Here is a 57,671-nt window from a genome sequence, read left to right as displayed (position 1 = left end):
GCAATTGCGAAATGAGCAAAGTCCTCAGATTTGGGTAACTCTGTCGAAATACCAATCGCAGCGGTTCGCTCATGCAATTGACGGGATAAGGCTTCAACAGATAGTGTGTTTAAGCTGATCTGCTGTTGTTCAATATGCTTTTCCACAACGTCTAACAGCGCATAAGATAAAACTTCTCCGGCTAATTCCGTCGTTGCTAAATTAAGTTGGGTATTACTTTGCTCTGCAATAACCGTTTTACTGTGCTTAAGCGTTGATACGATTTGTTCTGCAAATGGAAGCAGTTGCTCCCCTGCCAAGGTTGGTTTGATATGATTTCGCGTACGTTCAAACAGTACGGTTTCGTAAAACTCTTCTAATGAGCGTATACGTGCACTTACAGCGGCTTGAGTAATAAACAGATTCTCGGCAGCCCTGCCAAAATGGCGTGTTTTGCACACCTCGATGAAGGTAGATAGAAAACGAATATCCACGGATATCAGCGATAAAACTCGAATACCTCGAGTATCTACTGATAACGAGCTACAGGCAAGGGTATCTCACAAAAAGATACCCTTGATTAAGACAACGGACAATTATTGCGCGTATTCTTGGTGATCAGAACCGTGACGCTTTTGCTCTCGATGAAAGCGGCTGCGCTGGGATTCCTTTTTCTTGCCTTTACCAAAATCGTCAAAATCGTCTTCGTATTCGTCGTCAAAACGTTTGTGTTTCTTGTTCATCTCTTTGTAACAGTTATATCCACAGTGGATATGATCAAGATAGCGCTAATTGAGGCAAATTAAAGAAAATACTTTTTACTGTAAGGATAACTATTTTTAATCGAACTATATTAAAAGCCACTAACATAAGTGCAATATTCTCTGCTGGCTCCCCCCTAACAGCTACTAAAGCGCGCTTCTGCAGTTTCATAATCGATACGCGCCTAAAACTAGTTAGCAGCAGTGAAAACATGCCCGCGCTCATTTGTACCTAATTTTCGCTCTCCCAATAAAAAAGGCTGCAAAGCAGCCTTTTTTAACCTTCATTTACCCGTTACTTTTGCGTAACAGTCACTTGAGGTGAACCTCTTTCTGGGCCTGTAACCTTAAATTCAAAAGTTGCAGACTCAGTATCGATACGCATGTTGTTATTGCTAGGCGCCATATTAAATGGAGCTCCAACGTTAACTTCATTGCTCTCACCGTCTGGTGCGCCAAGGTTTACCGTAGCCCAATCATCACTGGCTACTTTAAACTCAACAGCACCACCACCCAATGTAATATCGACTGAGTAAACACCATCGCCTTGATAAACTAATTCATCATCAGTGCCCCAACCGTTCATACCGCCACGCACAAATACTGGCGTAGAACCGAAGAACTGGTCTTTGAAAACGCGCAATAATGGGTTATCAGGCGTCGCATTATCCCATGCAAATACATAAGACTCTGCGTCTTCTATTACGATGTACAAGTTATCGTTTGATGGTGCTAGGAATGTCGCTTCCTCTAACTCAACGCGCTTATCAGCATCATCACCGCTAACAGCCCCCAAGTTCACGGTAGCCCAATCATCCGTGGCAACTTTAAACTCATAACTTGCAGCATCTAAATCAACCGCTACGGTATACAATCCATCGCCTTTAAAGTTGAATGGATTGTCAGTTCCCCAACCATTCATTCCGCCACGTAGATAAACCGTGTTATCGAAATACGGATCAGCTTTACTAACGGTCATCAGTATTTCTGCAGTATCCGACGCATCGATGCTAAATTTATAGCTCGTAGTCGTAGCCGCTGTGAATACAAGGTTATTGTTGCTTGTAGCGATGACTTTTTCTTCATCCTCAACAACGCCTGTTGGTTCACCATCAGGGGCTCCAAGGTTAACAGTAGCCCAGTCTTCTGACGCCACTTTGAATTGAACCTCTTCACCAGCAGTCAGGTTAACTTCTACGCTGTATACACCATCACCTTTATAAGTCATAGGATCTGCTGTACCCCAACCGTTCATGCCACCGCGCAGATACACTACTGTGTCACCAAACGGTACAACATCAGGCGCGCCGGATGTCGCATAAGCCGATAAACCGTAGCCTTGTGCGCCCATTTGCGGTTTAACAAACACTGCCATAGTTAACGCAGGAATTGTAAAGGTTCCATTACCATCTTCGCCTTCAGCGAAGCTAGCGCCTCGTACTACAGGATCAACAGAACCGGCATGAATAGCGTGTAGTTCAAAGCCTGTTGCGGTATTTACCGTAATTGACTTCTCTTCGTAACCACTGTTTACCGCAACAACTACCGCGTCATATGCTGAATCAATATCGCTCAGCATTACATCGCTGTCTGGCGTAATACCATCGTCAAGGCTCATCAAGATTAAACCTTGCTCCTGGCGACTACCAATGTTGTGGAAACCGACACGCTCAATAATGTCTTGCGCTGTTGTAAGACGGAACAATGAGCTGCCTTTACGAATTTGCAGTAACTCTTTGAACACGTCAGATGCAAACTCGATTTCAGTCATGCTTGCAGCGCGTTCAGGCGCATAAATAAAGGTTGCCATTTCATTCCAACGGCTCTGGTTATCTTGCGCGAGTGGCAAACCGACGTTCCAGTTGTTGCTTTGCTGGGTAAAGTCGACGTAGTTGAACCAATCACCTGCATCATAGGTATTTCTGTCCATAGACTTAGAGCGCAACATATCGCCACCCATTTGTAAGAATGGAATACCTTGCGCCATGATCGGTAAACCAATACCGATATTTTGCGCACGGACTCTTTCTTCAAGGGTCAAATCAGATGGCAATGTATAGTTGAACTGATCCCACAATGTTTCATTATCGTGTTTTGAAACATAGTTAATAATGTCAGCAGGATCTGCTGCGTATCCACCCAATGAACTTGTAGTGGTTGCAACACCGCCAGATGTTTCAAGAATATAGTCAGACAGTGTACCTGCTAAACCAGACTTAACGCGGTCTTGTGCCGATAAGGCAGCGCCATCATCTTCACGCATGAAGATCTCGCCCTGACGAATAGCTTCACGAATACGGTCGTTAAAGGTACCGATTTCAGTACCAGCCATATTTAACTGGTTAGCCTGCTCATAGCCACGGTCAATTTTTGTCCAACCCTCACCATAGAAGTAGTTGTCCGGATCAACAGCCTGAACTGCATCACGCAGGCGCACCATAGTGTCTTTGCTGGCTTGACTCATGATATCAAAGCGGAATGCATCGAACTTGTAGTGTTCGGTCCACAACAGCAATGAGTCATGCATCAATTTTTCCATCATGACATTGCGTGGCTCTGTATCATCACAGCAGGTTTCACGCACAATCGCACCTGAGTCGACTTCATAACGATGGTAATAAGTCGGTACAACCTTATCCAATACAGATTTAGGGAATACACCAGATGCGTTGGTATGGTTATAAACCACATCCAATGCAACACGTAGACCAAGGCCATGCAACGCTTGGTTCATAGCTCGCATTTCAATGATACGCTCTACACCTTCAGCACTCGACGCATAGCTACCTTCAGGCGCGTTAAAGTGATGCGGATCATAACCCCAGTTGAACTGGTCATAATTACGCATATCTTCTAGCAACTGCTGCGCTTTAGTGGGGTCTTGGACAGCATCGTAGCTCGCGAACAAATCGCCTAATGTCATTGAACTATCCGCTTCTTCACACACGCTTGCATCGCGGTTCAATAAACACAGTTGGCCAACCGTACTATCGAAGTCAACAGTCTTAGACTCATCTTCTTCGATTGTCGCGATATCATTGGCCGGTAGCATATGGAAGTGCGTCACACCTGCTTCTGCCATACCACGCAGATATTCAACTGGCGCACTACCGTCTTCAGTAAACGCTAGATACTTACCTCGATTTTCAGCAGTCGTACTTTCATCACGCACACTGAAGTCACGAATATGACCTTCATAGATCACGATATCTTCAGGGTTAGCAACCACTGGAATGTCATGACTATCCCAACCTTCAGGCTTAAGATCATCGTCCGCTAGGTTAACAAAACGTGAGAAACGGCCATTGGTAGACAGAGAAACCGAATAAGGATCTGTTACTTCGAGCACCTCTACGTTACCAGTACTTGGATGGTAAACCGTTACTTCATAGCGATATAACGTGCGATCCAATGACATATCACCACTGTAGCGCCACACACCTGAAGCGGTGTCTTGCGTCATATTCAACGTACTGGCAAGGGTTTTATTATCATTGTAGGTAAGCAAACGTACGCGCTGAGCTGTTGGCGCCCACACGGCAGCCGTTATCCCATCGTCGGTATAAACTGGGCCAAGTTGTGCTTCATCAGCGTCATCTTCACCCGCGGTATAGATTTGATCCAATGCATTGGCAATCTGAATACCGGTTGCAGCAACTAAAGTGCCCTCTGCATCATAACCCGCTAACACCGTTTGGGCTTTTAATACAGACTTAGCATCTTCTGCTGACCATGCACCTTGGAAAGCTGGGAAGCCAGAAAGGTGCGGTGCAATCGCGGCTTGTTGTTCAGTTAGCGTCACAGCTTCTAAATCAATTGCTGTGCCGTTTAACCCATTTTCGAGTGTTGCTTCTAAATCAGCAGAGGATGAATAGTGCAACTTCACTGACTCAACACCGTCCATGTCCATCGCCGAAACGATAGTGTTAGCGTCTAACCAGTGTGCAGCCATTCCTTCAATAGCAACCGGTTGCGGACCCAATGACATGATCGGATATTCGAATACCGTTGTTTCACCCGATAACACGAAGTTCATACGAGCATAAGTTGCATCATCTTGGTCAAGTGGACCTTTTTGATCTGGACCTGGGTCTTTACCAGCGTCATCAGTGCCGATATGCACGATGAAGTTGTGGCATGAGCCGGCAGTGCCAGCGTAACCAGGCTTAAGATCTAAGATCCAATAGGCACCGTAGTTAGGATCGACGCCATCATGGATGCGCCCTGCTGCCCAGTCTGTATCAGGATCAGAATACGCATCACACGCATCGTTGCTCCACGTATGTAGACGATACCCTTCATACGCCGGGTCGTTAGACGAGTTGTCTGCATCTACTGACGCACGGTTGTAATAAAGAACTGCTTGATCATCACCAGGGAAGAACACTGGATCTGGCAATGTAGGATCTGCACCAACGACGCAAGCGTCATTAGTTTCATTCGGTACCGTCGGCGGCGTACACGCAATCGGCGGTGGTGGTACACAGGTTGAACCTGTTGAATCAGGTACATTCGGAGCGTCACAAGTCAGTAGGTTATTGGTTCCACTTTCAATACTAGAACCGCCACACCCAGACAAGATCAGCGCGGTGAGCATTAGTAACATAGCGCCTAATGCACGTGAACGATTAAACATAGGTATTTGCTCCAATGTTACGCTTGAGTATTTGGTGACGTTTTCACGATGCTTGTTAATTAAATTAATCATAATGAATACGTTAGCCCCAAGAAGTACTGCGTTCCAAAGAACTGGATGGTGCCGGTTTGCTCAGGTGAACTGAAATAACTCTTAGTCGGTTCATCTGTAAGGTTATTGATTTGGAACAGCACACTCATATTCTCGTTAATCTCGTATGAGGCCTGATAATCAATTACCAATTCAGAATCAAAATTCACCGTTTGGTCATTGACCGCAACCTGCTCAGAAACAAATTGATCGCGATAACGACCACTGATGCGCGTCTCAAATCCTTCGAGCTCCCAGAACAACGTTACCTGCGCTACATTTTCAGACAATCCAGGTAGACTGCTTGCGAATACCCCATTGCCGGTTGTTAATGAGATTTCACTTTCTGTAAAAGAATAACTTGCACTGACACCTAAACCTGACCATAAGCCCGGAAGCATGCTGTAAATTTGCGTATAAGCAAACTCAAGGCCTCGAATGTAACCACCTTCAGCATTGTTCACGGCGGTTTCATACCTACCATTTTCAGTCGGTACGGTAACAAAAATAGGATCACCATTTTCATCACGCGCAAGCTCAGGTTCTTGACCATCGAATTCAGATTCTAGGAACACTGGCACCTGAATTGAATCTGGCACAATAAAACCATTGCCAACAAAGTCGTAAGGTTCTGTTGCAATATTTTCTATGAATGATTCGATATCCTTATAGAAAGCTGCGGCGACAAATGCACCATCAGTTTCTTGGAAATAATATTCATAAGAAATGTCGTATTGCGTGGCATAGAAAGGTTCTAGATAAGGACTGTTTCGAGCAGAACCATTGATCTTAGCCGTGGGTGTAGAAATACTGATTTCACCACTGTCGCGATCTTGTACTGCTGTAACGGTCTCAATTGTCGTAGAAGCATTCGCAGCAAATCGGTTAATCGGTGCTCGACCCATTACTTTAGCCGCAGCAACACGAAGCTGAGAGGAATCCGTCAGCGCGAAATTCAAGTTGATACTAGGCAACAAGTCTGAATATTCATGGCTGACGATAGCAGGTCGATAAAACGCGTTTATCAAGCCAGCTTCATCCGTTATAAATTGAGCTCCTTGGGTTGGATCTGGTACTTCCACAGACGTGCCTGTTTCCGGGTCTTCCAAGAACATAGTCGCACGCTGCAACGTCGTAGATGCCTGCTTTGTTCTGACGTAACGAACACCGACGTTACCGGTAACACGCATATCAGCGATTTCGGTATCAATGTTCGCCATCATGTAAGCGGCATTAACGGTTTCAAAGACATCACCGCTTTCTTGTACAGACCACGCAGTTGAAGGACCTGAACCAGGACCATTAATTACGCCAGCGGCTCCCGGGCCCCAAGTCTGCAATGGTTGAGGTGTTCCGCCTGGGAACCAAGCATTCAATGCGGCATCCAAATCGATGGCTAAATAGCTCGGGAAATAACCGAAATCACCTTGCCAATTAACGATCTCTACCATGTCTTGAGTCAGACGCAATGGAGCCTGGCTCGCCGAGAATGCTGAATCATTGCCGTACTCAAACACTGAGCGGTCGTTGTTATATTCACGATCAGAATAGCGTGCGCCAAACTCCAATGCAGAGAAAATACCGAGATCCAAGGCATACTGGAAGTCCAAACGGTAGGCATCCAATTCGTCGTTGTTAACATACGGATAGATACCGTATTTACTGACCATTACGCGATCAATATCAGTAAACAAAGACGATTGGTTAAAAGCTAAATCAGGTAAATCTAGACCATTCAGTTGATAAGAAATTGAAATATTCTCATCGAAACGTGGGTTCGCCGCGTTAGCATCTTCACCGACAAGTGACCACAACAAGCCGTTTCTAAAATCGCTCTTCGCTTTAGACAATGACACATCAAACTGCGCTGACCAATCATCATTGATGTCCCAGTTCATATTAATGCCGTAGCTTTCAACCTGGTCAAAATCTTGGTTGTCATCGTTAACAAGCTCTACGCGCGTAAAGCTATCCGCAGTGCGGGTAAATGTGCCACCTACTACGCTTCTATTTACAACAACAGGATTGGTGATTGACGTATCGACGCCACCCAATTTAACGCGAAAACCTCGTGCAAACGCTTCCGAGTCAAATTTAGAGATAAACGCATCAGCTTTTAACGTGAAATTATCAACCGGCGCCCATTCAATAGCTGCGATATAACCATCACGGGTTTCTTCACCGCCCTTGTGCTGCATTTCAAAACCTTCTGAAATCAGCTCACATTCAGGTGCGATGTCTTCGTTCGCACATTCTGAATTAGAATAGATACCGTCAACATCCGTCACGCCGTTATAGGCAAGACCGATAAACTGGGTAGACACACTCGGTTGATACAAGCGCGCATAACCTAATGCTACGCCCAATGTATCATCCATAAATTTCCCTTGATAAGAGAAACTCAAACGATGACCAAATTCTTCACCATCAGGAATTTCATCCGCGCGATCATTGTACATACCACGCAAATTAGCGTTAAAGGTATGTTGCTGATCATTATCTAACGGGCTAGCAGTACGCAGTTCTACGGTACCCGCAACGCCACCTTCAATAAGCGATGCTTTCGGCGACTTGTATACAGCTGCCGATGTGATCAGTTCTGAAGGATATTGGTCAAATTCAATTGAACGTGTGCCGCTGGTTGACACTTGCTCACGACCGTTTAGTGTCGAAAATACAAATCCACCTGATAAACCTCGGATATTGATTTCCGCAGCCTGACCACCGGTTCTGACCGCAGATATACCCGGTAGACGCGTTAATGCATCCGCCATCGAAACGTCTGGTAGACCACCTAAGTCATCTGCAGATAGCTGTTCAGACACGGTATCGCCAAAACGTTTTTGATTGAGTGATTGGATCAAACTGGTACTGAAGCCTCTGACTTCAATAACCTCAATTTCATCCTCTGGCACCTCTGGGCTTTCAGCTTCCTGTGCATATAACGCTTGCGAGGCAAACGTTAATCCACTGGCAACAAGCGCTGCGGTGATCAAACTGGGTTTGAATTTTTGCATGTGTTGTCCCATTGCAGTTGTTTAAAAGGCGACTTCATGTCTGAGACAAACACAACACAGACTGCCACCTTATTGTAGTAATCTCAGTTATAGTACTAGCGGCTATTACTGCAAACAACGAACTGCATACGTATTCAATCACATTTGTTTACACTGCATTTACAATTAACCAGGCAGGCAAAAAATCTATAACCATTTGTTTTAAAACACCATTTCAAGATAAAACACGAGTAAATAAAGCAAAATAAACAAACAATACGTCACAAACCAGATCCCGTTAACCAACCCAACATCACAGTAACAAACCATTTACATTATTACGTTGATAACTATAGACCACAGTATGCAAGGCTGCATAAGGAGTATGCTGGTAGAAATGTCGATACTGAGAGTGGCCACCGAAAAGGCTCAGGATGAAATTAGATACGCTCTTTTCGGTGAGAGGCTATGTTGTCTTGGTGTGAAGAAAAGTTTAGGGCACACCTATTGAGGAACTGTTCTACATTTTGCTCAATGTATAAATCGCCTTTGCCCGGCTGTCCTTCTGCAAGAGGTGGATACGCACCATAGCCTGACAAAAGGCAATGCCATGACAGACTACCAAAATGACTATCTAGCTTCTGACGATCAATTTCGACACGCAAGTCCTCTCGCTTGAACCATACATCCAAAATATGACCCAATGAATCTGAGAAGTTCGGATTTTCTCTATTTTCACGCCAATAGTCGCTGTCGATTCGTGTATTCATTTTATAGTGAGCAACAATGTAGTCCCTAACGTGGTCAAATCGCTGCTTTATTTTCTGGTTGAAAATCGCCCTATTGCTGTCGTTATAGCCCCCTTCTTTCCAAAGGCTTATAAACATTTCGATGCTCACTTGGACAAGATGTAACGCGGTTGCTTCCAAGGGTTCAATAAACCCTTGTGAAAGGCCTAACCCCACACAATTATGTGACCAATGCTGGGTCAATTGACCAACACGCATCTTAAGATGTCGAGCCTCCACGTTTTCATCTACACCTAAATGCTGGCGCAACTCCAATTCTGCCGCATCTGCTGATAGATAATCATCGCTGTAAACGTAACCATTCCCTGTTCTTGACGTAAGGGGTATTGACCAACACCAACCTGTCGACAGGGCCGTAGAACGAGTTTCAACTGGGATCACTGGCTGCGCGTCAGTGGGTATTACAACCGCAGCATTATTAAACAAATTCTCGGCGAAAGACTGAAAAGGAACGCCCAAAGTCCGCTGCATTAATAGGGAAGCAAACCCTGAACAGTCAATAAACATATCGCCTGTAACGCGCTCTCCTCCTTCCAGGATTAACGCTTCTACATCACCATCTAGCGATCGCGTTACCTCAACCACATTAGCGATAACATGATTAACCCCCTGTGCGAGTGATTTTTTGCGTAAGAACTGCCCGAGTAGATGTGAATCAAAGTGATACCCATATTCCATTCGAAATGGGAAGTTCTGTGGTGTAAGAGGACCTTTATTTTGTGCAGCCAATACACCATTTAACAAAAACATCTCTGGTGAGGTTGTCGTATCGAGCCCTAGCCGTCTCGTTCTGCAATTAACTTCGAATGCCCTTTCTGTAAACGTGTCAATTTGCGTCAAAAAAGGGTGACTATAACTCTCTATACCAGAAGCAGGACTCCAATGCTCAAAACGTATATTGACCTTGTAAGTAGCATTGCATTCCGGCATCCATTCTGACTCAGCAATGCCACAGATATCAAAAAAGCGCTTCAGCGTCGGGGTTGAGCCTTCGCCTACCCCCACGATACCGATGTCAGCAGACTCCACTAATGTAACGGACACTTCTGGCAATTGATGCGTGAACAATTGCGCGGCCATCCAACCGGCAGTGCCGCCACCCAATATAACAACGTGTTTTTTCATACTAACGTGTAACCATTTGGCACATGCGTTGGATGTATTCATCGTGTGTTGGAAGCTGTTTAAGCGGGTCTTTCTTTATTTGCCTAACTGAATCCAACATATCAATCAACTGCTGCTTGTTCATGCTTTCGGCAATGGGATGATAATCATTCGGCTCAATGCCCTGCCCCATTAATACTTGCAACCATGAGCTTTCAAGAAATAAATCGTTTGCCTCTCTAAATAGCTTTCCAGTATCAGAAAACAGGGTCATTTTATGTCTCAACGAATCAGGCACATCAAGACTGCGCATGTGGTCCCAAAAAGTATCTCCAGTGCGATTATTTTGAACGTAATGCAAGATTAAAAAGTCGCGAATTTGCGTAAACTCCAACTCAGATTGTTGGTTATATTCATGTATTGCAGATTGGTTAACACCGTTGTGCGGGAATAAATGTGCAAATCGCACAATAGCCGACTGAATAAGATGAATACTGGTAGATTCTAGAGGCTCTAAAAATCCGCTTGACAACCCAACAGACAACACGTTCTTGTACCACTGTTTCCGGCGGCGGCCAGTTGTAAATTGAATTAACCTTGGCTCACCCAGCGCTTCCGTGTCGAGGTTCGACATGAGTATATGAGTAGCTTCATCTGTTGACATGTAGCGGCTACAAAAAACATGACCGTTCCCATTGCGATGCTGTAACGGTATGCGCCATTGCCACCCTGCTTTGTGCGCAATGGATCGGGTAAATGGTGCAGTATTCTCATGTCGCTCGGATGGCACCGCAAGGGCACTATCACAAGGCAGAAGGTGACTCCAATCATCGTAACCAACTCCGAGCTTTTGCTGTATTAACAGTGCTCTGAAACCAGAGCAATCAATGAAAAAGTCAGCACTTATATCTCGTCCATCTATCAAGGTTAAATGGGCAATATCACCATTTGCATGTGAATGGACAGAATCAACCTGACCTTCATGACGAACAACGCCCATAGCTTCACTCAATTTGCGTAAATACTGGGCGTATAAGCCCGCATCAAAATGGTATGCAAACGGCAGTTCAATAATCGGATCTTTACTATTTATTTGCGCAAACTTGCCAGCCTCTGCAGCTAAGTAGTTGAGGTCATATTCCCAAAGGTTGCTGTCGTAACCTAGCGCTCTAGCCCGTTGCCAAAAGTGGTGAAAATGACAAAACGCCATGCTTTTTCCAGGGGCGCCAAATGTATGATAGTAGTGCTCCCCGCGGTTAAACCAATTTTCAAAACGAATAGCTAGCTTAATTGTTGCCTTGGTTTCACGGATGAAATCATGCTCGGCAATGCCTAGCATTTGATTCACGAGGCGAATCGGTGGAATCGTTGCTTCGCCGACCCCCACTGTACCAATTTGATCAGATTCAACCAGCTCCAGTGAAACACTGGCACCGAGAATCTTTTTAAGCAAAGCAGCAGTTAACCATCCAGCGGTTCCACCACCTAAAATGACAACTTTTTTTATTTGTTTGTTCATAATGTGTATAAAAAAACCACCTATTACTAAGTGGTTTTAACTAAAAGGAGAAAAATACGCAACCCGCACAATACAAAACAGGTTGCGCTACTCACCAGGATTAGAACGTATAATTGAATCCAAGCAGGAAGTTACGACCAAACGACTGGTAGCGAGTCACTTCGCGTGAATCCGCATTGGTTTGCAATGTATCTTCATCTGTTAGGTTTTGTCCCTGTAATGTCACACGTAACCCATCTAGCATCTCAATGTTTGATTCACTGAAATCATAGGCAATCTGAGCATCCCATAACTCACCACCCTGATCCACGGTCTCAACCAAGGATAAGCTAATGCCGCGAGTTTCTGTTGAGAAATCTGAACGTTTACGACCAGAGACTCTAAACTCAAATCCTGCTTTTTCATAAAACGCCGTTAATTGATAACTTTCATCCGATAAGCCTGGCACTCTTGTACTATCATCAAAGCTACCATTTAGGAATGTCGCACTAGCAAACATACCAAAACCTTCTAGGCTTTCATGGAATACGTCAAACGGAACGCTTGCTTGAATTTCCCAACCTTGAACATGGCCAGTCAAACCATCTTCTTTTGCTTCAATGATGCCATCAAATGTTGCTGGCGTTTGCCCCTCTGAGCCTTGGTGGAAACTCGGAATGTAAACTGACGAGAAATCAGCCACAAAATTAGAATCACGGTGCCAGTTACGTAAATCCTTCAAGAAGAATGCAACCGCAAAGAATCCTGAATCGGCAAAATAGTTCTCATAGCTCAAATCAAACTGATTCGCAGCTAGCGGGCGAAGATTTGGGTTACCCGCACTACCACTCCAAGGACCATTTTGAGGACTTGTACTGGTAATTTGATTGTCATTGAACGCAAATGAAACCTGCGCATTAGGACGCATATCGTCCATACGAGGACGACTTTCAACACGACTTAATGCCGTTCTTAAAAACTGATTCTCAGCAATTTCCAAACTCAAGTTTAAGCTCGGTAATACACTCGTATAATCAGCGCCCCCCTCAAATGGAACGGCCTCTGTAAATCCGTTAGCATTAGTTGTCGTATTAAAGCCTGTGCTGTGCTGATCGACATCTACCACTTGTATTCCGAAATTACCTCGTAAATAGGTGTCACCAAAATCTGCTTCAATATCAAACTTGGTGTATAAGGTCAGTAACTCTTCGTTAACGGTGTAAGTATCACCAAAGCGGTCGTTTTGTACTAATGCAGCGTCATTTGAAATGTAATAACCACTATTGAAGAGGCCTAGGGCGTCATACGCAAGGACACCATTAATGCCAATAAAGTCAAGGTTTGCTACCCCCAACACATTTGGAATTGGACCATCGCCTGGATATTCCGGCGCAGTTAGGTAGGCACCATTATTGATTTTACTTTTACTTCTGTCCGAATACATGATGCCGGCTTCCATCCCCTTGATCACACCATAATCAAGATAGCCATCTAAGCTAGCACGGAAAGAATCAAGTGATTCGTCAAAGACTGGTTGGTTAACGAAGCCATCCTGTGAATCACTGCCAAACAATGGGTTACCCCATGCTTGTGGGCCCGCCAGTCGGATCAAATTAGGGTCAGTATAATCGAGCGTTGTTTGTGATGGATGCGCACCATAAACAGCACCTTGCGGCGTCATAACCCAAGAACGCGCTATTGCTGGACGCCCGTCTATACCTGCACGGCCTACACCAGAGTAGCTTTCAATGTTAGTGATTGTTTTTTCTACGTCACCGGTTGAAAAATCAAATTCTGCAGACCAGTCGTCATTAATAATGTATTCAACATTCAAACCCAAAGTCGTTAACTCTGCTTCTTTACTCTCTGCATCATTACGTATTACAGAGTAAAAATCAGCAAACGTGCCGGCCGTCACTAACCCGTCTTGTACTTCTGTAATAGTATAGTTTTGCGTCCCCCATTCAGCTCCGCCTTCTTCGATCCCACGGAAAACTTTGTCTTCCTTAAAATCAATATATAAGGCATCTAGCTTAACGGTTAGATCATCACTTGGTGCCCACTCAATGACAGCGGCAACGGAGTCGCGTTCCATCATGGCAGAACGAACAAACGAATCATGGCCACCTAAGATTTGCGTCCCTTCAGGCACAGTAACCCCATTGGCAGCCTTATCTGGGTTAGCATTGGTGTAGCCCCAGCCTCTGAACTGTTCTTCCTGACTCGGAGATTCCATTGAAGCAATCGTTAACGCAACACCTAACGTATCATCGTTAAACGAATCGACATAATTCAATGAAAAACGATGGCCTTGATCGTCAAAATCAGGGTTAGCAGAATCTTTTCCGTTTTGTTCAATCAACCCGTTGAACGTAATCGTACGCTCCTTTCCGAGAGGGTTAACGGTTTGCAAATCAACAGTACCGCCAATACCTTGTGCAGTAATGGTTGCATCAGGTGTTTTGTAAACAAGTACGTTGGCAATTATTTCTGATGGGTAAAGGTCAAATTCGACCCCACGGTTATCCCCCATGCCCAAAAGCTCGCGACCATTCAATGAAGTGCCAACATAGTTTTCATTAAAACCACGTACAGATAAACCACTGCTTCTGCCGTCACGACGTTCACCGGCCAAACCCGGCAATCGCGCTAATGACTCTGCAATGCTCGTATCCGGCAACTTACCAATATCTTCTGCAGACAAAGCCTCTACAATAGACGTGTTATCCATTTTAATTGCTTGGGCGCGTTGCAAACTGCCGCGAATACCAGAAACTTGGATAACTTCGTAATCCTGCTCTTCTACTTGCTGTTGTTCTTGAGCAAGGGCATGCCCACTAGTAAATGCAAAACCGCTCGATAACAGCGCGATTTTGATTAGATTTGGTTTAAATTGCTTCATTGTGTGTCCCGTTCTTTTAAGTGAATCGGGTAAGACTGAGTGGCCCGCAATGTTAGTTTACGCGTCACAGTATTACCCATTTAAATTCACGGTGATGTTATGAACAAATTGTTAACATAACAACAAACTGCATACGTATTCACTGACATAAGCATTACATTTTTTTAACAACCAAACTCAAGAATGAATTTTAATCCAATAATTACAATGGGTTACAAAAGACAAAGGGCACAAAGACGCCCTTTGTTGAATAAAATTGAAATAATAAACACTGAAACGTGTAAATATTTTACAACATTACTACCCTTTACATTCACCTCGATACTGGACAAAGACTCTATAACCCCATGCAGGCAATAGTAATTTTTTATTTTTATTGATACTGACACAATGTTGTAACTCTACGTCAAAATACTCACCCTCAATCAAATTTTCTGACGATTCGAATGGCTTGGCTCCACTGGTGAAATTAAACACTGCCAGTACTTTGTTCTCGGCGTCTTGCCTGACGAAACTGAAAATATGTTCAGGATCTGTGTTATCCACGCGTAACATTGTTGCCCCGTGCTTACCATGCCACAAGGCGGTGTTGTCGTTTAGCAATTGATTATAGCGCGTCCAAACATGTCTCAAACGATGTGCTTTCCATTCGATCGGATCACGCTCAAAGAAGGCTAACCGTTTGTTATTGCCCGCTTCTAACCCGTTATACGCGAGCGGCATACCTTCGCCAACAATGGACAACACGATGGCCGCCTCGGTAGCATCACCATAACGTTCAAAAACCGTCCCTTCCCATGCATTCATGTCGTGATTCGTCACAAATGTCATTCTCAATGTATCTTTGGGGTACGCGCTTTCATTCCAAGAGTAGTAGTAAAACAGTTTGTGTAGATCACCCTCATGGGAAATAACGTGATGCATCGCTTCTTGCCAACTCCATGCATAGGTCATATCAAACGACCTTGCATGTAAATCGCGCATTTCCCATTCAGCTAACATAAACACAGGCTTTATTGCATCCAGTTCACGCCTGACCTGTTCCCAAAAATCAACCGGTACAAACCCCGCCACATCGGCTCGGTATCCATCTATGTCATACTCCTCGACCCAATACTTAAGCGCGTTGGTCATGTATTCGCGAAGGTCCGTTTGAGAATAGTCCAAATCGATAATGTCAGACCAATCCCACCATGGTGTGGGGCGAAAGTTTCCCTCATGGTCTTTCTCATACCAATCAGGATGCTCATATCTCAATGGGTTATCCCAAGCCGTATGGTTAGCCACCCAGTCGAATAACACATACATATTTAATTCATGCGCTCGTGCGATAAGTGCCTTTAAGTCATCAGGCGTACCAAATTCAGAATTGACACCAAAGTAGTCTTTAACCGCGTAAGGTGATCCTAAATTACCCTTGCGATTTTCCTCTCCTATCGGGTGAATGGGCATAAGCCACAATATGTCGAAGCCCATATGTTGCAGTTCATCTAAACGTAAGGTAGCCGCTTTAAAGGTACCTTCAGGCGTAAACTGGCGAATGTTAAGCTGGTAGATACTGGCGTTTTTCGACCATTCAGGATGAACAATTTTTATGTAATCTTGTGGTTCGTAGGGTGATACAGCGGTTTTGGGTTCCGTTACCGAACAACTGCTGATGAATACAATACCTGTACACAACACGATTAACGATCGTAAGGCTGTCATTTAAATGCACTCAATTTAGCTGAAGTGGTAACACCCTAGTCGCTTTTATTCAGTGTGAACAGTTTTTAGCCAATACATACGTTTGCAACACGTATTTTATAAAGGTATGTCGCACAACGAGCGGTAAGACAAGGGGATTAAGCAGGACACCTTTAAGCACAAAAAAACCCGCTGTAAAAGCGGGTTTTCAAATTGCTTATCAGGCTACATTACCAACCTGTTGCTTCGCGTAGCGCTTTGCCGATATCAGCAAGAGAGCGAACAGTTTTAACACCTGCTGCTTCTAGTGCCGCAAATTTTTCATCTGCAGTACCTTTTCCGCCTGCGATAATCGCACCAGCGTGACCCATACGCTTACCAGCAGGAGCAGTTACACCCGCGATATAAGATACGACAGGCTTAGTCACATTGTCCTTGATGAATGCTGCAGCTTCTTCTTCTGCAGAACCACCAATTTCACCAATCATAACAATCGCTTCAGTCGCTGGATCGTCTTGGAACAACTTCAAGATATCGATGAAGTTTGAACCTGGGATAGGATCACCACCGATACCAACACACGTAGACTGGCCAAAACCTTCATCAGTGGTTTGTTTAACCGCTTCGTAAGTCAATGTACCAGAGCGAGACACGATACCAACCTTACCAGGCTTGTGAATATGACCCGGCATGATACCGATCTTACACTCTCCAGGCGTGATAACACCTGGGCAGTTAGGGCCAATCATACGCACGCCTTTCTGCGTAATGTATTCTTTTACATAAAGCATATCCAAAGTAGGGATACCTTCAGTAATACATACGATAAGCTCGATGCCTGCGTCCGCTGCTTCGATGATAGAATCTTTACAGAACGGTGCTGGCACATAGATTACAGAAGCTGTTGCACCTGTAGCCTCTACCGCATCGCGTACAGTGTTGAAAACCGGCAAACCTAGGTGCGTAGTACCACCTTTACCCGGTGTTACACCGCCAACCATTTGCGTACCATACTCAATCGCTTGCTCAGAGTGGAAAGTACCCTGACCACCAGTGAAACCTTGGCAGATAACTTTAGTATCTTTGTTGATTAATACGCTCATGCTGCGCCTCCTGCTGCTGCAACCACTTTCTGAGCTGCATCGGTCAAACTTGATGCTGCAATAATGTTCAATTCACATTCTTCCAGCTTCTTAGCACCTAGTTCAGCGTTGTTACCTTCAAGGCGAACAACTACAGGTACGTTAACGCCAACTTCTTCAACAGCGCCAATGATACCTTCAGCAATCATGTCACAACGTACGATACCGCCAAAGATATTAACGAGAACCGCTTTCACGTTGTCATCCGAAAGAATGATCTTAAACGCTTCAGTTACACGCTCTTTGGTTGCGCCGCCACCAACATCTAGGAAGTTAGCAGGAGAACCGCCGTGCAATTTAACGATATCCATCGTACCCATTGCTAGACCTGCACCGTTAACCATACAACCGATGTTACCGTCTAGTGCAACATAGTTAAGTTCCCACTGAGCCGCTTGAGCTTCACGTGCATCTTCCTGTGAAGGATCGTGCATGTCTTGCAATTTAGGCTGACGATATAATGCATTGCTATCAATCGCTACTTTCGCGTCAAGACAGTGTAGGTCACCGTCAGCTTTAATCACAAGCGGGTTGATTTCAATTAATGCCACGTCTAAGTCTTCGAACATTTTCGCTAGACCCAAGAAAATCTTCGTGAACTGGCGGATTTGCGTCGGGTTTAAGCCCAATTTAAAGCCAATTTCACGTGCTTGATAAGGTTGTGCACCCACTAATGGGTTAACAGCAGCTTTCAAAATCTTTTCTGGCGTTTCTTCGGCCACTTTTTCGATTTCAACACCACCTTCAGTAGACGCCATGAATACGATGCTACGTGACGCACGGTCAACAACTGCACCAAGGTACAATTCCTGATCGATGTCTGTGCATGATTCAACAAGAATACGGCTCACAGGTTGGCCGTTCTCGTCTGTTTGATAAGTCACCAAGTTTTTGCCAAGCCAATTTTGTGCAAAGGCTTTGATTTCGTCTTTTGTCTTTACAAGCTTAACGCCGCCCGCTTTACCGCGACCGCCGGCATGTACCTGACATTTAACAACCCACTCTGATCCACCAATACGATCGGCAGCTTCTACAGCGCCTTGTGGTGTATCGGCAGCGTATCCTTCAGATACCGGTAAACCGTATTCTCTGAATAATTGTTTACCCTGATATTCATGCAAATTCATGGTGTTTTATCCGATGTTTTATTTAAAAGAAAAGCCGCCTCTAGCGACCTATTTTTTAGGCGCCCGTATTATAGTCAAAATGCGGGCTTTGTGACAGGTGATACGCAAAAAGTATCACCTGTCTGGTCATGTTTTATACTAAAGTCTTAGACGTCCAGTAATAGACGCGTTGGATCTTCAAGCATTTCCTTGACTGTAACCAAGAAGCCAACCGACTCCTTACCATCAATGATGCGGTGATCGTATGACAACGCTAGATACATCATTGGTAGAATTTCAACTTTACCGTTCACAGCCATAGGGCGATCCTGGATTTTATGCATACCCAAAATTGCACTTTGCGGTGGATTGATAATTGGTGTAGACATTAATGAACCAAATACACCACCGTTTGTGATTGTAAAGTTACCGCCTTGCAGTTCAGCCATCGACAGCTTGCCATCACGACCTTTAAGCGCAAGTTCCTTAATGCCTTTCTCGACACCAGCCATGCCTAACATATCGGTGTCTTTAAGCACTGGCGTTACCAACCCTCGAGGTGTTGATACTGCTATCGAGATATCAAAATAGTTGTGATATACGATATCATCACCGTCGATGGATGCGTTTACTTCAGGGAAGCGTTTCAATGCTTCAGTTACCGCTTTAACGTAGAACGACATAAATCCTAAACGAATACCGTGACGCTTTTCAAAGCTGTCTTGGTATTGCTTACGCAGGTCCATGATTGGCTTCATGTTAACTTCATTAAACGTGGTTAACATCGCTGTTGAGTTTTTAGCTTCTAACAAACGGTTGGCGATCGTCTTACGCAGACGCGTCATAGGTACACGTTTTTCAGTACGCTCACCCATTGGGGCTGGCGCAGCTGCTGGTGCTGCAGTAGGGGCTGGCGCTGAACTACCGGATTTCAGGTACTGTTCAACATCTTCTTTAGTGATGCGACCGCCCTTACCTGTTCCTTTAACTTTTGCAGCATCAATGCCTTTTTCGGCCAACAAGCGACGTACCGATGGGCTTAATGCATCACTGTCTTCACTATCCGCAGCAGCAGGTACTTCAGCTGCTGCAGGTGCACTTGCACTCGCGCCTTCAGTGAATTTAGCAATCACTTCTTCAGCGGTAACTGTAGCGCCTTCTTCGGCAAAGATTTCAGCTAACACACCATCATTTGGCGCAACAACTTCCAAAACCACTTTGTCGGTTTCGATATCAACTAAATTCTGATCTCGCGCTACCGTATCACCTGGCTTAGCATGCCAAGTAGCAACAGTCGCATCAGCAACAGATTCTGGCAATACTGGCACTCGAATTTCTACGTCTTTACCAGCAGAGGCACTGGCCGCTTCAGCGGCTGGTTTAGCCTCTGCTTTCGCAGGTGCAGCGGCGGCTCCGCCTTGCTCAAGTTTAGCAATCACTTGTTCACCCAAAACTGTAGCACCCTCTTCATTAAGGATTTCACCAATGACGCCATCTTCTGGTGCAACAACTTCTAAGACCACTTTATCGGTTTCAATATCAACCAAATTCTGGTCACGTTTAACTGAATCACCAGCTTTTACGTGCCATGTAGCAATCGTCGCGTCGGCAACCGATTCAGGTAATACTGGAACTTTTATTTCGATTGTCATTAGGGGTTCCTTTACTTAATAGTGAGTGCGTCATCAACCAATGCTTTCTGTTGTTGGTTGTGAACTGAAACATAACCTACCGCTGGAGATGCTGACGCGTCTCGACCGGCATAACTTAATTTAGCGCCATCAGGGATCGCTTGCCAGAAATGGTGTTGGCTACTGTACCAAGCACCTTGGTTTTGCGGTTCTTCCTGACACCAAACCCAATCTTTCACATGCTTATACTGCGCGAGCACTTCTGCACACTCATCAGCTGGGAATGGGTAAAGTTGCTCTAAGCGAACAATGGCAACATCTGTTTGCTCGTTTTTACGACGTTGTTCCAGCAAGTCATAGTAAACTTTGCCTGAACACATAACGACACGTTTAACTTTCTTCGCATCAAGTTCGTCGATTTCGCCGATGACATTATGGAAAATACCATCACTTAACTCTTCTAATGAAGAGACAGCCAACGGATGGCGTAATAATGACTTAGGTGACATTACGATCAATGGTTTACGCATAGGGCGAATGGCCTGTCTACGTAGCATATTGAATACCTGTGCCGGTGTAGACGGGATACACACTTGCCAGTTGTGATCGGCACACAGCTGTAAGAAACGTTCAAGTCTCGCAGAGCTGTGCTCTGGACCCTGACCTTCATAGCCATGCGGTAACAATACGGTTAGTCCGCACAAACGACCCCACTTTGCTTCACCTGAACACAAAAACTGGTCAAACACCACCTGAGCACCGTTTGCAAAATCACCAAACTGCGCTTCCCAAATGGTTAAACAGCCTGGTTCTGCCGTGGCATAACCATATTCAAATGCCATAACCGCTTCTTCAGATAATACCGAATCATAGATATCGATTTTACCTTGACCGTCTCTCACATTTTTAAGTGGCATGTAAGTAGATGCATCTACTTGGTTGTGTAACACCGCATGACGATGGAAGAACGTACCACGACCAGAATCCTGACCGGTGATACGAATATCAGTCCCCATATCAACGATAGACGCATAGGCAAGATTTTCTGCCATCCCCCAATCAAGGGGCTTCTCTCCTGCAGCCATCGCAGTGCGGTCTTGATAAAGCTTATTCACGCGCGATTGAAGTTTAACGTCTTGCGGTACATCAACTAGACGATACGCCAACTCAACCAGCTTATCTTTGCTGATTTCTTTGTCGTAAGGGACTGTCCAGTCGTGACCGAGATACGGGCGCCAGTCAACAGAATGCTCCGTCATTGGACGCCATTCTTCGACAACACAAGCACCGTGATCAAGCGCGGCACGATAATCATCGACCAACTTCTCGATTTCATGCTCTTTCACAGAACCTTCGGCAGTTAACTGATCAGCATATAATTGGCGAGGTACTGGGTGCTTTTTAATCTTCTGATACATCAACGGCTGAGTTGCATTTGGCTCGTCAGCTTCGTTGTGACCGTGACGGCGATAGCACACGAGGTCAATTACTACGTCTCGTTTAAATTTATTGCGGTACTCAAGCGCCAATTTGGTTACAAATAAAACCGCTTCAGGATCATCTGAATTCACGTGGAATATAGGGGCCTGTACCATTTTGGCTATATCAGTACAGTATTGTGTAGAACGTGTATCTTCCGTCTTCGACGTTGTAAAACCAACTTGATTATTCACCACGATACGAACCGTACCGCCCACAGCAAAACCGCGGGTTTGTGACATATTGAAGGTTTCTTGAACAACCCCTTGCCCAGCAATGGCTGAGTCACCATGGATGGTAACAGGTAATACCGCTGAGCCATCCATACTGTCACGGCGTTCAAGACGCGCACGCACCGAGCCCATAACCACTGGGTTAACAATTTCCAAGTGAGATGGGTTAAATGCCAACGCTAAGTGAACATTGCCGCCTGGTGTGGCGAAATCTGATGAGAAACCTGCGTGATATTTAACGTCACCTGCGCCTAAAGAATCGTCGTGCTTGCCTGAGAACTCATCAAATAGTACTGATGGATTCTTACCTAACACGTTAACCAATACATTCAGACGGCCACGGTGAGCCATACCAACAACAACTTCTTTGGTACCGGAAGCGCCGGCTTCAGTGATTAACCCCTTAAGCATTGGGATCAAACTATCACCGCCCTCTAGCGAGAAACGTTTCGCTCCTGGGAATTTTGCGCCTAGGTATTTTTCCATGCCATCAGCAGCAATTAATCCTTTTAGGATAGATACTTTCTGGTCACGACTAATTTCAGGCTTTGCCTGTACAGATTCAATTTTCTGCTGAAGCCAACGTTTTTGCTCAGTATCGGTGATGTGCATATATTCAGCACCGATAGAACCGCAGTAGGTACGATTAAGCGACTTAAACAACTCGCCTAATGTCATAGATTCTTGCCCTATTGCGTAAGAACCCACATTAAACACAGTGTCAAAATCCGCTTCGGAAAGACTGTGGTGTGAAAGCTCTAAGTCTCGAACACGAGGCTGCTTCCACAACGATAACGGATCAAGGTTGGCATGTTGATGCCCCCTGAAACGATATGCGTTAATTAATTGCAATACGCGAACTTGTTTTTCATCGCCCGCACTGCTGGCGACTGGTGCCACTGCTACTTTAGCCGCAGGACCTAGCGCCGCTAGCGAACGAAACTGTTCTCGTATTTGGCTGTGTTTGGAGTCAATTTCGACACCATCTACTTTGGGTAACCCATCAAACAGCTGCTTCCATTCTTCGGATACACTGTTAGGGTCATCCAGGTAGGCTTCGTACATCTCTTCGACATACGCGGTATTGCCACCGGCAAAATGAGAAGAATCCCACCATGCTTGCATTACGCTTTCTTGCATTGTTATGCCTTACCTTTCGTTAAGAGTCTGTAATCTAAACGTATTATAGCTAATGTAAAGCGACACATTAGCATCACATAAATTTCAAATAAAACAGCCATCCGATTGGATGGCCATTTAATAGCAATTCAAACTGTCACTACGAAGTGTCAGAATGTCTAACTAAACAGCCCGTTGAAGCAACATTGACTTAATGTGGCCAATGGCTTTAGTTGGGTTCAACCCTTTTGGACATACACTTACACAGTTCATGATGCCATGACAGCGGAAAACACTGAATGCATCGTCCAAATCATTTAAACGTTCATCAGTCGCCGTATCGCGGCTATCGATTAAGAAACGATAGGCATGTAATAAACCCGCTGGACCTACGAATTTATCAGGGTTCCACCAGAATGACGGACAAGACGTTGAACAACATGCACACAGAATACATTCGTACAATCCGTCAAGCTTGGCGCGCTCTTCTGGCGACTGCAAATGTTCTCGCGCTGGCGGCTGTTTGCTGTCATTGATAAGAAACGGTTTAATCTTTTCGTACTGAGTATAGAACTGGGTCATATCAACAACCAGGTCACGTACTACTGGCAGACCCGGCAATGGTCTGATAACCAACTTGCCTTTACCCAACGCCGAAAGCGGAGTAATACACGCCAGACCATTCTTACCGTTCATATTCATACCGTCTGAACCACACACACCTTCACGGCATGAACGACGGAACGATAATGTTGGATCTTGCTCTTTCAACGCGATTAGCGCGTCCAAGACCATCATGTCTTGGCCTTCTTCTACGTCCAGAGTGTAATCTTGCATGCGTGGAGCATCGTCAACATCTGGATTATAACGATATACAGAAAATGTTAATTGCATCTAAGTCACTCCAATTAATACGAACGTACTTTCGGCGGGAATGCTTCACGCAGTTTCGGCGCCATGTTTACGTCACGTTTTCTCATTGATTCAGAACTTGGTAGGTAAATGCTGTGGCACAACCAGTTTTCATCATCACGATCTGGATAGTCAAAGCGACTATGCGCACCACGACTTTCAGTTCTGAAGTTAGCAGCGACTGCTGTGCTGTACGCAGTTTCCATTAAGTTATCAAGCTCTAAACATTCGATACGCATTGTATTGAAGTCACTGCTCTTATCATCCAAGCGCGCATGTTGTAGACGCTCGCGGATTTCTGATAACTCTTTAAGGCCTTCAGCCATTGCATCACCTTCACGGAATACCGAGAAGTTGAGCTGCATGCATTTTTGCATGTCTTTCTTAATTTGAACGGGGTCTTCACCCTTGCCTTTCTCTGAGTTTTCCCAACGATTGAAACGCGCAAGCGCAGCTTCAAGATCACTTTCAGAGGCTTCACGAGACGGTGCGATTTCCTCGATCTTTTCACCTAGGTGTAACCCAGTCGCACGACCAAATACAACCAAGTCGAGCAAGCTGTTACCACCTAAGCGGTTCGCGCCGTGAACAGATACGCAAGCAATTTCACCACATGCAAACAAGCCTTTCATTGGCGACTCATTGCCATTTTCATCGACCTGAATAACCTGCCCGTCAACGTTAGTCGGGATACCACCCATCATGTAGTGACAGGTTGGAATAACCGGAATAGGTTCCTTAACCGGGTCGACGTGTGCAAATGTACGAGACAATTCAAGAATACCTGGCAAACGCGATTCCAATACGTCTTTACCTAAGTGATCCAGTTTCAATTTAATGTGTGTACCCCAAGGGCCTTCACACCCGCGGCCTTCACGAATTTCCGTCATCATTGAACGAGCAACCACGTCACGACCTGCAAGGTCTTTCGCATTAGGCGCATAACGTTCCATGAAACGCTCGCCATCCTTATTCAATAGATAACCACCTTCACCGCGGCAACCTTCGGTTACAAGCGTACCAGCACCGGCAATACCAGTTGGGTGGAACTGCCACATTTCCATGTCTTGTACAGGTGCACCAGCGCGCAACGCCATACCAACACCGTCACCGGTGTTAATGTGTGCATTAGTGGTTGATGCGAAAATACGCCCTGCTCCACCTGTTGCCAACACTACAGCCTTACTTTTGAAATAAACGACTTCGCCAGTTTCAATATCGATCGCAGTACAGCCAACCACATCACCGTCTTGGTTTTTAACCAAATCGAGTGCGTACCATTCGCTGAATACTTTAGTTTTGTTTTTAACGTTTTGCTGATACAGCAGGTGCAGCAAAGCATGACCCGTACGGTCTGCAGCTGCGGCAGTACGTGCTGCCTGCTCGCCACCAAAATTCTTAGACTGTCCACCGAACGGACGCTGGTATACTTTACCGTTTTCGAAACGAGAAAATGGCAAACCCATGTTTTCCATTTCGATAATCGCTTCTGGTCCGGTCTTACACATATATTCTATGGCTTCTTGGTCACCGATGTAGTCCGATCCCTTAACGGTATCGTACATGTGCCATTCCCAGTTATCTTCATGAGAATTGCCTAACGCTACCGTGATACCACCTTGTGCTGATACCGTGTGTGAGCGTGTTGGGAACACTTTAGACAAAAGTGCACATGACTTACCACTTTGTGAAATTTGCAGCGCTGCTCGCATACCAGCACCGCCGGCACCGATTACTACCGCATCATATTCATGAATTGCAATGCTCATCCTACACTCCCCACAAGACAAATACGCCTACAGCTACGTATGCGAAGGCAATAAGGTTTAGCAAATATTGTAAAAATGCACGAATACCGGCTGGTTTGATGTAATCAGTCAATACTTGCCACAAACCGATACGAACGTGAACCATAATGGATACTAGCGCTGCGAAGGTGAAAACCTTCATGAAAATGCTAGAGAAGAAGCCGGTCCACACTGCATAGGTGATCGACTCAGTAGAAATAAAGAACCATGCTAGGTAAAAACTGTATAACGCAATAATAATTGCTGTCGTGCGCAACGACACATAATCTTGTACACCGTTGCGTTTAATCGATGCTTGATTCGTTACCATAATACAACTCCAATCACGACCGTTAGAATAAGCCATAAACCAATCACTGCCTTAGCACTGGCGTTGCCTGATTCAAGCTCTTCCCAGTGGCCCATATCCATAATGCCATGACGAATACCACCCAAAATGTGATATGTCAGCGCGGATATTGTACCGATGGCGATAATTTTACCTATTACACCATCTAACAAAGACTGCACGTAATTGAAGTCCTCTGCTGAACCGAGTGAAACGGCCCATGCCCAGATGACAAACAATAACGCGAAAAACATCGCTACTCCGGTAACCCTATGGAGAATTGAGGAGATAGCTGACGGCGGAAATTTAATTGTATTCAGATCTAAATTTACTGGTCGTTGCTTTTTCACAATTTTTTTGCCTGTAAGGTCTGTAATAAACACGTCTAACAGTGTCCAACTACGTGTTTTGTTATAATAGTTAAAAGCCTCATCCGTTGAGATGTTAACTGTTTGTGAATTATGTGACACTTGGTTTACATACTATTAATACTATGAATCCAAGACCCAAAGAGTATATCCACCGGCCACTATAAATACAATTTTTTGTTCTATTTTAAGACTTTAGTCGTAACGGATATGCAACCCCTATTTGTGACTGGAATATAAGCCTCAACAATCTAGAATATTTATTGAGCAAATATGCATTAAAATTGACTTATTGAGACTTTATCAGTACAAATAGCGCCACTTTTCTAGTCGCTTCGCGTAAAAAGCGAGTCAAAGCGACCAAATGAATCAGTCTGAGGAGAGCATCTATGGCCGACCAAAAAGCCATTCTTAAAGCCGGTGACAAAGAAATCGAATTACCAATCTTAAGCGGAACAGCCGGTCACGACGTGATCGATATTCGCGCTTTGGGCGCTCACGGTTACTTCACTTTCGATCCTGGCTTCATGGCAACAGGATCGTGCGAATCTGCTATTACTTATATCGATGGTGCCAAAGGCGAATTGCTGCATCGTGGTTTTGATATCGAATCACTTGCACGTGACGCTGATTACCTAGAAGTTTGTCATATGCTTCTACACGGTGACGCACCAACTTCTGAAGAATATCAAGAGTTTAAAGACACTATTACGCGCCACACTATGGTTCATGAACAAATTAATATGTTCTTCCATGGCTTCCGCAATGACGCACATCCTATGGCAATGTTATGCGGTACTGTTGGTGCAATGTCGTCGTTCTACCACAGCGACCTTGATGTTAATAACCCCGACCAACGTATGCGCAGCGCGCACCGTTTAATTGCGAAAATGCCAACCTTGGTTGCGATGTGTTACAAATACAACATCGGCCAACCGTTCGTATATCCACGCAATGATCTAAGCTACGCGGCAAACTTCTTGAACATGATGTTCTCAGTACCGGCTGAAGATTATAAAATTTCACCAGCTGTTGAACGTGCTATGGACCGCATCTTTATTTTGCATGCCGACCACGAGCAAAACGCTTCTACGTCTACTGTACGTTTGGCCGGTTCATCAGGCGCTAACCCATATGCGTGTATCGCTGCTGGTGTTGCATCTCTTTGGGGCCCAGCGCATGGCGGTGCTAATGAAGCCTGTCTAAATATGTTGGAAGAAATCGGTTCAGTGGATCGTATCCCTGAATTTATTGCTCGCGCGAAAGATAAGTCTGATCCATTCCGCTTGATGGGCTTTGGTCACCGTGTTTACAAAAACCATGACCCACGCGCAACGGTAATGCGTGAAAGCTGTCACGAAGTACTTAGCGAACTCAAAATCAACGATCCACTACTTGATGTAGCGATGGAGCTAGAGCGTATCGCTTTGAGTGATGATTACTTTGCAGAGAAGAAACTCTTCCCTAACGTAGACTTCTATTCAGGCATAATTTTGAAAGCGATTGGCATTCCAACCAATATGTTTACCTGTATTTTTGCATTGTCACGTACTGTGGGTTGGATTTCTCACTGGCATGAAATGTTGTCTCAACCAGGTCAGAAAATTGGTCGTCCACGTCAGTTATACACTGGCCCAGCACGTCGTGCTTATACGCCCATCAAAAAATAATCTTTACCCTGAATTGGGTTTAAGCAAAAATTAAATAGCGCCTTGCAAGGCGCTATTTTTTTAGGGAGTTAATTATGCCTAACAACGCAAAATTGCTTGGATATTTGGGATTGATCCCTTTTGTTATGATACCCATTGCGGTCATGATGAATATTCTGAGCTATCCACAAGCGTTTGCTTTTTTCAGTCAATATTCCGCAATTATCTTATCGTTTTTTGGTGGGGTTCACTGGTATGCGGCGTTAACAGAGCCGCGTTATTCGCACCAACTGTATGTGGCCATGTTACCCAGCATTATCGCTTGGATTGCATTGATTAGCTTCGCCGATATTCGCACGCTGGGCGTATTGTCTATCGCGTACATTGCGATGGTTATGTATGACAAATTCACACTGCAAATGACACCACACATGGTCATTGCCTACACCCGCATGCGCGTGGTGTTAACGACCATTGTTGTAGCCTGTCATGCCGTTATGATCATGATTGGTTAATCGAAACAACTGCCCGTCATGATGACGGGCAATTGACTCTTTATGCGCGGATAAGTGCCAGTAGCTCTTGTGTTTTTTGTTGCATTAACGCTACGTCGCCACGTGACTCAACGTTAAGGCGGATCACCGGTTCAGTATTGGATTTACGCAAATTAAAGCGCCAAGTGCCAAACTCCATACCAACACCATCAGTGTTATCAATTACGTCGGCTTGAGATTGGTAGGTGTCAATTACGCGTTGTAACGCTGCATCAGCATCTTGCAATTTACTGTTGATTTCACCCGAAGATGGAAACGCCGCAATACGTTCTTTCACCATACTCGATAAGCTTTGTTGCTTAGTCGCAATCAACTCAGCCACTAACAACCAAGGGATCATGCCCGAGTCACAATAAGCAAAATCTTTGAAATAATGGTGAGCGCTCATTTCGCCACCATAAATGGCATCTTCTTTTCGCATACGCTCTTTAATAAAGGCGTGCCCTGTCTTACTTTTTACTGGGACTCCTCCGGCCGACTCCACTACCGCTTCGGTATTCCAGTAGACGCGTGGATCGTAGATGATTTTAGCACCTTGATGTTTTGCTAAGAATGCTTCAGCCAGTAAGCCAACAATGTAATAGCCTTCAATAAACTCGCCTTTTTCATCAAACAGGAAACACCGGTCAAAATCACCGTCCCAGGCGATTCCCATATCGGCATTATGCGCTTTCACTGCGTCAGCTGTATCAGATCGGCTTTCGGGTAGTAACGGATTCGGTATTCCATTGGGAAATGTGCCATCTGGCTGATGATGCACTTTTACAAAGTTTACGGAAACACCCTTGCCACTTAAGTACTGTTCAATTGCATCAAGAGTCGGACCCGCAGCGCCATTTCCTGCATTTACCACTAACGTTTGTCCAGATAGCGCGTGAATATCAATATAGCTACACACATGAGCTACATAAGCATCTCTGTGGTCGATTACCGAATAATGTTCTGTTTCACTGAGGCGAGCGATATCCACCAAGCACTGCCCCGCTACAAAGTCGTCAGGGTTTGCACTCATATAGGTTTCATTCGCCATTTCCACCAGGCGTGCAGTGACAATTGCATCATCATAACTTTCGGCTTTGAGTTGAATATCATGCAATCCGGTATCACCGCTTATGGGCACGGCGCCAGCCTTCACTATTTTCATCCCATTGTAATCAATGGGGTTATGACTTGCGGTCACTTCAATACCGGCATCGACACCGAGATCCTTGGTGGCAAAATAGATTTCTTCGGTGCCTACGGTACCAATATCCAAGACCTTAGCACCGGCATCAATCGCGCCTGCGCTTAACGCCAATTTAAGCGGTAATGATGTAAGCCGAATGTCGCTGCCAACAACAATCGTTTTTGCCGCCAATACGTCTACAATTGCGCGGCCTATGCGATAGGCAACGTTCTCATCCAGCTGTTGATTAAGCTCACCTCGAATGTCGTAGGCTTTAAAACAAGTGATGGGCCGAGACATTACTTTTCCGCCTCTGCTGCACGTCCATAGCGGTCAGAGAATCGTACAATATCATCCTCTCCGAGATAGGAGCCCGATTGAACTTCTATCAATTCCAACGGGATCTTGCCTGGGTTTTCCAGAGCATGAACCGCACCTATGGGAATATAAATAGACTGATTCTCTGTCAGCATGGTTACGCTATCGTCGATGGTTACATGTGCAGTTCCCGACACTACAATCCAATGTTCAGCGCGATGATGGTGCATCTGTACACTGAGTTTCTCTCCGGGCTTAACCGTTATCCGCTTAACCTGAAATCGTTCGCCGTTATCGATTGAATCGTATTTACCCCAAGGGCGATATACTTCTCGATGAAATTCAAATTCAGGACGTCGTTGAGCCTTTAGTTCACTTACGATCGCTTTGATATCTTGAACCCTAGATTTATCTGCCACCAAAACAGCATCTTTGGTTTCAACGATAACCAGATTATCCACTCCCACCGCCGCAACTAATCGTTCTTCGGCGTTGATATAGGTATTGGATACATTTTCCAGCAAAATATCGCCAATCAGGACGTTGCCATTGGCATCCTTTTCTTTTGCGGTTTCCCACAGTGATGACCAACTGCCGACATCACTCCAACCCGCATCTAAGCTCACCATGGCTGCTAACTTGGTATGCTCCATGACAGCGTAATCGATAGAATCGTCCGGCGACTGACCAAAAATATCAGCATCAACGCGAATAAAATCCAAATCTGGCGTTTCAGTGGCGATTGCTTGCTGGCACACAGATAAGATCTCTGGCGCATATTGGCGTAGTTCATCTATGTAGGTTTGTGCCTTAAACATAAACATGCCGCTATTCCAGAAATATTCGCCCGACTCCACGTATTGAGTCGCGGTTGCCAAATCCGGCTTCTCGACAAATTCCGATACACTAAACCCATCGCCTAACGCATCACCAGAACGAATATAGCCGTAACCGGTATGTGCCTGATCAGGCACGATACCAAATGTCACTAGGCGACCTTGTTGCGCCAGCGTTTCTGCTTTGGCGATAGCATCATGAAATGCGGGATGGTCCTGAATTAGGTGGTCCGCCGCCAATACTAACAATACCGCGTCTGCATCCTGTTTTAGCGCATGTAATGCCGCCAGCGCAATCGCCGGTGCTGTATTTCGCCCTACCGGTTCAAGGATAATGCCGCCATGATCAACGCCTGATTGACGTAACTGCTCAGCGACTAAAAATCGATGCGCGTCGTTACAAATGATTATCGGGTGTTCCGCTGGTGTGCCTGATAAACGCCCAAGGGTGTCTTGCAACATGGTTTTATCAGAAGTCAGCGATAGAAATTGCTTAGGTAATGCTTTTCGTGACTTTGGCCATAAACGACTGCCAGTTCCACCGGCGAGAACAACTGGTTGCATGGAATATCCTATAGTTAACGTGCAAATCGACACTATAGTAGTGAACCTGTTTGCTCGACGCAATCGTTATGGCACAAACTCAGTGCTTAGACACTCACCAATTGGTTATTTTGATAATCTCGAATAGCTTGCTCTATTTCAGCCCGCGTATTCATGACGAAGGGGCCATACTGCACGATAGGCTCTTCAATCGGCTTTCCACCCACCAATATCCAGGCTGCTCCTTGTTGATGCACAGCTATATCAAGCGTATCTGCAGGCGATAGAACCCCAAGAGTTCCTTTCACGAGCGTTTGCTCGCCAATGCTCAACTTCCCCTCATAAACATAGATAAAGTATTGGAATGATTCGTTCAATGATAATGCTTTAGTTACGCTATCCGAGGATCTGAAATCGGCGAAAAATGGCGTTTGGGCATCTGAATGTAAAGCCTTAACAGGGCCCTTACACCCAGACATTTCGCCACTTAACAAACGAACTTCAAGGCCATTTTCATCGTGCCATTGCGGTACCTCGTCAGCTGGAATATCTTGATAATCAGGCGCCGACATTTTGTCCTTAGCCGGTAGATTAACCCACAGCTGAAACCCTCTTAACAAACCTTCCTGTTGCTCTGGCATTTCTTCATGAATAATGCCGCGCCCAGCATTCATCCATTGAATGCCACCGCTTTCAATAACACCGTCATTGCCAACTGAATCTCTATGTCGCATCTTACCATTTAGCATATAGGTGACAGTCTGAAAGCCGCGATGCGGATGTGGCGGAAAACCCGGAAGATAATCGGCACTCGATTCCGAACCAAACTCATCCAACATCAGAAAAGGATCCAAATTAGGTAAACCGGGCTGCCCGATTACGCGACTAAGCTTCACTCCTGCCCCGTCTTGAGCTGCCATACCTTTAATGGTTTTGCTTATGGTTGCTGCTTTCATTTTGCTAACACCTCTCGTGCATGTGGCAAAGTAAAGTCAATGTCAGGCCCCATTGGCACAACACGTGTTGGGTTGATCATATCGTGGCTGTAGTAATAGTGGCGTTTGATATGAGTTTGGTTAACGGTGTCTGCAATACCCGGCTGGGCATAAAGATCTCTGAGGTACCCCCACAGATTCGGATAATCGACAATACGCTTTAAATTACACTTAAAATGACCTACATAGACAGTGTCAAAGCGCACCAACGTTGTAAATAAACGCCAATCAGCCTCAGTAATGGTATCACCGAGTAAATAGCGCTTATGACTCAAACGTTGTTCAATGTTTTCCAATCCCTCAAAGAGGCTGTGTACAGCCTCTTCATACGCGTCTTGAGTGGTCGCAAACCCCGCCTTATACACACCATTATTGATATTGTCGTAGACAAACGCATTGATCTCATCAATCTCGTCGCGCAACGCTATTGGATAATAATCCAAAGTATTCCCAGTGAGATCATCAAATGCAGAATTGAACAAACGAATAATGTCTGCGGATTCGTTATTGACTATCGTGTTGGTTTTGGTATCCCACAGCACCGGAACCGTCACTCGAGTTGTGATATTTGGATCGGCTTTTGTATATATTTGATGCATGTAATCATAGCCAAATAACTTATCACCGGTAGCATCGGGGAACGACTCAAACGTCCATCCCTGCGTTAGCATGTCAGGGTTCACCACCGAGACATCGATATGTGACTCAAGTTGTTTCAGCTTGCGAAAAATAAGTGTGCGATGTGCCCATGGACACGCCAGCGACACGTACAAATGATAGCGGCCAGACTCCGGTTGATACGTTTTATCTGAGACGCTAATTGTGTTGCGAAACTTTGATGCTTGACGCTTAAATTTGCCTTGATTCGCTTTCGTGTCATACCACTCATCGTGCCATTGCCCATCAACTAGTAACCCCATAGTACTTCTCCGATATTGACTGAATTCGATGTAGCAAGGTTACTATCGAATTAAACGGAAAAATATTGCAATAAACCATCCATTTCGTTCTAATTTTTAGATGATTAAAGTTTATCTACAATGGTTTTGGCGATGGGTAAGGCTGAGGTGGCAGCGGGCGATGGTGCGTTACCCACGTGCAAACAACGATCAGTTTCAACAAAGATAAAGTCGTGCGCCATATTCCCATTAGAATCAACAGCTTGCGCTCTTATCCCAGCGCGATAAGGTAATAGATCCTGCATTTGAATATGCTCACAATAACGTTGAACACGCTTTAGATAACCGGATGTCATTAAAGAATCGCGAAACTCTGCTAATCCAGGGCGAATAAAACGTTTGAGTAATTTCCATGTACCGCTATAACCTGCCATTGCTATGCAATCGGACATGTCCCATTGCTCATTTTGATAGGCATGTTTACCGGGCGCTAAGACGGCATTAGGACCTACGGTAAGATACCCACCGATCATTGGCGTTAGGTGAATGCCCAAAAAAGGCATAGTAGGATCTGGTACTGGATAAATTAACCGTTCTACCAACTGATTATGTCTTTCATGCAAACGAAAGTATTCCCCCCTGAACGGGAGCAGTTTAAAATCCGTTTTCAAGCCACTTTTAGCAATCAAGTCATCTGCATGGATACCGGCACAGTTTACAAATTGCTGCGTTGACCAAGTCTGAGCATTTGTGTGCGTTGTCAACGATACGTTGTCGCCCGTCTCCTCTACGCCCACTACGCCACTGTTATAAAAAACCTGTACCCCCTGTTGTTGAGCTAATGATAACAAGGTTCGAGTAATTGACGCGTAATCGGTTATTCCTGAATGCGAAACCCACACGGCTTGTCTGCCCTTAATTGCAGGCTCCATTTCACGTATTTTGGCGCTATTGCAGAACTCAGGGGTTAAATCGTTTTGAACACAACTATCAAACAATGTTTCTAAGCGTGATTCTTCATCAGCATCCGTTGCAACAATAAGTTTTCCGCATTGTCGAAACGGTATATCGTGCTGCTGGCAAAAACCTATCGTTTGCTCCAAACCCTGACGACATAACTTGGCTTTCATGCTGCCCTGAGGGTAGTAAACGCCTGCATGGATCACACCTGAATTTCGTCCCGTTTGATGCTGTGCCGGCGCGTCTTCAGATTCTAATACGGCAATGCGTTTCTGTGGATAGCGCAAAGCATACTCATAAGCTGTCGCTGCCCCTACGATCCCAGCCCCCGCAATGATAAGATCAAAATCTGATTGCAATTGAGTGTCACCAATTGAAAATTAATCCATTAACCCTGATATTACCCAACCTTGAATGATAGAGCGAATGGAATAAGCATGACTGAGAAACAACGCTTCGGTGGCATAGCCCGACTTTATGGCCAAGAGCCTTTAAACGCTTTGGCAAATAGCCATTTTTGCGTGATTGGTATTGGTGGTGTTGGCAGTTGGAGTGCTGAAGCTTTAACTCGCACCGGTGTTGGTACATTAACACTGATTGATTTAGACGATATTTGTACCACCAATGTAAACCGCCAGATCCATGCGCTCAACTCGACCATTGGTGAAGCCAAAGTAGAGGTCATGGCACAACGGATACGACAGATAAATCCAGACATAAATGTGAATGCTGTTGAGGATTTTGTCACTGCCGAAAATGTCAGTTCATTGATCGATTCACGTTTTGATGTGGTGATTGATGCAACCGATAGCATTAAAGCAAAAGCAGCGATTATCGCTCATTGCAAACGTAACAAAATTGCTATTATTACCGTCGGTGGCGCCGGTGGGCAAATTGATCCAAGACTCATCACAACAGGTGATCTAGCTAAAACTATTCAAGATCCATTATCTGCAAAACTGCGCTCTGAACTTCGCCGTTTTTATAATTTCAGCAAAAATACCAAACGAAGATTCGGCGTTGAATGTGTCTATTCAACTGAGCAGCTACGTTACCCACAACCCGATGGGAGCGTTGCGGGTAACAAAAATACAATGGATGGCAGTACACGCTTAGATTGCTCATCCGGCTTTGGCGCCTGCACAATGGTTACGTCAACCTTTGGTATGGTGGCTGCGGCGCGTGCCGTCGATAAGTTTTTGCATAAGCAAGCATCATAATCAGCCTGCTTGCTCACTTGGCTCCTGTTTAACGCTATGTCTTTTACGGCGGTCTAACCCTATCGCAATAACCAACCATAACGTTAGAAGAACAAAGACTAACCATGGGTTTTCGGCAACTTGCATTACTTCTTCACTGAGCACAGCGGTAGCCGATATCAATGCCAAGTAGTACGGTAAATTGAGCAAACCCGCCAACCACACCACTCTCAACGGCTTGTGATTCGCACCTTGTGAAAACATAAAGAACGCTAATGAATTCATGTGGATCATGGCTAACAATAAATGCTTAAGTTGGGTTGGCTGATGGGAATCGTAGCGATGTGAGTTTAATCGCCCTAATAGATAGTTCACCAACGAACCAAGGGTTGCAGCGACTACCATCGCCAGGGTCAAGTACACAATGTCAGACCAAGAAGGTTGCGCACTGATCACCAAAACCACAGCGAAAAATTGTCCGGGAAAGTAAAACCCTATATAGACAATAGATTCCAATAAGATAATCAACACGATAAGCACATAAAATGCACCACCTATGTGATCCTGGATACTATTGAGTATGCTCAATCCATCTGGAATAACACCATTGAACACTAGCAATGACATTAGGCTAAACGCGCACAAGGCCGTCAACGGCAACGTAGAATAATATTTCACTGAACTACTCCTTTTACCTCTATACGAGAGACTGCTACAAGTCGTTCAATATTTTCGGCACTGCACTCAACAAGTTGATTCCACGTCATGCTTGGTTCAGTATTAAGTGATTCAATACCATGTTGTTTTTTCATGTATAGACACAAAACCACACTGGAACAATGGCGAATTCTGCAAGCTGTAGTCGATTACGGTGGTTATGCCCACGCAGCAGAGAAACTCAATAAAAGCCAATCTTCTCTGAACCATGCCGTTGCAAAATTGCAGCGTCAGTTAGGCGTTGAATTACTTGAGATTAAGGGGCGAAAGGCTTTTCTCACCGAAGCTGGTGAAGTTATGTTACGGCGTTCGCGTTATATCACACAGAATGCAGAGGAACTTGAGTCACTGGCGAGTAACATTCAGCAAGCATGGGAGCCGGAAATATCACTGGCGGTTGAACTCGCATTTCCACGAGACATCATTTACGACTGTTTGTGTGACTTTCTGCCCCTTTCTCGTGGTAGCCGGGTAAAAATAACCGACACCGTGCTAACGGGCACGAATGAGATCATCGTAAACAAATCAGCAGATCTGGTAATTGCTTCAAATGTACCCAAAGGATTTCTCGGAGAACCTCTCGCGATGATTGATTTTATTGCCGTATGTGGGCCCCAGCATCCATTAGCGAATCTACCAAGCCCCATTGATCCCAATGAATTACAGCAGCATTTACAAATCGTGATAAAAGATACTGGCACTGCCCCTGTTGAAAGTCAGGGGTGGTTAAAATCCGAACAACGTTGGACGGTAAGTCAATTTGACAGTGCCATCGGTTTTTTATTACGCGGCATGGGATTTTGTTGGTTACCTAAACATGTGGTTTGCGAACATCTCACTGCTGGTAATCTAGTACAATTGAACATTGAAGGCAGCTCATTTAGGCGTATATCGTCTTTTCTCGTTATTCCCTCGCCTGACAATATCGGTCCCGGTAGTCAATTGCTGGCATCGATCATTATCGATAATCGACAAATTGATTCTTCTTCTGCACAATAAGCACAAAAACAATAAGGCATCGCTCGCATGGATCAACAAGAACTCAACGCACTCATGGCTGATAGCGCCAAAAACGCGGTTGAAACAACTCACAAAGAATTTGGGATTGATTTAGACGGCAGCCCCGACAGCATAAGTCAGGTAGACGATGTATTATTGAGTTTTCTCGACAAGTACCAAGACAGCGCACTTGAAGATCAAGCCGTATTCACCCTTTGCAATATATACGGTGCCTATGTTGGTGAAGTGTTCAAAAAATCTCTCGGTGGTGAATGGCGCTATGATGTTTCTGATCCATCTGCGCCGTACGTCGTGCTTGATTACAATAACCGCTCATACGCATTTGCGGGCATTTGCTACGAACGTTTGGTGAATGACAGTACCATCAGTGTCAAAGCTTATTTTGACAAAGCGCTGGAAAACAATACTCAGTAATCATTCAACTGAAGCGTCACGGACGTATGCACCAACCCGTTTACTCCGTGACAGATAAACTACAAAGGTCAGTGTCAACAAAACCGATACCGACAAGCGCCAACTAAAATAACCGTGATTGTCCCAAATCCCCTTCGCCTGAATAATAAGGCTCAATAACAACCCTAAAAGCAGTATGGTGCGGGTGAAGCATTGCCAGCAAATGGGCTGTTTGCGTAGTTTTTCTCGCCCCCCAAGGAGTATAAACACTGCAATTCCGGGCATTGCAGGGACAATGTTCACGTACCATTCATGGCTACTGGGATAATACAACTCTATCAGTGCACTGGGATTCTCACGCATAGATACCGAAATAATCATAAGTAACAATGCCTTAGCTAGCCAAATACAGGCCACATACATTAATAGTGGTGGTTTTAAATGCCCTGACTCATCATAACAATGCAGCGGAAAAGGTAATCGTGATGGTGTCGACAACGTGGCTCCTGAGCGCTTTTATTTAGCCAATTAGCACAAGGTAAGTATAATAGCGCCAATTTTAAACGAATGGTCCACGTGTATGACAGTAGAAATTGTCGATCCCAAGAAAACCACGACCTTGGATACCCCCAAAAAAGTCTTATCTGAACAGGCGGAAAGCGCAAATCACGGTACTGGCAGTCGTATTGGTTTTATCAGTTTAGGTTGCCCCAAAAACCTCGTTGATTCAGAACGCATCCTGACGCAATTACGCACCGAAGGTTATGATGTAGTACCAACCTATAACGACGCTGACTTAGTCATAGTGAATACCTGCGGTTTTATTGACGCCGCTGTTCAAGAATCACTGGATACCATCGGTGAAGCATTAGCGGAAAACGGTAAGGTGATTGTCACCGGTTGCCTTGGCATCAAAGAAGATGAAATCCGTGAAGTTCACCCGAATGTATTGGCTATTACCGGTCCACACGCTTATGAAACAGTGGTTGAGCAAGTTCACCAACATTTGCCCAAACCTGAACATAACCCGTTTATGCACTTAGTACCGGATCACGGGGTTAAATTAACCCCGCGACATTTTGCTTATTTGAAAATTTCGGAAGGCTGCAATCACCGCTGTACATTCTGCATCATACCGTCCATGCGTGGTGATCTGGTTAGCCGCCCAGTTGGAGAAATTCTCGACGAAGCAAAACGCCTGCAAGGCGCTGGCGTCAATGAGCTTTTGGTAATATCACAAGATACCAGTGCTTATGGCGTTGATACTAAACACCGCACTGGCTTTTGGAACGGTATGCCCGTTAAAGCGCATATGCAGCAGTTGTGTGAAAAACTGGGAGAAATGGGCATGTGGGTGCGCTTACATTACGTTTACCCATACCCTCACGTCGATGATCTAATTCCGTTAATGGCAGAAGGTAAAATACTGCCCTATTTGGATATCCCCTTCCAACATGCTAATAAGCGTATATTGCGCCTAATGAAGAGACCGGGCAGCGCAGAACGTACCATTGAACGTATCCGCAAGTGGCGTGAACAATGCCCTGAGCTGATCATTCGCTCAACATTCATCGTGGGCTTTCCCGGTGAAACAGAGGAAGAATTTGAAGAACTATTGCAGTTCTTACGTGAAGCACAATTAGACCGTGTCGGATGTTTCCCCTACTCCGCGGTGGAAGGTGCGGCAGCCAACAACTTGCCTGATCCTGTTCCAGAAGATGTTAAAGAGCAACGACTAGAACGTTTTATGCAGGTACAAAGTGAAATCAGTGCGCAGCGCTTAGCCGAGCGTGTTGGTAATGAATACCAGATCGTGATTGATTCAGTTGATGCTGAAGGCGCAGTTGGTAGAAGCTATGCAGACGCACCCGAAATTGATGGTGTCGTCCACCTAAATGGTGTGCATCACCTTCAACCGGGAGAACGAGTATGGGCAGAAATCATCCATACGGATCAGCACGATTGTTGGGCCGTGCTCTCTGAGGATCAGTAACCTTATTGTGCCGGTGTGAAAATACTCATTCGATTGGACGTTTCATTTCCGCCGGCTTTTGCTGCACCCGCAACCACGTATATTTTTTGTTGATGGGTTATGGCACCAAGACCATGACGTGGTAACGGCATTACGCTAGCTTCACGCCATAAAGCTTGCTGCGTATCGTACTGCCAAACCGTCTCATACACACCACCGCCATTATCGAAATATTCACCGCCAAATACGTAAATTTGCTTACCTATCGCAGCACACGCTAGTCCAGCCTGCGCCTGCGGTAACGATGGTAGTGTCTGCCATTGCTGAGTAGTAAAATCATACACTTCATGCACCGCTAAATTTCCACCACCAACAGTGCGACCACCGATGGTGTGCCAGCGGTTATCAATCACAACAGCACAAGCACTATTGCGCGCTGTTGGTGCACTAGCACCCTGTGCCCAGCGGTTTGACTCAATGTCATACATCCAATGCTGAGCAGTATCACCATGGTCCCGCCATTGTGCATTGTTGTTCGCTTCCAACGGCGTTCGTCCCGTCACCAGATGAACCACACCATTATGGACACTGATCAATGATTCAGACAGTGGTATCGGCATTGAAGAGATCGTCTGCCATTTGCCACTATCTGTAAGCTTTAGTACATCGGTAGAATTGTGCCATAGGCCTTTATCGTTCTGAGTGAAGCCACCAAAGCTATATAATCCCTGCTCTAGATCAATGAGCATCGGATGGTGGCGAGGTTCAGGTAGTGACGGCCACTCGACCCACTCGTCAACGTCAAATGAATAGGCAAAGACCCGATCACTTACACCCATCCATTCAGCCGTAGCGCTTGGTGTTAGACCACCCGCCACGACCAGTTTCCCATCGTGCAACGCAGGATAGATTTCTTGCGTTGCAATCGGTAACGCTGCTGCGACCTGCCAGTGTGTAGATTCGCTCTGAGTGTTGCTGTCAGCCTTACTGGCAGATTCGCTCAAGGTCTCGCCAAAGGCTTGGCTAGCTGAAACTAGACCACAGGTTAGCATTAACGCAGCCCACACTCCCCGACGCGGTTTTACCATGGCAGTAATTCCCCATTGCTATGCCAGAAGTGACCACTGTTTTCCAAATTCAATTCATCAACACGCTGTTGTAAACGCGTAGCCGCGGTTTTAGTGTCGATATCACCGCCGTAGCCAACCATTTCAGTTTGCACATACCCGGGATGCAATAGCGCAACCGCAATGCCATCAGCATGCAAATCTCTTGCTAAGCTAACACCAGCTGCATTCAACGCCGCTTTTGACATGCGATAACCGTAATAGCCTCCCGAGCCATTATCGGCCATCGACCCCATGCGAGAGGTTATCATGGCCACTTTACTGCCGGAGGTTAGACTCGGTAGTAGCGCCTGAGTGACCAACAACGGGCCAAGTGCATTTACTCTGAATTGTTGCTCAATGGTCGCAGGACTCCAATTCTCAACAGATTCTCTCGCCAACACACCTGCATTATTGATTAAAATATCAATTTGGGTAGAGCGAAGACTCGATAACGCATCCGGTAGCGCGTCAGGATCTAGCATGTTCACGCCTTCTATAATATGCGCATTTGTCTGCTTCAACTCTTCAGACGCATGGCGGCAAAGTGCATAAACTTTATCGCCACGCTCTAGGTATGCCTGCACCATGGCAAGGCCAATACCACGATTTGCGCCGGTAATAACAACATTCATATTTACGCTCCTTTGGTCAATTGTTGGTTTAAACGAGCCAGATCATCTGGCGTATCAATACCCGTTGGGGGTGGCTCTTTTGCGAGTTCAATATGGATCTTATCGTTGTTCCATAACGCCCGTAACTGTTCGAGTGACTCTATTTTTTCTAACGCACTGGCTGGGTAATCGACATATTGCTGAATATACGATGCGCGGTAGGCGTATATACCAATATGGCGCATAAACAAGCCTTTATGCGCTTCCACGATGCCATCACGATCAAACGGAATGGAGGCTCGACTAAAATACATAGCATGCCCAAATCGGTCCGCGACAACCTTTACCACATTGGGGTTTTGCAGGTCATCTAGTTCAGTAATGGGTGTCGCCAATGTTGCCATTGCACATTGCGCTCGCGTACTCAAATTTTGGGCCACTTGACGGATGTTAGCCGCAGGAATAAAAGGTTCATCCCCTTGCACATTGACTACTATGCTTTCAGGTGCCAGTCCTTCTTTTTCGACTACTTCTGCCAGTCGTTCAGTGCCAGATTGATGATCACTGCGCGTCATGCAAACGTTAGCGCCAAACCCCATCGCGGCATCCGCTATACGCTGGTCGTCCGTAGCAACGATAACCTTATCAGCCTTAGCTTCTATTGCACGCTCTACAACATGTTGGATCATCGGCTTGTTTTGGATCATCGCAAGCGGTTTCCCCGGGAAGCGAGTTGACCCATATCGAGCAGGAATGATAACAATAAATGGAAAGCTGGCTGTATCAGTCATGTTTCAACGCTTCAATTTCATCGAGGCTTAATGTAGTCGCTTCATTTTCCAATAACACCGGAATATGGTCCTTAATGGGAAATGCTAAGCGGTCAAACCGGCAAATCAACTGATGTTGCTCAGGTCTAAACAACAATTTTCCTTTGCACACTGGGCAGGCTATTACGTCTAGAAGTTTCTTATCAAATGCCATTTATTTTTCTCACTGTGTTTGCATCAGCATGTGAAACTAATTGCTTCACTCTATTATAAAAAGAGTCTGGTAAACTAGCCGAAACTCGTAAATACCACCAGTCTGGATGCGCAAAAGGTGCACATTTCACTGCATCTTTTTCGGTCATGATCAACGCTGATGGAGGCAAATCATCAGGTGTAAATTGGTGATGATCGGGGAATTCTTTTTGCTGACTGACGTTAACCGTCAATGCACTAAGGGTTTGATAAAAGCGTTGCGGATTACCAATTGCGCAGGCAGCGGTCACGTTGGAATATCGTTGTTTAAATTCTTCAACGCTCATACGTAAAGACGGATCGCCCACGTTGACGATTTGATCGGCATGTAAACTCATATGGGCAACATACGCAACATCCATAGCGACGTTCGCATTTCCATTCACGATGACGCCATCAACAGACTTTAAACGGCCTATGCCCTCACGCAACGGTCCCATGGGTAATAAAAACCCGTTGCCGGTCAATCGTTCATCCATGACGACCCATTCAATGTCACGCTTCAATGCGTAGTGTTGTAATCCATCATCACACACAATAATGTCGCATCCCATTTGAAATAAATAGTCGGCACCGCGTTGACGGTTTGGATCAATGACCACGTTGCAGTTAACTCGGCGAGCCATAAGCGCTGGCTCATCACCGACTAATTCAGCGCTATCCTTTGGGCTTACACAATAGGGAAATTGACGTTGCATGCCGCCGTAACCGCGACTCAAGACGCCAACTTTTCGATTCAGGCTCGACAAATACTCGCATAAGGCTAACACCACCGGCGTTTTACCATTTCCCCCTACGCTGAGGTTTCCCACAACAATGACAGGTATAGGTGGCTTAGACGATGACAATATCCCCCAGCGATAACACGCCCGTCTTATTGCGGTTATAAAGGCGAATATTATGGCCAAAGGAAATAAGCAATATGTCCATGCTGCCCCTTGGTACCAGGCTTGTTCGATACGCTTTTGCACACTCATCAGGCGTCGTCGTTACCAAATTGCATGTTATGTAATTGTGCATAGGCCCCGTTTTTCGCCAACAATGCTTTATGCGCACCCTGCTCTACAATTTGGCCCTGATCAATCACAACAATCAAATCAGCATTCTCAATCGTCGATAGACGATGCGCTACCACAATGCTGGTACAGCGTTTTTGCAACTGTTCAAGCGCATCCTGAATAAGTTTTTCACTTTCGGTATCCAGCGCTGACGTTGCTTCGTCCAATATTAAAATCGGCGCATTAACCAATATTGCACGAGCGATGGCTAAACGCTGGCGTTGACCACCCGATAGCATCAAACCGTTTTCACCCACTAACGTATCGTAGCCATCACTAAGTTGTTGTACGAACTCGTCTACATGGGCAATTTTTGCGGCTTCAATAATCTCTTCTCGTGACGCATTGGCACGCGCACCATAGGCGATATTATTCGCCACCGTATCGTTAAACAGCGTGACCTGCTGGGATACCAAGGCGAATTGGCGTCGTAATGATTTTAATTCAAATTCATCTAAGGGTTTACCATCTAACAGAATTTGACCTTGTTGCGGTGAGTAAAACCGTGTCAGCAAGCTTGATAGGGTTGATTTCCCGCTACCAGAACGCCCCACTAATGCCACTGATTGCCCTGGCATTATGGATAAATCGATGTCCTTTAACGCTGCACGCGCTTGCTGCGGATAGTGAAACGTAACATGCTGGATATCGATTTGGCCTTTGGCTCGCTCCATCACAAAGGTGCCGTTATTTTTTTCCTCTTCCTGATCCAGTATTTCAAAAATACTGGCACAGGCCGCCATCCCGCGTTGAAACTCATTGTTTACAGTAGTGAGTTGCTTCAAAGGCTTCAATAGCATAACCATGTAAATAACCACAGATAGAAACACGCCCGCACTAAGATCGTCGATCATGCCCGGTGTCCCGGCAATAAACAGGACTACCGCCAATGCGATAGACGCAATGATCTGAATAACACTAACGCTGAGTATCGACGTGTTCGTTAGCTTCATATTTTGCTGACGATTGTGGTTATTTTTGTCCTTAAAACGGTTATGTTCGATCGATTGACCACCAAACATTAAAACCACTTTATGGCCTTTAACTGCTTGCTCTACGGCTGTCGTGACATTTCCCATGGCTTGTTGAATATTGCGGCTGACCGCACGAAAACGTTTACTGACAAATGACACGATAATCGCTACCAGAGGCGCAATAAGTAAGAATATTGAAGACAGTTGCCACGAGTAATAGAACATTGAGCCGAGAAGACCGATAACAAACGCGCCATCGCGCACAAGGATCAATAATGCCTTGCCCGCTGCATTTGCAACCTGTTCAGTATCATAGGTGACTTTGGATATTAAAGTACCGGCAGATTTTTCGTCGTGAAAGCTAACCGGCAAATGGATGTACTTATCAAATAATTGCTGACGCATTTTCATTACAACTTGGGTACTGACCCAAGCCAGCGAGTAATTCCCCATAAAATTGAAAATGCCGCGTAGAATAAAGATCGGCACGATCAAATAGGCCGCCATCCGCAGCATATCGTAGTTTTTCTGACCCAGGCTCTCGTCAATAATCGGTTGTAAATGGAAAAAGACAAACGTATCGACGCCTGAATAACCCACCATGCCCAAGATGGCTATGATGAAAGGAAGTTTAAAGTCTTTGAGATAACTGAAGAAACGCTTTACATGACGCGGATCGTTCGGCTTTTGTTGATCTGTAATCATCTACCAGCAAAACAAATTTAATGTGTGTTTGATTGTACGCAGAATTAAGCATAAACCCCAGCATTTAGTTTATCTGTCGATACCATCGCGGTGAGATCGTCCGTTTAAAGGAATCATAGGTAATGGGTTGAGTCTGAGCGTACGTGTAGCATGGCGCTTGATTAGCGTCTCGCTCACAATATTCAATACGAAATCGAATATAGCCCTCGTTTGCTGTATTGAGCGTATTGATCTCAAGGTGGTCATAGCGCTTTTGAACATCTTTATTTGGAAAGCCCCAACGGTTTAAAAAGCCAGTCGTAAATATCACGTGTTCGGGTTGTACAGCGCCTATAAAAGCATAGCTGGAACTGGTTTTACTGCCATGGTGCGGAGCGATCAGTATTTCAGCCTTTAAATCAGCCTGACGCGTCGCAACCTGATGTCTCACTAACGCTAATTCAGCATCGTTATCGATATCACCTGTTAATAATACACTTGTAGTGCCATCACTCACTTTAACCACACACGAATAGGTATTCTCTTGTTGTTCTCGCGCATGCTTTGACGCGGCAATTGGCCACATCACCTGAATACTGAGCCGCCCCCACATAACAGGTTCACGGCGCGAGCAATCATGCGCATCAATATGCTGATGAATACTAAGCGCTGTTGAAACGTCATGTAATCCCCCTGCATGATCATTATCAAAATGACTGACGATCAAAAAATCAAGAGTGTAGATCCCATGCGCATGCATAAATGGAAGAATAACCTGACGCGCAATACTGCTGCGCTCAGGAACACCCGGTCCAGTATCATAAAGTAACGCACGTTGACCTTGTGTGATCGCAACAGCCGTCCCCTGCCCAACATCAAACACGTGGACCTGCCAATCATTTGGGCTTTGCTCTTTTGGCAAAAAACTCACCAAGAGTGGCACAAACAAAAGCGCAGTTGTTCGACGTTGAGTTTTAAACGTCGGTAGCGCCAGTACAACAAAACCAGAAAAAGAAAATACCAACACATACACAGGAACCACAATATCTTGCAGCGCAGACATCGACCACTCACTGATGCTAGTTAGCAGTGATATCAGTACCTGGAAGATTAAATTTGCCAATGTGAGCAATTCTTCTCCCATCACAAAGCCAGCCATAAGCGCCATTACCGCCATTAAACTCAACGGTAACAAAATGAGTGTTACAACTGGTACTAGCGCTAGATTGGCAAATACGCTAACCAAAGAAAGCGTATTGAAATGATACAGTCCCATAGGCAGTAACATAAACGTCAAACAAACTTGCGATAATATGGCTAGCTTTAGCCAAGACATGCTCGATTTAGAGGACCAATCTAATCGCCAAGCAATAAACACAATGCTGCATACCGCAAATACACTTAGCCAAAATGAAAGCGCATAAATGCTGTAAGGCTCAAATAAGACGATTGTAAACAGTGCAACCAATATTATGGTAGTAGCATGGCGAACCAACCGAACGCACAGTAAAGTACTGACAATACACAAAGTGTAAAACGCTCTGACCACTGGAATCTGCCACCCAGACAGGTACGCGTAACCTAAAGAACCAAGCATTGTTATTATAATTATCAATGCGTTATATGGATTTTGGGATATTTTGGTCTGAGTGGCCGATTTTGAAGCTATTGATGCAAATAGCACTCCGATACCGCGTATTCCAAGTGCCAAAATAGCAAATATAAAGCCCGAAATGACGGTTAAATGTAATCCTGAAATAGCGAATAAGTGACTCAGTCCAGTACGCTGTAACAGTTGCCAATCATCATCACTTAATTGGTCGCGATAACCAATTGTTAGCGCCAGTAACCAGCGTTGATGGGACAGCTCTAGTTGTTGAATTTTATTTATGATTTGCTGACGCAGTGTTGGCAGACTTTTAGATACGACGCTAATATCACCGCCCTTTATATTCCCACTCGCGATCACATTTTTTGATAGCAACCAGCGTTTATAATCAAAGCTATGTGGATTACCCAAGCCTTGAGCCGGCTTTAGCGATGTAACTAGCCGAACATGATCGCCGTATTCAACTGTTTGATCGGGTTCAAACCAGCGTAAGAGAATGTGTCGGGAAAATACAAAATTATGTTCTGCTATCCGATCTGCTGCCAATGAAAATGATAGCCCGAAAGGTGTTTGCTTAACCTCTGTTATCCGTCCCGAAATAACCACACTTTGCTGAAACGCTATTCCCTGTATCTGCCATGTATAATACCAATGTCCTACGACTGAAGCCCAAAAAAGACCGCTTAACCCACCGATTATGCATAGGAAAATATTTAAATTCCGATATAATCGCCGGCAAAGCATTATGCATAGCGTGAGCAGTGCAACGATTGTGGCTACAACAACCAAAGCAAATATGCTGGGTAAACGCGGCCACAACATAGAAGTGATGTAAACACCAATGAAACTTAGCAATACTGATTGCAACGGCGACACTGGCTGCTTAAGCCAAAAAGTTTTTGCGTGCTCCATGAATCCGCTGTGGCTGCTCCATCATGCCTAAAAAGTTTATTCGTCGCTTATTACCCGACCATAAGTCAGTGCTTGAAAACCGATTTATCGCATTGTTTGGTCAACTGTTGCATGATCCCAATTTATGGCACTTGAATCGACGTAGTGCCGCAGGTGCTTTTGCCATCGGACTATTCTTTGCCTTTTGGCCAGTCCCCTTTCAGATGTGGTTAGCAGCGGCAGCAGCCATTCCGTTCCGTGTAAATTTGCCACTCTCCATTGCAACCGTATGGATCACAAACCCCTTTACAATGCCCCCTATATTTTACGCAGCTTATAAAATAGGCAGTACTGTACTGGGGGCCGAAATGAGTACCTTTGCGTTTGAATTGAGCTGGGAATGGGTAGTAAATAGTTTGTCCAGCATTGGGCCGGCCTTCCTATTAGGCTGTGCGATCTGCTCCGTGATCGGCGGGATCGTAGGGTATTACGGATTAAATGCGCTATGGCGTTGGTCTGTAGTGAAATCCTGGCAGGCGCGCCAACAGCGCCGAAAGTAATCGGCGCTGCCTTGGTCATTTATTGATGTTGCGCTAAAAACGCCAGCAACTGTTCTTCATTCCACACTGCTACACCGAGGCTTTCCGCTTTAGACAGTTTAGATCCGGCTTTTTCGCCGGCCACTAAAAAGTCCGTTTTAGCAGAGACACTACCGGCTACTTTTGCCCCTAATGCCATGAGCTGTTGCTTGGCTTCATCTCGTCCCATCGCTGACAATGTTCCGGTGATCACGCACGTTTTGCCATTCAACGGCAATGCACTCTCGTCTTTGCGCTCAATCGCTGGCCAGTTAACACCGACGTCAACTAATGCATCGATAACCTCTAGGTTGTGCGATTCAGCAAAGAAATGGGCTATGTGTTGTGCTACTACTGCACCAATGTCATTCACTTCAATGAGCTTTTCGACACTGGCTTCTTTGACCCTGTCCAAATCTCCAAAATGTAACGCTAAATTGGCTGCCGTTGCTTCTCCCACTTCACGAATACCCAGTGCGTACAAGAATTTTGCAAAGGTCGTATGTTTGGCTTTTTCAATCGCAGTAACTAAGTTACTTGCCGACTTCTCTGCCATCCGATCTAAGCCAATAAGTTCGGCAACCGTCAAATGAAAGAAATCGGCTGGTGTCTTTACTTTCCCTGCATCAACCAATTGCTCAACCAATTTGTCACCCAGGCCATCAATATCAAAGGCTTTACGTGAGGCAAAATGCTTCAATGCTTCTTTTCGTTGTGCCGCACAAAACAGACCTGCCGAACATCGCGCAACGGCTTCAGATTCGAGCTTTTCAATGTGCGAGTCGCATACAGGGCAAGCTGTTGGGAACACAATTTCTCTCGTACTCTCTGGCCGCTTATCCATAACGACTGAGACGATCTGTGGTATTACATCTCCAGCTCGGCGGATCACAACCTGATCACCTATCATGACACCCAGACGCGCAATCTCATCTGCATTGTGTAAGGTCGCATTAGATACGGTAACGCCCCCCACGAATACCGGCTTCAAACGAGCAACAGGCGTAATCGCCCCGGTTCGCCCGACCTGAAACTCTACGTCTAGCAGCTCTGTAATGGCCTCTTGTGCTGGAAATTTTCGTGCAATCGCCCAGCGTGGCGCTCTTGATACAAAGCCCAGTTGAGCCTGCAAATCAATGTCATCGACCTTGTACACAATGCCATCAATTTCATAATCCAAGCCATCACGCTGCTCACTCAGTTGCGCATAATAGTCAATACAGCCCTGTGCTCCCTGAGCAGCCTGCATCAAATGATTAATTGGCAAACCCCAATCAGCTAACTGTTGTAAACGCTGACAATGACTCGCAGCAAGCGGTGTTACTTCACCAGTGCACACACCAATTGAGTATGCGAAAAACTGCAATGGACGTTTGGCCGTAATGCGTGGATCTAATTGTCGTAAACTACCGGCTGCAGCATTGCGAGGGTTTGCGAACACCTTTGCTCCTGCTGCTCGCTGCGTTTCATTAAGTCTCTCAAAGCCGGCTTTAGGCATAAATACTTCGCCGCGGACTTCAAGATGCTCAGGAAAATCATCGCCACGTAACTTCAATGGAATACAGTTAATGGTGCGGACATTACTGGTAATATCCTCACCTACTCGCCCATCACCTCGAGTTGCAGCTCGCACTAATGACCCATTTTGATAGGTGATGCTCACCGCTAATCCATCAAGTTTAGGTTCACAAGCAAAAACAATAGTTTTATCACTCTTTAAGCGATCGCTGATACGTTTAACAAAGGCATCTAACTCATCATCATCAAATGCATTGTCTAACGACAACATCGGCATTTCGTGTTCTACCTGATCAAAAGCACTCAATGGCGCTCCCCCAACACGCTGGGTTGGCGATTCAGGTGTAACAATTGAAGGATGTTCGGACTCTAAATTTTGCAGTTCCCGAAACAAACGATCATATTCCGCGTCAGGTACTTTGGGATCATCTAAAACGTAATAGTGATAGTTATGTTCACTTAACTGCGCGCGCAAAAAATCAACTCGCGCCTGGGTAGAGTTATCTATACTTGTCATTGTTAGTCGGTTTTAAGTTCGTGAGATCATACGTCGACGCTCAAACTCTCTGATCTTCTCAACATATTGTTGAAGACCCTGCTTAGTCAATACACTGCGTCGTCCATCTAAAATTTGCCCAGAAAACTCTTCTGCGAGTTTACGTGCTGCATTGTGCATCATATTGAAAACCTGATGTGGATCACCTTCGATTGGTAAGATCATAAATAACGATACGCCTTGCGTAGTGAAATTTTCTAGGTTGTCGATATCAAACACACCTGGTTTAAACATGTTCGCCAAACTAAACAGCACCGGACCTTTACCGTTGCTGTTAACATGACGATGAAAAATATCCTGATCGCCAAACTTAAAACCGAGGGTTAGCAACATCGGCAGTAAAGCAGCGCCTGGGATTTCCTCTCCTTGAGGAGCTCTTACATTTAACACCAAGACTTCCTGCTCAGGCGGTGGAGCATCATTCTGCACTTCGTCAACGTTTTCGATATTGCGTTCTTCGTCAAACGACATGCGCATTTGGTCATCACCTAGCGTGGGCTCAATTCGCTTTCTGAACATTGACTTAGTGCGCTTGCGGGGCGCAGGCTTTTTATCTTCAACGCTTGCAACGTCTTGATTGTCTGAGACACCGACGGTTTCAGTGTTGTTCGGCTCTAATGGCGCTTGATCGAGACTAAAGTCCTCGACCTCATGATCGCTTTCAGACGCTGTGGGCGTTTCTGCTTTTGAGCTTTCAGTAACGGTTAAATCGTCTTCTTGTAATAAAAACGGCGGCGGCTCTGGGATAGTATGCTGTGCTATGGGCGTAACCGTTGCTTCAACCTTTTCTTCTGGTTTAACCATCGTCGGTTTAGGATTAGATACGACTGATGCATATAACTTTTTAGGTTTTTCTGGCTCTACCTTAACGCTGCTCGTCTCTTTATCAACCACAGCGTCCTGTGAGTCTTTTTTACTGTTGTTAGGTAAATCTGTATGCGCACCTAGTGAGTCAATGTCTTCATCCTGGATCAATGGCACCGGGTCAGGCTCAAGCTCTTCGTTCTCATTTAAAGATGAAAAACTCGGCGCTTCAACGGACTCGTATGGATCTTCTTCATCGAAAGCGCTAGTTTGTTTGCTTGGCTCATTGACTTTAGATTGGCTGACAACGCGTACTTCCCCTAACCCAAACTCGTCAAAACCTTCTACACGAGACTGTTGCTGAGCCGGTTCTATACGTGGCTTATTAGCCGGTTTGGAATTTCCTTTTCGTAAACTCCACAAACCATGTGCAAGAATAGCTAAAATGGCACAGCCACCGACCACTAATAGCGCAAATCGTAAGTCTTCCATTAAGACACTCGCCCTTTGTTATGCATTTGCGATGGCTACAGCTTCTTCAACATCTACTGCCACCATACGTGACACACCGGGCTCTGCCATGGTTACCCCGGTTAGATGTTCCGCCATTTCCATCGCGATTTTATTATGGGTGATGTAAATAAACTGCACGGTTTTCGACATCTCAGACACTAAACGACAAAAACGCGCTACGTTCGCATCATCTAGCGGAGCGTCGACTTCGTCCAACAAACAAAACGGTGCAGGATTCAATCTAAAAATCGCAAATACTAATGATAATGCGGTTAGCGCTTTTTCTCCACCACTGAGGAGATGAATAGTACTATTTTTCTTGCCGGGTGGCCGTGCCATGATTGTCACACCGGTTTCAAGTAAATCATCTCCGGTTAAGTCAAGATAGGCACTGCCGCCGCCAAACACTTTTGGGAACAGCTGTTTAAGATCATCATTTACCTGATCATACGTGTGTCTGAATCGGGTTTTCGTTTCTTTATCAATCTTACGGATTGCATCTTCGAGGGTGTCCAATGCCGCCTGCAAATCATCAAACTGAGTATCTAAGTGCTGCTTGCGCTCCGCTTGTGCCTCAAATTCTTCCACGGCAGCAAGGTTTACAGCCCCCAACCGGCTTATGCCCGCTTGGGTTTTCTCAAGCTCATTTTGCCATGCGCCTTCTTCAGCTTCTGGCGGCAGAGTTTCCAAGGTTGTTTTAAGGTTCTGCTGCGTTTCAGCAAATTGTTCCAAAACCCCAGAGGCTCTTACTTGAAACCCTTGAGATTCCAACTTTAAACTTTCTAATTGAGAGCGACGCTGCTGTAAACGTTCATTCAAACCTTGAGAATCGCGTTGTGCATCGTTGATTACGGCTTCGACTTGGGCCAAATCATCGCTTTTATCTCGTTGCTCTACGCTCAACGTCTCTCGCATTGCCAATAATTCTGCAATACGCGCATCACTAGCGTCTTGAGGTTGGTGCAGTTCTGATAGTTCCTGCTGCAACGATTGCTGACGTTGCTCAGTATCCTGAACTTGTTGACGTTGAATATCCAGTTGCTGCTTTGCACCTTCAATCTGATTTTTTAATTGTTGGTACTGAATATCCAATTGGTGTTTTTGTTGCGTTAACTGCTCAACTTGTGCGCGAGAGTCTTGCACTTTTAATTCCATTTTTTCGCGATCACTTTCAGCATGCAATTGACTTGATTCATGGTCGAGGAGCTGCTCCTCTATAACTTCGAGCTTTACTGACAACTCTTCGAGTTGTAACTGTTCTTTATCCAGTAACTGCTGCTGTACTTCCTTGTCTTCTGCAAGCTTACGCTGTCGCGCCGCTGTTTGTTCTGCTTGTAATTCAAGCATACCGACTTGGCTTTGCAGTTGTTGTTTTGCTAACTGTGCTTGACGCACCGCATGGTCAGCATCGCTAGCGGCCTGAAGCAACTGCTCATTTTCTAGCATCGCGATGCTGAGTTGCTCACTTAATCCGGCAATTTTGTCTGCTTGCTCATCTGCTTGCATCGACAATTTTTCTATCTTTGCGGCTCGGCTTGCGCCACCTTGCTTGATATTGGAAGCAAAGATAACCGCATCCTTACCACGCCAATATCCGTCTGCAGTGATCGCCCATTGGTGTGGCTGCAATTCCTTGGCTAACGTATCTGCATGATCTCGATCGTCGGCGACAAAGATATGATTGAATCGCACTGGTACTTGCGAAGATTCTATCAATGCGGCAACACTGCCGGCCTCTTTTTCTGATGTCCAGTAGTCACTGAGTAATAACGATAAATGGCCTGCTTGGTTCCACTCGTGTTTTATCTGGTCTTCATTATCTATTACATAGGCTGATTGCAAGCTGGCCATTGCTGTGTCCACCAAGGCTTCTGCTCCGGCTTTAACCCGGATAGATTGCCACACACTCACAACCCCGGGATCGTCAATTACAAACTCATCTTGCTCTTGCTGCAGACTAAGCAGGGCCTCGCGCTCTGCGCTAAGTCTGTGCTGATGCTGCTGATGCTGGTTTAATTGCTCTTGATAATCTTTAACAACATCGGCTTGGGTCACTTTTTTATGTTGTAACTCTTGTTCATTTTGCTGTGCATCTGCAAGTTGATGATCACAGATAAGCAATTGCTCTTGCATACTCTCTAGCTGCTCGATCACATGATCATGTGACAATTGCTCCAGCTCATTTGTGACTTCACTTAAGCGTTGTTGCGTGCGTAACTGCATGCTCATAGTGGATTGAATTTGACTATGACAAGATTGACTTTGTTGCTTTAACTGTTGATAAGTCTGTTCCTGTTGGCGAAACTGCTGATTAAACTCCATCAAGGCTGTTTCAGCGCTATCGCGCTGTTCCGTCGCAACCGTCAATCGCTCCAAACTCATCTCGTGTTCAGGAGCTAATTCGATTTCACTCGCCAATAACTCTTCTAACAATAACTGATTCTGTTCATAGGTTTCACGCAGGTGCAGCGCTTTTTCCTCCAGCTCAGTCAGTTCTCGATTGATCTGTTCTGAACGTTGGGTTACGAACTTTTGATTCTGCTCTAATCGCGCGATTTCTGTACTGACATCAAACATTTTCTTCTGCAGCGCATCCAAAGCTTGTTTTAATTCAAACTGCCGTTGTCGCTGCTCGATTAACTTTCTTTCGTCACCACGTTGTTCTGCTATCAGAGACTCTATTTGTGTTTCACCTTCCTCAATTTGTTGCTGCAAAGTACTGACTTTTTCGCTGAATCCTAACCAACGCATAGCCGCCAATTGCGCTTTTAATTCGCGCTCACGCCGTTTAAGTTCTTTATAACGTTTTGCTGCCGCAGCTTGTCGCTGCAACTTGTCGAGTTGCGTGGCTAACTCTCCTCTTACATCTGATAAACGTTCTAGATTCTCTCGGGTATGGCGTATGCGATTTTCAGTTTCTCGTCTTCGTTCTTTATACTTAGATATGCCCGCAGCTTCTTCTATAAATACTCGCAATTCTTGAGGTTTAGATTCAATAAGGCGTGAAATCATACCCTGTTCAATGATTGCGTAGCTGCGAGGGCCCAAGCCTGTACCAAGAAATATATCGGTAACATCTCGACGGCGACATTTAGTGCCATTAAGTAAGTAAGTGGAAACTGCATCGCGCGTTACGATGCGCTTAACCGAGAGCTCATTGTATTTAGCAAATTCGCCCTGCACGCGATTGGAGGTATTGTCGAATACGAGTTCTACACTACATTGTGACACCGGCTTGCGCGCCGAACTGCCGTTGAAAATAACGTCAGTCATTGCATCACCACGCAAATTCTTTGCCGAGCTTTCCCCCAACACCCAACGAACGGCATCAATCACATTTGACTTGCCGCAACCATTCGGTCCCACTATCGCAGTCATTTCACCTGGAAATGGGATCGTTGTGGCGTCGACAAATGATTTAAAGCCAGCCAGCTTTATTCGTTTTAAGCGCATGGGTTTATTTTTCTTATACTCATTGAGCGAAGGTTGCATAACTCAACATCAATTACCTCGAATGTAACAAAACTAATCACTTGTAACAATTGGCCTTTTCATACTGATGAAATTCTCGATACACTTTATCTGAGAAGATGCAACAACAGAGGTTTCATGCACAACAATAGCCCCAATGTCAGCGGAATGAGTTATTTTATGAGTGGCTTTTCACTCATCCAAACCAAAGGTATAAAACGCTTTGTACTGGTCCCTCTTGCGATTAACTTAGTGTTATTCATTACCGCGTTTTATTTTTTATTTGGTGAAATAGCCAGTAGCATTACGTGGCTGGTTAATTTAATTCCTGAATGGCTAGGCTGGTTAAAAGAAGTTTTGGCCTTTATCTTATGGCCTCTTGCGGTCATTAGCGTGTTATTAGTCTTCGCGTTAATATTTGGCACACTGGCAAATTGGATAGCCGCTCCCTTCAATGGTTTACTATCAGAAAAAGTAGAACGGCATTTAACAGGGCAAGATCTCGGCGATGAAGGTCTGCTATCAATTATAAAAGATATTCCCCGCACGCTTGGCCGAGAGTTTTCGAAACTCGTGTACTATTTACCACGTGCAATCGGTTTCTTCTTAATATTTTTATTCGTGCCGGTATTTGGCCAAGTGATATGGTTTTTATTTTCAGCTTGGATGATGGCTATTCAGTACTGTGATTATCCATTTGATAATCATAAGGTTAGTTTCGCTGAAATGAAGCACGCGCTGCAGCAAAAAAGAAGCCGAAGCTTCTCATTTGGTATGATGGTCAGCGTCGCGTCTATGGTTCCTATCTTGAATTTTTTAGTCATGCCAGTTGCGATATGTGGTGCCACTGCCATGTGGGTTGACCAATTCCGCAATCAATATCCACCTTTACCTAAAGACTAACGTTGACCCTGACGTTTCTACTGGGCGTGACCGCTAGGTCATGTCCATTTACTTTGGCGCAATTTCAGCGTTCTGATCGATAACGCCTTGTAATTGCTCTGCTGGTTGTAGGCTTTGATTGTAGGCTACGTTAAACCAATGGGATGCCGATGATTGCATTCCCCGCTCCTGGTACAGGTGGGCAATATTAATCGATACTGGGTACCATTGCCGCTTTGCCAACAACTGCTCTCGCCACAAAGTACGATACACTTCCGGAATGTATTCACTGTCGTGAAACTCCAAAAATGTGCGTGCAGCAGTGAGCTTATAAGCCTTACGATTGACATTATTGCAGGTTCGAGCAGAGTGGATCCCCAAAGATTTTCCATCACTTAATTCGATAATCCGTTGCCATTCTGCCGCACGTGTATGGGGTTCGTAGGCAATTTCACCAGCAAATAATAAGTTGGGCGCGGTTTGCTGCTCACAATGAATATCAGCTAAATGTTCAGACATGGGATATTCGTCAGCAAAACCCGCAAAATGAGCGAGTTCATGTACGAATACGGCATAGGTGTCATTCAAGTCCAAATACATAGCGCCCATGTCGACGTATGCCCGCCCAACAGGGTTAAACACAATCACATGGGTAACATTATGTTGTGTCACGATTGGTTCAAGCTGGGTTAGATCACACATCATTCGCTGTGCCCCAGAACGTAATTTAACCTCACAGGTCAATTCACTATCTTCAAGCCACACTGGCGGACTAACACAAATAGGCAGTGAGGAAAGCCGTTTGTCTTGTTGCAATTGTGTGATCATCTGTTGCGCTTGTACTTGATTCGCTAGACTTTTCGCAACAGGCAATAAGTTCATAGCGCAGGCTTTTGTATCGGAGGGTGTGCGATCAATATTGGTATATACCATCTTGCTCGAAACAATGGCATCAACTGTGGAGGGACCTTCAATTACAGTTTGTAAATAAGACTCAGCACGTTGCTCTCCCATGTCTTTAGCAAGCAAAAAATACGCTTTTGCTTCCTCAACTCGAGCCATCTGCCAATAATATTTAGCCAAAGCAAATGCGTCGTCAGGGTAATGATTCGCCGTTTTTTCTAACCATGGCAATGCGTCATCGACGGACTGATTCATGATAAACCAGTTTGCCAACGCGTGTTGTGCAGGCAGATGCCCTGCCTGCGCACTGGATAACAATAAAGACAAGCGCTTATTGACACTGTCTGACTCTAGTGCAAGTTGAAACTGCCCCTCAGCAGAGCCGAGATTAGCAGCGCGAGCTAACCAGTTTATGCGTGTAGATTCTCTGGTACTGCGTTCAGCTAACACCAGCATTGACGTGACGTCATCTTTTGAGGCTAACTCCATTAACCAGTAGTCATCGCCAGCACGAACAGCAATATCACGCAATTTTGAAATGTCGCCATCCACACCGAAGTGAAGACGCTTAAGCTCAAGCTGTGCGCGTTCATCACCGGTTAACAAGTGCAGATATTGCGCGTCAAAGGACTGTGAAGACGGCAAGCAAACGAGTATCGCGCTGCATACAGCGGCAATGCT

42 protein-coding genes (2 of these 42 running past the window's edge) are annotated in these 57,671 nt (G+C 45.2%); 8 read left to right on the top strand and 34 right to left on the bottom strand.

Annotated elements, in window-relative coordinates; translation table 11 throughout:
• From CSH93_RS01025 to sdhC, 16 genes are all read right to left on the bottom strand, one after another.
• A protein-coding gene (locus CSH93_RS01025) for a LysR family transcriptional regulator (protein ID WP_164078265.1) crosses the window boundary here: on the bottom strand, positions 1–473 show its 5' portion. The gene continues 343 nt to the left of window position 1, outside the view; 473 of the gene's 816 nt are visible here — the first part of the coding sequence; its start codon is at positions 471–473; its stop codon lies off the left edge, out of view.
• Positions 474–575: 102 nt separating this feature from the next.
• A complete protein-coding gene (locus tag CSH93_RS17880) occupies positions 576–722 on the bottom strand; it encodes a hypothetical protein (RefSeq protein WP_164078264.1) in 147 nt (48 codons plus the stop codon).
• Positions 723–1,035: 313 nt separating this feature from the next.
• Positions 1,036–5,376, bottom strand: a complete 4,341-nt coding sequence (locus tag CSH93_RS01015) for an alpha-1,6-glucosidase domain-containing protein (RefSeq protein WP_100642298.1) — start codon at positions 5,374–5,376, stop codon at positions 1,036–1,038.
• Between the two features lie 68 nt (positions 5,377–5,444).
• Entirely contained in the window at positions 5,445–8,483 is a 3,039-nt protein-coding gene (locus CSH93_RS01010; protein WP_100642297.1) for a TonB-dependent receptor, read from the bottom strand.
• A 419-nt stretch (positions 8,484–8,902) separates the two neighbouring features.
• On the bottom strand, positions 8,903–10,396 hold the full coding sequence (locus CSH93_RS01005) for a tryptophan halogenase family protein (protein WP_100641050.1): 1,494 nt from the start codon (positions 10,394–10,396) through the stop codon (positions 8,903–8,905).
• Position 10,397: 1 nt separating this feature from the next.
• The gene (locus tag CSH93_RS01000) at positions 10,398–11,894 is read right to left on the bottom strand and encodes a tryptophan halogenase family protein (protein WP_100641048.1); all 1,497 of its coding nucleotides are present in this window, start codon (positions 11,892–11,894) and stop codon (positions 10,398–10,400) included.
• A gap of 100 nt (positions 11,895–11,994) precedes the next feature.
• Entirely contained in the window at positions 11,995–14,775 is a 2,781-nt protein-coding gene (locus CSH93_RS00995) for a TonB-dependent receptor (protein WP_100641046.1), read from the bottom strand.
• A 300-nt stretch (positions 14,776–15,075) separates the two neighbouring features.
• Positions 15,076–16,482, bottom strand: coding sequence for an alpha-amylase family glycosyl hydrolase (locus CSH93_RS00990; RefSeq protein ID WP_100641044.1), 1,407 nt, complete (start codon positions 16,480–16,482; stop codon positions 15,076–15,078).
• 209 nt (positions 16,483–16,691) lie between these two features.
• Positions 16,692–17,564, bottom strand: a complete 873-nt coding sequence (gene sucD, locus CSH93_RS00985; protein ID WP_100641042.1) for a succinate--CoA ligase subunit alpha — start codon at positions 17,562–17,564, stop codon at positions 16,692–16,694.
• On the bottom strand, positions 17,561–18,730 hold the full coding sequence (gene sucC, locus CSH93_RS00980) for an ADP-forming succinate--CoA ligase subunit beta (RefSeq protein WP_100641040.1): 1,170 nt from the start codon (positions 18,728–18,730) through the stop codon (positions 17,561–17,563). Before sucC ends, sucD begins: the two co-directional genes overlap by 4 nt.
• A gap of 146 nt (positions 18,731–18,876) precedes the next feature.
• Positions 18,877–20,361 (bottom strand): 2-oxoglutarate dehydrogenase complex dihydrolipoyllysine-residue succinyltransferase, encoded by a 1,485-nt coding sequence (gene odhB / locus CSH93_RS00970; protein WP_100641036.1) that lies wholly within the window; start codon positions 20,359–20,361, stop codon positions 18,877–18,879.
• A gap of 11 nt (positions 20,362–20,372) precedes the next feature.
• On the bottom strand, positions 20,373–23,192 hold the full coding sequence (locus tag CSH93_RS00965) for a 2-oxoglutarate dehydrogenase E1 component (protein WP_100641034.1): 2,820 nt from the start codon (positions 23,190–23,192) through the stop codon (positions 20,373–20,375).
• 162 nt (positions 23,193–23,354) lie between these two features.
• A complete protein-coding gene (locus CSH93_RS00960; RefSeq protein ID WP_100641032.1) occupies positions 23,355–24,065 on the bottom strand; it encodes a succinate dehydrogenase iron-sulfur subunit in 711 nt (236 codons plus the stop codon).
• A 14-nt stretch (positions 24,066–24,079) separates the two neighbouring features.
• On the bottom strand, positions 24,080–25,852 hold the full coding sequence (gene sdhA / locus CSH93_RS00955; protein WP_100641030.1) for a succinate dehydrogenase flavoprotein subunit: 1,773 nt from the start codon (positions 25,850–25,852) through the stop codon (positions 24,080–24,082).
• Between the two features lies 1 nt (position 25,853).
• Positions 25,854–26,201 (bottom strand): succinate dehydrogenase, hydrophobic membrane anchor protein, encoded by a 348-nt coding sequence (sdhD, locus tag CSH93_RS00950; protein ID WP_100641028.1) that lies wholly within the window; start codon positions 26,199–26,201, stop codon positions 25,854–25,856.
• Entirely contained in the window at positions 26,195–26,569 is a 375-nt protein-coding gene (gene sdhC, locus CSH93_RS00945) for a succinate dehydrogenase, cytochrome b556 subunit (protein WP_100642296.1), read from the bottom strand. Before sdhC ends, sdhD begins: the two co-directional genes overlap by 7 nt.
• Positions 26,570–26,976: 407 nt before the next feature.
• On the opposite strand from sdhC, the gene CSH93_RS00940 reads away from it, so the two are divergent.
• On the top strand, positions 26,977–28,257 hold the full coding sequence (locus CSH93_RS00940) for a citrate synthase (RefSeq protein WP_100641026.1): 1,281 nt from the start codon (positions 26,977–26,979) through the stop codon (positions 28,255–28,257).
• 74 nt (positions 28,258–28,331) lie between these two features.
• The gene (locus CSH93_RS00935; protein WP_100641024.1) at positions 28,332–28,751 is read left to right on the top strand and encodes a DUF3429 domain-containing protein; all 420 of its coding nucleotides are present in this window, start codon (positions 28,332–28,334) and stop codon (positions 28,749–28,751) included.
• A 40-nt stretch (positions 28,752–28,791) separates the two neighbouring features.
• Here the strand turns inward: CSH93_RS00935 and CSH93_RS00930 are convergent, their stop codons facing one another.
• The 5 genes from CSH93_RS00930 to lhgO form a co-directional block, all read right to left on the bottom strand.
• Positions 28,792–30,255 (bottom strand): phosphohexomutase domain-containing protein, encoded by a 1,464-nt coding sequence (locus CSH93_RS00930; protein ID WP_100641022.1) that lies wholly within the window; start codon positions 30,253–30,255, stop codon positions 28,792–28,794.
• On the bottom strand, positions 30,255–31,673 hold the full coding sequence (locus tag CSH93_RS00925; protein ID WP_100641020.1) for a mannose-1-phosphate guanylyltransferase/mannose-6-phosphate isomerase: 1,419 nt from the start codon (positions 31,671–31,673) through the stop codon (positions 30,255–30,257). Before CSH93_RS00925 ends, CSH93_RS00930 begins: the two co-directional genes overlap by 1 nt.
• 86 nt (positions 31,674–31,759) lie before the next feature.
• Positions 31,760–32,608, bottom strand: a complete 849-nt coding sequence (locus tag CSH93_RS00920) for a pirin family protein (protein WP_100641018.1) — start codon at positions 32,606–32,608, stop codon at positions 31,760–31,762.
• Positions 32,605–33,567, bottom strand: coding sequence for a glutathione S-transferase family protein (locus tag CSH93_RS00915; RefSeq protein WP_100641016.1), 963 nt, complete (start codon positions 33,565–33,567; stop codon positions 32,605–32,607). Before CSH93_RS00915 ends, CSH93_RS00920 begins: the two co-directional genes overlap by 4 nt.
• 104 nt (positions 33,568–33,671) lie before the next feature.
• Positions 33,672–34,865 (bottom strand): L-2-hydroxyglutarate oxidase, encoded by a 1,194-nt coding sequence (lhgO, locus tag CSH93_RS00910; protein ID WP_164078263.1) that lies wholly within the window; start codon positions 34,863–34,865, stop codon positions 33,672–33,674.
• Positions 34,866–34,943: 78 nt separating this feature from the next.
• On the opposite strand from lhgO, the gene tcdA reads away from it, so the two are divergent.
• Positions 34,944–35,726, top strand: a complete 783-nt coding sequence (gene tcdA / locus CSH93_RS00905) for a tRNA cyclic N6-threonylcarbamoyladenosine(37) synthase TcdA (protein WP_100641012.1) — start codon at positions 34,944–34,946, stop codon at positions 35,724–35,726.
• On the opposite strand, the gene CSH93_RS00900 is transcribed toward tcdA, so the two are convergent.
• Positions 35,727–36,383, bottom strand: a complete 657-nt coding sequence (locus tag CSH93_RS00900; protein ID WP_100641010.1) for a hypothetical protein — start codon at positions 36,381–36,383, stop codon at positions 35,727–35,729.
• A 132-nt stretch (positions 36,384–36,515) separates the two neighbouring features.
• Between CSH93_RS00900 and CSH93_RS00895 the strand changes: the two genes are divergently transcribed.
• Positions 36,516–37,421: a LysR family transcriptional regulator gene (locus tag CSH93_RS00895; RefSeq protein WP_100641008.1), complete on the top strand. Its 906-nt coding sequence runs from the start codon at positions 36,516–36,518 to the stop codon at positions 37,419–37,421.
• A gap of 27 nt (positions 37,422–37,448) precedes the next feature.
• Positions 37,449–37,856 carry a hypothetical protein gene (locus CSH93_RS00890; RefSeq protein ID WP_100641006.1) on the top strand — a complete coding sequence of 136 codons (408 nt, stop codon included), beginning with the start codon at positions 37,449–37,451 and terminating at the stop codon, positions 37,854–37,856.
• Here CSH93_RS00890 and CSH93_RS00885 read toward each other — a convergent pair whose 3' ends face one another.
• On the bottom strand, positions 37,857–38,333 hold the full coding sequence (locus tag CSH93_RS00885) for a DUF2919 family protein (RefSeq protein WP_100641004.1): 477 nt from the start codon (positions 38,331–38,333) through the stop codon (positions 37,857–37,859).
• 82 nt (positions 38,334–38,415) lie between these two features.
• Here CSH93_RS00885 and rimO point away from each other — a divergent pair, with 82 nt between their 5' ends.
• Positions 38,416–39,828: a 30S ribosomal protein S12 methylthiotransferase RimO gene (gene rimO / locus CSH93_RS00880; RefSeq protein ID WP_100641002.1), complete on the top strand. Its 1,413-nt coding sequence runs from the start codon at positions 38,416–38,418 to the stop codon at positions 39,826–39,828.
• Positions 39,829–39,830: 2 nt separating this feature from the next.
• Here the strand turns inward: rimO and CSH93_RS00875 are convergent, their stop codons facing one another.
• The 7 genes from CSH93_RS00875 to CSH93_RS00845 all read right to left on the bottom strand — a co-directional run bounded on the left by CSH93_RS00875 (position 39,831) and on the right by CSH93_RS00845 (position 47,786).
• Positions 39,831–40,895, bottom strand: a complete 1,065-nt coding sequence (locus CSH93_RS00875) for a Kelch repeat-containing protein (protein WP_100640986.1) — start codon at positions 40,893–40,895, stop codon at positions 39,831–39,833.
• Positions 40,889–41,548 (bottom strand): SDR family oxidoreductase, encoded by a 660-nt coding sequence (locus CSH93_RS00870; RefSeq protein WP_100640983.1) that lies wholly within the window; start codon positions 41,546–41,548, stop codon positions 40,889–40,891. The genes CSH93_RS00875 and CSH93_RS00870 overlap by 7 nt, the downstream gene beginning before the upstream one ends.
• 2 nt (positions 41,549–41,550) lie before the next feature.
• Positions 41,551–42,318, bottom strand: coding sequence for a 3-deoxy-manno-octulosonate cytidylyltransferase (kdsB, locus tag CSH93_RS00865; protein ID WP_100640981.1), 768 nt, complete (start codon positions 42,316–42,318; stop codon positions 41,551–41,553).
• Positions 42,311–42,511 carry a Trm112 family protein gene (locus tag CSH93_RS00860; RefSeq protein WP_100640979.1) on the bottom strand — a complete coding sequence of 67 codons (201 nt, stop codon included), beginning with the start codon at positions 42,509–42,511 and terminating at the stop codon, positions 42,311–42,313. Before CSH93_RS00860 ends, kdsB begins: the two co-directional genes overlap by 8 nt.
• Entirely contained in the window at positions 42,501–43,526 is a 1,026-nt protein-coding gene (gene lpxK, locus CSH93_RS00855) for a tetraacyldisaccharide 4'-kinase (RefSeq protein ID WP_100640977.1), read from the bottom strand. The genes CSH93_RS00860 and lpxK overlap by 11 nt, the downstream gene beginning before the upstream one ends.
• Positions 43,526–45,286 carry a lipid A export permease/ATP-binding protein MsbA gene (msbA, locus tag CSH93_RS00850; protein WP_100640975.1) on the bottom strand — a complete coding sequence of 587 codons (1,761 nt, stop codon included), beginning with the start codon at positions 45,284–45,286 and terminating at the stop codon, positions 43,526–43,528. Before msbA ends, lpxK begins: the two co-directional genes overlap by 1 nt.
• 64 nt (positions 45,287–45,350) lie before the next feature.
• Positions 45,351–47,786, bottom strand: a complete 2,436-nt coding sequence (locus tag CSH93_RS00845; protein WP_100640973.1) for a DNA internalization-related competence protein ComEC/Rec2 — start codon at positions 47,784–47,786, stop codon at positions 45,351–45,353.
• Positions 47,787–47,809: 23 nt separating this feature from the next.
• Between CSH93_RS00845 and CSH93_RS00840 the strand changes: the two genes are divergently transcribed.
• Complete coding sequence (locus CSH93_RS00840) at positions 47,810–48,325, top strand: DUF2062 domain-containing protein (RefSeq protein WP_100640971.1); 516 nt, start codon at positions 47,810–47,812, stop codon at positions 48,323–48,325.
• Between the two features lie 19 nt (positions 48,326–48,344).
• Here CSH93_RS00840 and ligA read toward each other — a convergent pair whose 3' ends face one another.
• The 3 genes from ligA to smc are packed head-to-tail and all read right to left on the bottom strand — an operon-like array spanning position 48,345 to position 55,187.
• Positions 48,345–50,378 carry an NAD-dependent DNA ligase LigA gene (gene ligA, locus CSH93_RS00835; RefSeq protein WP_100640969.1) on the bottom strand — a complete coding sequence of 678 codons (2,034 nt, stop codon included), beginning with the start codon at positions 50,376–50,378 and terminating at the stop codon, positions 48,345–48,347.
• A gap of 12 nt (positions 50,379–50,390) precedes the next feature.
• Positions 50,391–51,713: a cell division protein ZipA gene (gene zipA, locus CSH93_RS00830; RefSeq protein ID WP_100640967.1), complete on the bottom strand. Its 1,323-nt coding sequence runs from the start codon at positions 51,711–51,713 to the stop codon at positions 50,391–50,393.
• An 18-nt stretch (positions 51,714–51,731) separates the two neighbouring features.
• Positions 51,732–55,187, bottom strand: coding sequence for a chromosome segregation protein SMC (gene smc / locus CSH93_RS00825; RefSeq protein ID WP_100642295.1), 3,456 nt, complete (start codon positions 55,185–55,187; stop codon positions 51,732–51,734).
• Between the two features lie 156 nt (positions 55,188–55,343).
• On the opposite strand from smc, the gene cysZ reads away from it, so the two are divergent.
• Positions 55,344–56,108, top strand: coding sequence for a sulfate transporter CysZ (gene cysZ / locus CSH93_RS00820; protein ID WP_100640954.1), 765 nt, complete (start codon positions 55,344–55,346; stop codon positions 56,106–56,108).
• A 48-nt stretch (positions 56,109–56,156) separates the two neighbouring features.
• On the opposite strand, the gene CSH93_RS00815 is transcribed toward cysZ, so the two are convergent.
• Positions 56,157–57,671, bottom strand: partial view of a tetratricopeptide repeat protein gene (locus tag CSH93_RS00815; protein WP_100640952.1) — the 3' portion only. Its footprint extends 15 nt past the window's final position; only the last 1,515 of its 1,530 coding nucleotides appear in the window; its start codon lies beyond the right edge, outside the window; it ends in the stop codon at positions 56,157–56,159.

The sequence above is a fragment of the Neoalteromonas facilis genome (assembly GCF_002807665.1).
GTDB classification, from domain to species: domain Bacteria; phylum Pseudomonadota; class Gammaproteobacteria; order Enterobacterales; family Alteromonadaceae; genus Alteromonas_E; species Alteromonas_E facilis.
This window is presented reverse-complemented; position numbering and strand designations above follow the sequence as displayed.

Coding starts and splice junctions, on each gene's coding strand:
- CSH93_RS17880 (WP_164078264.1), bottom strand. CDS start 722: ATGAACAAGAAACACAAACGTTTTGACGACGAATACGAAGACGATTTT.
- CSH93_RS01015 (WP_100642298.1), bottom strand. CDS start 5,376: ATGTTTAATCGTTCACGTGCATTAGGCGCTATGTTACTAATGCTCACC.
- CSH93_RS01010 (WP_100642297.1), bottom strand. CDS start 8,483: ATGCAAAAATTCAAACCCAGTTTGATCACCGCAGCGCTTGTTGCCAGT.
- CSH93_RS01005 (WP_100641050.1), bottom strand. CDS start 10,396: ATGAAAAAACACGTTGTTATATTGGGTGGCGGCACTGCCGGTTGGATG.
- CSH93_RS01000 (WP_100641048.1), bottom strand. CDS start 11,894: ATGAACAAACAAATAAAAAAAGTTGTCATTTTAGGTGGTGGAACCGCT.
- CSH93_RS00995 (WP_100641046.1), bottom strand. CDS start 14,775: ATGAAGCAATTTAAACCAAATCTAATCAAAATCGCGCTGTTATCGAGC.
- CSH93_RS00990 (WP_100641044.1), bottom strand. CDS start 16,482: ATGACAGCCTTACGATCGTTAATCGTGTTGTGTACAGGTATTGTATTC.
- sucD (WP_100641042.1), bottom strand. CDS start 17,564: ATGAGCGTATTAATCAACAAAGATACTAAAGTTATCTGCCAAGGTTTC.
- sucC (WP_100641040.1), bottom strand. CDS start 18,730: ATGAATTTGCATGAATATCAGGGTAAACAATTATTCAGAGAATACGGT.
- odhB (WP_100641036.1), bottom strand. CDS start 20,361: ATGACAATCGAAATAAAAGTTCCAGTATTACCTGAATCGGTTGCCGAC.
- CSH93_RS00965 (WP_100641034.1), bottom strand. CDS start 23,192: ATGCAAGAAAGCGTAATGCAAGCATGGTGGGATTCTTCTCATTTTGCC.
- CSH93_RS00960 (WP_100641032.1), bottom strand. CDS start 24,065: ATGCAATTAACATTTTCTGTATATCGTTATAATCCAGATGTTGACGAT.
- sdhA (WP_100641030.1), bottom strand. CDS start 25,852: ATGAGCATTGCAATTCATGAATATGATGCGGTAGTAATCGGTGCCGGC.
- sdhD (WP_100641028.1), bottom strand. CDS start 26,201: ATGGTAACGAATCAAGCATCGATTAAACGCAACGGTGTACAAGATTAT.
- CSH93_RS00940 (WP_100641026.1), top strand. CDS start 26,977: ATGGCCGACCAAAAAGCCATTCTTAAAGCCGGTGACAAAGAAATCGAA.
- CSH93_RS00935 (WP_100641024.1), top strand. CDS start 28,332: ATGCCTAACAACGCAAAATTGCTTGGATATTTGGGATTGATCCCTTTT.
- CSH93_RS00930 (WP_100641022.1), bottom strand. CDS start 30,255: ATGTCTCGGCCCATCACTTGTTTTAAAGCCTACGACATTCGAGGTGAG.
- CSH93_RS00925 (WP_100641020.1), bottom strand. CDS start 31,673: ATGCAACCAGTTGTTCTCGCCGGTGGAACTGGCAGTCGTTTATGGCCA.
- CSH93_RS00920 (WP_100641018.1), bottom strand. CDS start 32,608: ATGAAAGCAGCAACCATAAGCAAAACCATTAAAGGTATGGCAGCTCAA.
- CSH93_RS00915 (WP_100641016.1), bottom strand. CDS start 33,567: ATGGGGTTACTAGTTGATGGGCAATGGCACGATGAGTGGTATGACACG.
- tcdA (WP_100641012.1), top strand. CDS start 34,944: ATGACTGAGAAACAACGCTTCGGTGGCATAGCCCGACTTTATGGCCAA.
- CSH93_RS00895 (WP_100641008.1), top strand. CDS start 36,516: ATGTATAGACACAAAACCACACTGGAACAATGGCGAATTCTGCAAGCT.
- CSH93_RS00890 (WP_100641006.1), top strand. CDS start 37,449: ATGGATCAACAAGAACTCAACGCACTCATGGCTGATAGCGCCAAAAAC.
- rimO (WP_100641002.1), top strand. CDS start 38,416: ATGACAGTAGAAATTGTCGATCCCAAGAAAACCACGACCTTGGATACC.
- CSH93_RS00875 (WP_100640986.1), bottom strand. CDS start 40,895: ATGGTAAAACCGCGTCGGGGAGTGTGGGCTGCGTTAATGCTAACCTGT.
- CSH93_RS00870 (WP_100640983.1), bottom strand. CDS start 41,548: ATGAATGTTGTTATTACCGGCGCAAATCGTGGTATTGGCCTTGCCATG.
- kdsB (WP_100640981.1), bottom strand. CDS start 42,318: ATGACTGATACAGCCAGCTTTCCATTTATTGTTATCATTCCTGCTCGA.
- CSH93_RS00860 (WP_100640979.1), bottom strand. CDS start 42,511: ATGGCATTTGATAAGAAACTTCTAGACGTAATAGCCTGCCCAGTGTGC.
- lpxK (WP_100640977.1), bottom strand. CDS start 43,526: ATGAGTGTGCAAAAGCGTATCGAACAAGCCTGGTACCAAGGGGCAGCA.
- msbA (WP_100640975.1), bottom strand. CDS start 45,286: ATGATTACAGATCAACAAAAGCCGAACGATCCGCGTCATGTAAAGCGT.
- CSH93_RS00845 (WP_100640973.1), bottom strand. CDS start 47,786: ATGGAGCACGCAAAAACTTTTTGGCTTAAGCAGCCAGTGTCGCCGTTG.
- CSH93_RS00840 (WP_100640971.1), top strand. CDS start 47,810: ATGCCTAAAAAGTTTATTCGTCGCTTATTACCCGACCATAAGTCAGTG.
- ligA (WP_100640969.1), bottom strand. CDS start 50,378: ATGACAAGTATAGATAACTCTACCCAGGCGCGAGTTGATTTTTTGCGC.
- zipA (WP_100640967.1), bottom strand. CDS start 51,713: ATGGAAGACTTACGATTTGCGCTATTAGTGGTCGGTGGCTGTGCCATT.
- smc (WP_100642295.1), bottom strand. CDS start 55,187: ATGCGCTTAAAACGAATAAAGCTGGCTGGCTTTAAATCATTTGTCGAC.
- cysZ (WP_100640954.1), top strand. CDS start 55,344: ATGCACAACAATAGCCCCAATGTCAGCGGAATGAGTTATTTTATGAGT.